General features: G+C 54.7%; 44 protein-coding genes (2 of these 44 running past the window's edge). All 44 read left to right on the plus strand.

Annotated elements, in window-relative coordinates; translation table 11 throughout:
* A protein-coding gene (locus Dvar_RS33305; protein WP_419657439.1) for an ABC transporter ATP-binding protein crosses the window boundary here: on the plus strand, positions 1-19 show its final stretch. The gene continues 815 nt to the left of window position 1, outside the view; only the last 19 of its 834 coding nucleotides appear in the window; the start codon falls outside the window, past its left edge; its stop codon occupies positions 17-19.
* 4 nt (positions 20-23) lie between these two features.
* Entirely contained in the window at positions 24-767 is a 744-nt protein-coding gene (locus Dvar_RS33310) for an ABC transporter permease (RefSeq protein WP_419657440.1), read from the plus strand.
* Between the two features lie 83 nt (positions 768-850).
* Complete coding sequence (locus Dvar_RS33315; RefSeq protein ID WP_419657441.1) at positions 851-1912, plus strand: ABC transporter substrate-binding protein; 1062 nt, start codon at positions 851-853, stop codon at positions 1910-1912.
* Positions 1913-1947: 35 nt separating this feature from the next.
* Complete coding sequence (locus tag Dvar_RS33320; RefSeq protein ID WP_419657442.1) at positions 1948-2742, plus strand: ABC transporter ATP-binding protein; 795 nt, start codon at positions 1948-1950, stop codon at positions 2740-2742.
* Positions 2743-2751: 9 nt separating this feature from the next.
* Positions 2752-4656, plus strand: a complete 1905-nt coding sequence (locus Dvar_RS33325) for a TonB-dependent receptor plug domain-containing protein (protein WP_419657443.1) — start codon at positions 2752-2754, stop codon at positions 4654-4656.
* 31 nt (positions 4657-4687) lie between these two features.
* Positions 4688-5329 carry a precorrin-8X methylmutase gene (locus tag Dvar_RS33330; RefSeq protein WP_419657444.1) on the plus strand — a complete coding sequence of 214 codons (642 nt, stop codon included), beginning with the start codon at positions 4688-4690 and terminating at the stop codon, positions 5327-5329.
* A 203-nt stretch (positions 5330-5532) separates the two neighbouring features.
* Positions 5533-7575 (plus strand): putative cobaltochelatase, encoded by a 2043-nt coding sequence (locus tag Dvar_RS33335; RefSeq protein WP_419657445.1) that lies wholly within the window; start codon positions 5533-5535, stop codon positions 7573-7575.
* The gene (locus tag Dvar_RS33340) at positions 7572-8612 is read left to right on the plus strand and encodes an ATP-binding protein (RefSeq protein ID WP_419657446.1); all 1041 of its coding nucleotides are present in this window, start codon (positions 7572-7574) and stop codon (positions 8610-8612) included. Before Dvar_RS33335 ends, Dvar_RS33340 begins: the two co-directional genes overlap by 4 nt.
* 489 nt (positions 8613-9101) lie before the next feature.
* Positions 9102-9938: an ABC transporter ATP-binding protein gene (locus Dvar_RS33345; protein WP_419657447.1), complete on the plus strand. Its 837-nt coding sequence runs from the start codon at positions 9102-9104 to the stop codon at positions 9936-9938.
* A complete protein-coding gene (locus Dvar_RS33350) occupies positions 9935-10672 on the plus strand; it encodes an ABC transporter permease (RefSeq protein WP_419657448.1) in 738 nt (245 codons plus the stop codon). Before Dvar_RS33345 ends, Dvar_RS33350 begins: the two co-directional genes overlap by 4 nt.
* A 235-nt stretch (positions 10673-10907) precedes the next feature.
* Entirely contained in the window at positions 10908-11447 is a 540-nt protein-coding gene (locus Dvar_RS33355; RefSeq protein ID WP_419657449.1) for a flavodoxin domain-containing protein, read from the plus strand.
* Between the two features lie 20 nt (positions 11448-11467).
* The gene (locus tag Dvar_RS33360; RefSeq protein ID WP_419657450.1) at positions 11468-11791 is read left to right on the plus strand and encodes a TonB-dependent receptor plug domain-containing protein; all 324 of its coding nucleotides are present in this window, start codon (positions 11468-11470) and stop codon (positions 11789-11791) included.
* A 299-nt stretch (positions 11792-12090) separates the two neighbouring features.
* The gene (gene hutW / locus Dvar_RS33365) at positions 12091-13665 is read left to right on the plus strand and encodes a heme anaerobic degradation radical SAM methyltransferase ChuW/HutW (protein ID WP_419657451.1); all 1575 of its coding nucleotides are present in this window, start codon (positions 12091-12093) and stop codon (positions 13663-13665) included.
* A 593-nt stretch (positions 13666-14258) separates the two neighbouring features.
* On the plus strand, positions 14259-16223 hold the full coding sequence (locus tag Dvar_RS33370; protein WP_419657452.1) for a TonB-dependent receptor plug domain-containing protein: 1965 nt from the start codon (positions 14259-14261) through the stop codon (positions 16221-16223).
* A 29-nt stretch (positions 16224-16252) separates the two neighbouring features.
* Positions 16253-17032: a DUF4198 domain-containing protein gene (locus Dvar_RS33375; RefSeq protein ID WP_419657453.1), complete on the plus strand. Its 780-nt coding sequence runs from the start codon at positions 16253-16255 to the stop codon at positions 17030-17032.
* A gap of 265 nt (positions 17033-17297) precedes the next feature.
* Positions 17298-18311, plus strand: coding sequence for an ATP-binding cassette domain-containing protein (locus Dvar_RS33380; RefSeq protein ID WP_419657454.1), 1014 nt, complete (start codon positions 17298-17300; stop codon positions 18309-18311).
* A gap of 2 nt (positions 18312-18313) precedes the next feature.
* Positions 18314-19096, plus strand: a complete 783-nt coding sequence (locus Dvar_RS33385) for an ABC transporter permease (protein ID WP_419657455.1) — start codon at positions 18314-18316, stop codon at positions 19094-19096.
* Positions 19097-19301: 205 nt separating this feature from the next.
* Complete coding sequence (locus tag Dvar_RS33390; RefSeq protein ID WP_419657456.1) at positions 19302-21347, plus strand: TonB-dependent receptor; 2046 nt, start codon at positions 19302-19304, stop codon at positions 21345-21347.
* A 27-nt stretch (positions 21348-21374) separates the two neighbouring features.
* Complete coding sequence (cobN, locus tag Dvar_RS33395; RefSeq protein ID WP_419657457.1) at positions 21375-25265, plus strand: cobaltochelatase subunit CobN; 3891 nt, start codon at positions 21375-21377, stop codon at positions 25263-25265.
* 152 nt (positions 25266-25417) lie between these two features.
* Entirely contained in the window at positions 25418-27487 is a 2070-nt protein-coding gene (locus Dvar_RS33400) for a TonB-dependent receptor plug domain-containing protein (protein ID WP_419657458.1), read from the plus strand.
* Between the two features lie 47 nt (positions 27488-27534).
* Positions 27535-29607 carry a TonB-dependent receptor gene (locus tag Dvar_RS33405; RefSeq protein WP_419657459.1) on the plus strand — a complete coding sequence of 691 codons (2073 nt, stop codon included), beginning with the start codon at positions 27535-27537 and terminating at the stop codon, positions 29605-29607.
* Positions 29608-29638: 31 nt separating this feature from the next.
* A complete protein-coding gene (locus Dvar_RS33410; RefSeq protein WP_419657460.1) occupies positions 29639-30661 on the plus strand; it encodes a methyltransferase in 1023 nt (340 codons plus the stop codon).
* A 21-nt stretch (positions 30662-30682) separates the two neighbouring features.
* Positions 30683-31798, plus strand: a complete 1116-nt coding sequence (locus tag Dvar_RS33415; RefSeq protein ID WP_419657461.1) for an ABC transporter substrate-binding protein — start codon at positions 30683-30685, stop codon at positions 31796-31798.
* Positions 31799-31808: 10 nt separating this feature from the next.
* Positions 31809-32933: a FecCD family ABC transporter permease gene (locus tag Dvar_RS33420; protein ID WP_419657462.1), complete on the plus strand. Its 1125-nt coding sequence runs from the start codon at positions 31809-31811 to the stop codon at positions 32931-32933.
* A complete protein-coding gene (locus Dvar_RS33425) occupies positions 32930-33733 on the plus strand; it encodes an ABC transporter ATP-binding protein (RefSeq protein WP_419657463.1) in 804 nt (267 codons plus the stop codon). The genes Dvar_RS33420 and Dvar_RS33425 overlap by 4 nt, the downstream gene beginning before the upstream one ends.
* Positions 33734-33735: 2 nt before the next feature.
* A complete protein-coding gene (locus Dvar_RS33430; RefSeq protein ID WP_419664197.1) occupies positions 33736-34164 on the plus strand; it encodes a pyridoxamine 5'-phosphate oxidase family protein in 429 nt (142 codons plus the stop codon).
* The gene (locus tag Dvar_RS33435) at positions 34161-35744 is read left to right on the plus strand and encodes an ABC transporter substrate-binding protein (protein ID WP_419657464.1); all 1584 of its coding nucleotides are present in this window, start codon (positions 34161-34163) and stop codon (positions 35742-35744) included. Before Dvar_RS33430 ends, Dvar_RS33435 begins: the two co-directional genes overlap by 4 nt.
* Positions 35745-35765: 21 nt before the next feature.
* Complete coding sequence (locus tag Dvar_RS33440; RefSeq protein WP_419657465.1) at positions 35766-36710, plus strand: ABC transporter permease; 945 nt, start codon at positions 35766-35768, stop codon at positions 36708-36710.
* Positions 36703-37554, plus strand: a complete 852-nt coding sequence (locus Dvar_RS33445; RefSeq protein ID WP_419657466.1) for an ABC transporter permease — start codon at positions 36703-36705, stop codon at positions 37552-37554. The genes Dvar_RS33440 and Dvar_RS33445 overlap by 8 nt, the downstream gene beginning before the upstream one ends.
* A 2-nt stretch (positions 37555-37556) precedes the next feature.
* Positions 37557-38477 (plus strand): ABC transporter ATP-binding protein, encoded by a 921-nt coding sequence (locus Dvar_RS33450; RefSeq protein ID WP_419657467.1) that lies wholly within the window; start codon positions 37557-37559, stop codon positions 38475-38477.
* On the plus strand, positions 38478-39293 hold the full coding sequence (locus tag Dvar_RS33455; RefSeq protein ID WP_419657468.1) for an ABC transporter ATP-binding protein: 816 nt from the start codon (positions 38478-38480) through the stop codon (positions 39291-39293).
* Positions 39294-39515: 222 nt separating this feature from the next.
* Entirely contained in the window at positions 39516-41243 is a 1728-nt protein-coding gene (locus tag Dvar_RS33460) for a WD40 repeat domain-containing protein (RefSeq protein WP_419657469.1), read from the plus strand.
* A 14-nt stretch (positions 41244-41257) separates the two neighbouring features.
* A complete protein-coding gene (locus Dvar_RS33465) occupies positions 41258-42913 on the plus strand; it encodes a hypothetical protein (protein ID WP_419657470.1) in 1656 nt (551 codons plus the stop codon).
* Complete coding sequence (locus Dvar_RS33470; RefSeq protein WP_419657471.1) at positions 42910-44619, plus strand: ABC transporter ATP-binding protein; 1710 nt, start codon at positions 42910-42912, stop codon at positions 44617-44619. The genes Dvar_RS33465 and Dvar_RS33470 overlap by 4 nt, the downstream gene beginning before the upstream one ends.
* Positions 44607-45491, plus strand: a complete 885-nt coding sequence (locus Dvar_RS33475; protein WP_419657472.1) for an energy-coupling factor transporter transmembrane component T family protein — start codon at positions 44607-44609, stop codon at positions 45489-45491. Before Dvar_RS33470 ends, Dvar_RS33475 begins: the two co-directional genes overlap by 13 nt.
* Before the next feature lie 168 nt (positions 45492-45659).
* Positions 45660-46355: a hypothetical protein gene (locus Dvar_RS33480; RefSeq protein WP_419657473.1), complete on the plus strand. Its 696-nt coding sequence runs from the start codon at positions 45660-45662 to the stop codon at positions 46353-46355.
* Positions 46356-46428: 73 nt separating this feature from the next.
* Entirely contained in the window at positions 46429-48459 is a 2031-nt protein-coding gene (locus Dvar_RS33485; RefSeq protein ID WP_419657474.1) for an ABC transporter substrate-binding protein, read from the plus strand.
* 89 nt (positions 48460-48548) lie between these two features.
* Entirely contained in the window at positions 48549-49616 is a 1068-nt protein-coding gene (locus Dvar_RS33490) for an ABC transporter substrate-binding protein (RefSeq protein ID WP_419657475.1), read from the plus strand.
* A 58-nt stretch (positions 49617-49674) separates the two neighbouring features.
* Entirely contained in the window at positions 49675-51411 is a 1737-nt protein-coding gene (locus Dvar_RS33495; RefSeq protein WP_419657476.1) for a TonB-dependent receptor, read from the plus strand.
* 425 nt (positions 51412-51836) lie between these two features.
* Positions 51837-52847: an ABC transporter substrate-binding protein gene (locus Dvar_RS33500; protein WP_419657477.1), complete on the plus strand. Its 1011-nt coding sequence runs from the start codon at positions 51837-51839 to the stop codon at positions 52845-52847.
* Between the two features lie 192 nt (positions 52848-53039).
* Positions 53040-54938, plus strand: a complete 1899-nt coding sequence (locus Dvar_RS33505) for a TonB-dependent receptor plug domain-containing protein (protein WP_419657478.1) — start codon at positions 53040-53042, stop codon at positions 54936-54938.
* A gap of 15 nt (positions 54939-54953) precedes the next feature.
* Entirely contained in the window at positions 54954-55985 is a 1032-nt protein-coding gene (locus tag Dvar_RS33510) for a hypothetical protein (RefSeq protein ID WP_419657479.1), read from the plus strand.
* Between the two features lie 535 nt (positions 55986-56520).
* The gene (locus Dvar_RS33515) at positions 56521-57504 is read left to right on the plus strand and encodes a TonB-dependent receptor plug domain-containing protein (protein WP_419657480.1); all 984 of its coding nucleotides are present in this window, start codon (positions 56521-56523) and stop codon (positions 57502-57504) included.
* A gap of 12 nt (positions 57505-57516) precedes the next feature.
* On the plus strand, positions 57517-57671 hold the beginning of the coding sequence (locus Dvar_RS33520) for a TonB-dependent receptor domain-containing protein (RefSeq protein ID WP_419664198.1). It continues 877 nt past the right edge of the window; 155 of the gene's 1032 nt are visible here — the first part of the coding sequence; the start codon lies at positions 57517-57519; its stop codon lies off the right edge, out of view.

The raw sequence follows: 57671 nt of genomic DNA on the forward strand, positions 1-57671 counted from the left end.
CAAACGAATCGAGAAATGAGCGTATGAATTTCTACCCCATATTTCTGCGTGAAATGCTCATTTTCAAACGCCGGATCATGCGCATCGGATATCTTTTTTCGAGCATGATCACGCCGGTTCTTTATCTGGTGGCCTTCGGGCTGGGGCTTGGGCGGGGAATCAAGATTGACGGTATTTCCTACATCGCCTTTGTGGTTCCCGGTATTTGCGCCATGAGTTCCATGACCAATTCGTATACATGGATCGCCACCTCCATTAGCGTGGGAAGACTTCATTTCAAAACCTTTGATGAGTTTCAGGTCTGTCCCTTGACGCCCTGGGATATCATGCTTGGAGAAATTTTAGGCGGGGTGGTGCGCGGGATATTCGCGTCCAGCCTGATTCTGGTTGCCGGAATCGCGTTTGGCGCCGGCTTTCCACAAAATTCGTTATTTTTTGTGGTCTGGGTACTCAATTGTCTGATTTTCGCCTGCTTCGGGGTGGTTGCCGGATTCCTGGCCAAATCCCATGAGGACACGGCCATGTTTTCAAATTTTTTCATCATGCCCATGGCCTTTTTTTGCGGCACGTTTTTCCCGGTCGAGAAATTGCCCGGGTTCATCAAGGGAATCCTCTATTTTCTTCCCCTGACCCACACCACCGATGCGCTGCGAGCGACGTTTCTGGGGCAAATGCCCGGATGGCGCTCCATGGCGATATTGCTCGTGGTTTTCGGGCTCTGTTTTTACTGGGGGGTGGCAACAATAGAAAAATCGAACAAAGATTAAGTATAATGAGAATCATCCGGTTAACATGCTCTGTCTTCCCTTTGGCCCACCCACTCGTAATGCTGTGCGTTATCGGCTTGGTGTTGGCATCTCAATCCGTGGTGCTGGGTGCATCAGAGCCAACAGGAATCACCGTCACGGACGCATTGGGGCGAAAGATCGATATCCGCTTGCCCCTTGAACGGATCGTGACCGTCAACACCTCAGCCGCCATTATCCTCAGGGAACTGGGCGTAGACGTAGCGAACAAAGTGGTGGGGGTAACCGACTATATTCCCTTAAACCCACTCTTCTGGCCCCAGCTCAAAGACAAGCCCGTCATCGCCTACAAAAACCCGAACTACGAGCGACTGGCCGAGCTGAATCCTCAGCTGGTTCTGTTCTACGAGACATCACGGCGATTCACACAGGAGGAAAAACTCGAAACACTGGGCATCAAGTGGCTTTATCTGGATTGTTTCAATCCGCAAACGCTTGCAGGCGATGTCAGACTGCTGGGAACCCTGTTCGACAAAAAACAGGCAGCCGAGAAATTGATTGCTTGGATTACCCGGCACGACTGTTTGATAGAATCTCGATTAAAAGGCGTTCCGGTTTCTCAGCGTCCCAAGGTCCTATTTTTACAATATCCGGATGTGCATTTATCCAAGGGGATATACAACACGATCAATCGGCAAGCGTCCAGCCATCCGATGGTCACTAAGGCAGGCGGCGATAATCTGGCTGCCGACCTTCTCACGCAAAGTGCAACGGTCAATGCGGAATGGGTGGCGGAAAAGAATCCAGACGTCATCATCGCCGGGGTGCTGGGAAAATCGTTTTCAGGATACAATGCTAAAACAGAAATCTCCCAACACAATTTAAGCAGTATGGCGGATCAGCTTGCTAAGGACAGGGCGCTCAAAGGAACAGACGCGGTTCAAAAGAACAGGTTGTTGATCCTTTCCCACGACATCATGCAGGGACCGTCCTATGTCGTCGGGTTGGCTTATATCGCCAAGTTCCTTTATCCGGAACGGTTTCGGGACATCAACCCCGAATCCATCGCTAAAAACTATTATGAAACATGGTGCGGTCTGCCCTATCGCGGCATATTCGCCTACTTGGCAACCAAAGATATCGGAAACGCTAACGCATCGAAATAGAACCTCTTAATTAAGAAGGGGAGGTAATAGTTTCAATGAGTATTTATGTGGACAACCTTCATTTCAATTACGGTAAAGCCACGGTGCTGGGCGACATCACGCTTCAGGTCACAGACGGCGAGGTGGTCAGCCTGGTGGGGCCTAACGGCGCCGGCAAAAGCACGCTTTTAAAATGCATGAATCGCATCCTGAAACCAAGCCGCGGCACCGTTCGTGTCGACGGCCGGGAAGTCCGCGGCATGGGATTGAAACGCATGTCCCGGTTTTTCGGGTATGTCCCCCAGACCACCATTTCCGCCTTCCCGGCCACGGTCTTCGACACCGTCCTGCTTGGACGGCGCCCCTATGTGGGCTGGACGGTGGGCGATGAGCACCGGGAAATCGTCTATGACATGCTGATCAAAATGGACCTGGATCACCTGGCCCTGCGTCAGTTCAACGCGCTGTCGGGAGGTGAGCAGCAACGGGCCTTGATCGCCCGCGCCCTGGTGCAGGAACCCCGGGTGCTGCTTTTGGATGAACCGACGAGCAATCTCGATCTCAAGCACCAGTTGGAAGTCCTCGACCATGTGGTCGACATCGTCAAGGAGAAAGGTGTCTCGGTGCTGATGGCGATTCATGATCTCAATCTGGCGGCCCAGTATTCGGACCGCCTGGTCTTTCTCAAAAAAGGCAGCATCGTGATGAGCGGCACGCCTGCGGAAACGCTTCTGCCGCGAACGATCCGAACCGTCTACGGTGTCGATGCCATCGTCAATCACGACGCCGACCATCCGCATATTGTTCCCAGGCGGGTGGTGAAGGATACTCAATTACAGATGGTCAATTAGGTTAAAAAAATGAAACGAAAAAAAACACTGCGCACAATGTGGATCGGGCTGATCGTTGCCGTCTTGCTTGGAGTTCTCAATTCTTTTTCGTTTGCCCATCAGGCTGAAGCCCAGGAGCAATCCCAAGCCATCACCATGGACAGCATCACGGTCACGGCCGATAAGATGGACGATTATGTCCGCAATCATCCCGAACAGGTAACCACTATCAACCGGGATGAGATCACCCGGCGCAATTTTTTGAATGTGGAGGAAACCCTGGGCAGCATGCCCGGCGTCGAGGTACGGCCGTCGACGGGGATCGGCAGTCGGATCTCCATCAGGGGATCGGGCAAGTCCGGGAGCGTTCTGGTATTGCTCAACGGCCGCCCGCTCAATTCCAGCGAGTATGGCGGCGCCGATCTGTCCACGATCCCCATCGACATCGTCAAATCGGTCACCGTGTTCAAGCCGCCCGTGCCGGTCTGGTTGGGGCCGGGAGCCAGCGAAGGGGCGATTTTGATCACCACCTACGATTTCAGCCCATCATCGGACAAGAAAAAAAAGAGCACCACGCGGCTCAAAGTGGACGGCGGTTCATTCGGCCAGGCCGATGCGTCCATCAGCCATACGGCGTCCCTGGCCAGAGGCAGTATGATGCTGACCGCCGCCGGCGGCCACCTGGACGGCAAACGCACCAATGAAGACAAGGACAAGGGCGATGTTTCCATGCACTGGGAGCAGGGGGGCAAAAGCGCCCCCCGGTTTGAAGTCAACGGCAGTTATTATATGTCCGAACAAGGCTCACCCGGCCCGACCGATAATCCCACGCCGGACGCGCGCCAGCGCTATGCAAAAGGATCATTGGATGCCCAGGTTCAAGGGCTGATCAAGGATACCGGTGATTATTCCATTGGCGTCTATGCCGATCACCTGGACCTCAAGGATGAATCCCAATCCGGATTCACCTCGGATCTTACCGATTTCAAGGCCGGCTTGAAAGCCGACACCACCTGGTCGGATATCGACGAGGTGTGGGCCTTGCGTCTGGGCGGGCTCCTGGAGCACGATGATGTGGATCACACCCTGTCCGGTGAGCATCATCGCACGAGTGCCGACATCCATGCCCAAATCGACCGTCATATGTGTCCGGTCACCGCCACGATTGGTGCCAGGGGCGATTATACCAGCGATTTCGATCTCAATCCCGGGCTGTCCGGAGGCCTGAGCCTGGCCCTGGCCAGGAGCCTGGTCATCAAGGCCAATGCCGGCTATTCGGTCAACGTGCCCACCTTCAATCAGCTTTACCAGCCCAGCCACGGATCCATCGATCAGGTACGGGGCAACCTGGACCTGGACGAGGAGAAGATCGTCTCCTATGACCTGGGACTGGAATACCGGCTGCGTAAAGATCGGGTGTTCCAGACCACCTTGTTCAGAACCGAGACCCGGGACCTGATCGTCTATCGCCGCGATGCGGATCTGATTTATGCTCCGGTCAACGTCGACAAGGCCTGGCGCCACGGCATCGAACTGACCGCCAGGCAGGCCTGGGACATGGGCCTGTCCGTGGATCTCAGCTACATCCTGCAGAATTCTGAAAACGAGGATACCGAACAGGAACTGGCTTACACGCCCCGCAACACGGTGAAAGTCACCGGCAAATACACGATTCCTGTCTGGGATACACGCCTGGAGGCAACCTTGCGGTATACGGACGAACGCAACAACAGCGAAAGCGACGATGTGGAGATAGTGACCCTTGCTGACTATATCACCGTTGACCTTAAACTGCTCCAGCCGTTCAAGCTGGGCAAAACAGCATGTGAAGCCTACCTGAACCTGTACAACCTTTTCGACGAACAGTTTGAGAATCATTATGGATATCCCGACGATGGCCTGCGTTTCGTTGCCGGAATGAATATGACTTTTTGAGATTATCTAACAAGAAAATGAGAGGTTGCTGATGAGTTACACCAATATACCCGGAGAAGAAGTAGAAAGGCGAAGCCTGGCAACGATTGACAAGGAAGCTGGAGATCATGGATTCAGCAAATTAGAATGGCCGATCGTGAAAAGAATGATTCACGCCTCCGCTGATTTTTCGATCATGAAGCTTTTAACGTTTTCGGGTGATCCGGTGCAATCCGGAATAGACGCCTTAAAGGCCGGAGTGCCGATTGTGACTGACAGCAGCATGATGAAATCGGGCATATCGAAGTTCAGGCTGCAAAAAGTCAACCCGTTGTATGAAAAGGGAAATGTCTTTTGCAAGATCGCAGATGAAGACGTTGCCGCCATGGCAAAGACCATGCATTTACCGCGATCAATTTTCAACATGAGAATACTTAAAGATAAAATCGACGGCGGCATTGTGGGCATCGGCAATGCACCTTCAGCCCTTTGGGAAGTATGCCGTCTGATGAAAGAAGAGAACGTGAAGCCGGCTTTGATACTAGCGATGCCGGTGGGTTTCGTGAATGTCATCGAATCCAAGGCAATGATCGAGGAATACGATGTCCCTTACATACTTATGCAAGGGCGCCGAGGCGGAACGACGTTTGCCGTGTCTGCAATCAATGCACTATCGATATTGGCAGGCAACTAATGCAGGGCAATCCCATTTGGATCGTTTTTTTTCGCGGCCATGGACCGCTCCTACGACCTATCGTATCGTCACCGTTGCACTGCTTGCGACGTAAGAGCTTGCCATGCCTGCGACAACGCTTTTGCATTTTCGGTTCCAAATGCGGTTGTCCTGTTGATTCGTGAAATTATCCTTGAATAACAGCAGAAATAGAGGAAAGGAAAATGTCTAACACCATCTACCCCTTTACCGCCATCGTGGGCCAGACACTCCTGAAACAGGCCCTGATCCTGAATGCCATCAATCCGGCTATCGGCGGGGTGCTGATCCGGGGCGAGAAAGGCACGGCCAAATCCACGGCCGTGCGCGCCCTGGCCGATCTGTTGCCGGAAATCCGCGTGGTACAGGGCTGCCCGTTCGGCTGCGACCCGGACAGGGTTGATGAGCTGTGCGATGTCTGCCGGGAGGTTAAAACCGAGCACCGCATCAACAGACGCCGCATCCGCGTGGTGACCCTGCCGCTGAATGCCACCGAGGACCGCGTGGCCGGCGGCATCGATTTCAATGAGGCCGTCAAAAGCGGCATGCGCTGTTTTTCTCCCGGTGTGCTGGCCATGGCCCACCGGGGCATACTGTACGTTGATGAAGTCAACCTGTTGGACGACCACATCGTGGACGTGATCCTGGATGCAGCGGCATCAGGCCGCAACCGGGTCGAGCGTGAGGGCATTTCCATCACCCATGCCTCGCGTTTCATCCTGGTGGGCACGATGAACCCCGAGGAAGGTGAACTGCGGCCCCAGCTATTGGACCGCTTCGGCCTGTGCGTGGAGACCGCCTCGGAAAAGGAGCCGGACGTGCGCACCGAACTGATGATCCGCCGGGAGGCCTTTGATCTCGACCCATCGGGATTCCAGCTGCGTTACGAAAAGGACAACGCCGTAGTCGCCCGCCAGATCCTGGCCGGGCGGGATCTCTTGCCCCAGGTGGTCCTGCCCTCGCATTTGCGCGGCCTGATCGCCGAGATCTGCACCGAAAACCATGTGGCCGGTCACCGGGCCGATCTGGTCATGGAGCAGGCGGCCCGGGCCCTGGCCGCCCTGGGCGGCCGTTTGACGGTGACTGTTGACGATATCCGTGAGGCATCGGCCATGGCATTGCTGCATAGAAAGCGCGATGCCGCACCACCGCCCCCGCCTCCGCCACCCCCTGAGCATGATCACGAACACGATCCCCCGCCGGAGAACGACCAGAACGAGGACCAGGAAAATCAAGAGGAGCCACCACAGGAAAACGAGCAGGAGCCCCAGGAGGCCCAGGCCCCGCCCACCGAGGAAAACGCGCCGCCTGAGCAGGACGAGGAAAACGATGCCGACGCCGAACCCCAGGAGCAAAACCGGCCGGACAACGCCATGGATCAAATCTTCGATGTGGGCGAGACCTTCAAGGTCAAGAAATTCGCCTCGCCCAAGGACCGCGTCTTCCGGCGCGGATCAGGCCGACGCTCGCGCACCCGCATCGCCCAGAAGCAGGGCCGCTACGTGAAAAGCACCATGGACCAAAAATCCGGCGACATCGCCCTGGACGCCACCCTGCGGGCCGCGGCACCCTACCAGCTACGCCGCAAAAACGGCAATGGCAATGGTCTGGCCGTGCACCTCAAATCCGAGGATATCCGCGGGAAAATCCGCGAGAAACGGGTGGGCAACGTGCTGCTCTTTCTCGTGGATGCCAGTGGTTCCATGGGGGCGCGGGGTCGTATGACCGCCTCCAAGGGCGCCATCATGTCCCTGCTGTTAGACGCCTATCAGAAGCGCGACCGCATCGCCATGGTCTCTTTCCGCCGTGATCAGGCTGTGGTCAACCTGCCGCCCACCACCTCCATCGAACTAGCCGCCACCTTGCTCAAGGAGTTGCCCGTGGGTGGCCGCACGCCCCTTTCCGCCGGCCTGGCCAAGTCCTATGAAGTGCTTCGCAACATCCTTTTACGGGAACCTACGGCCCGGCCGATCGTGATCATGATCACCGACGGCAAGTCCAACATGGCCTTGACAGACGCCAAACCGCTGGACGAGTCCGTGATGCTGGCCGAGCGTCTGGCCGCCGATGACCGCATCCGTTTCATCGTTGTGGATACCGAAAGCCGCGGTCTGGTCCGCTTCGGCATGGCCCGCAAGCTGGCCGGGGCCATGGATGCCGATTATTTTCAGATTGAAGACTTGAAAGCAGATACCCTGATTAACATTGCCAAGGAGAGTGCCCTATGAAGACCCAACCGATCTACCCGTTTGCCGCCATCGTTGGCCAAGAGAAGATGAAACTGGCCCTGATCCTCAATATCATCAACCCGACCCTGTCCGGGGTATTGATCCGCGGAGAAAAAGGCACCGCCAAATCCACGGCCGTGCGCGCCCTGGCCCGCATCCTGCCGAACATTCCGGTGGTCAAAGATTGCCCGTTTCAACTTCCCAAAGGTGAGGCCGACGGCGTTTGCCGAGAATGCTCGCGCATGGACTGCAGCCGCTCCGTATTGAATCACGAATCGGTGGCCATTGACTCACGCGGCATTCGGGTGGTGGAGCTGCCCGTGGGCGCCACCGAGGATCGCGTGGTGGGCACCATGGACCTGGAGCATGCCCTGAAAAAAGGAGAAAAACAAGTCGAACCGGGCATTCTGGCCGCCGCCCACCGGGGCATCCTTTACGTGGACGAGGTCAACCTGCTGGACGATCACGTGGTGGACGTGCTTCTCGACTCGGCTGCCATGGGGGTCAACACCATCGAACGGGAGGGCGTGAGCTTTTCCCACCCGGCACGCTTTACCCTGGTGGGCACCATGAACCCGGAAGAAGGCGAACTGCGGCCACAGCTCCTGGACCGCTTCGGTCTGTGCGTGCAGATCGAAGGCATCCAGGACGCCGAGGACCGGGTGGCCATCATGGAACGTCGGACCGCCTTTGACGAAGACGCCGAGTCTTTTGGCGCTGCCTGGGAAGAAGAGTCGCGCATCGTGGTCGAGCGCATCGAGCGCGCCATCGACCTCTATCCCAAGGTGACCATCGCCCGCGAATTGCTTTTCAAAATCGCCGAGTGCTGCCTGGAGGTCGGTGTGGACGGCCACCGGGGAGATATCATCATCCTCAAAACCGCCAAGACCCTGGCCGCCTGGAACGGCCGGGAGGAGGTGGAGAAAGCCGATATCGACAATGCCGCCGAGCTGGCCCTGCCCCACCGGGTGCGCCGGCAGCCGTTGATGGAGATTGCTGATAATGTTCAGGCATTGCGGAAGCGCTCGGTGGGATGAGAATCGGTTATCAGTGATCACTGATCGGTAACTGGTGGGGAAATGCATCATGGTGTTAAGTGTGAAGTTTTAAGTGTTAGGTTGTGGAATTCTGACGATTAAAAAAGGGTTCTTATTTCCTCCTTAACCCTTATTACTTTACGCTTTTCATAGTGAGGCAAAACATGTATCACCCATAGGGGCGAAAAATTGTTTGCCCTTATGACAAAATCGAGGCACTGATCCGGGCACACTCTTGACATAGGAGCGTTAGCGTTTGACCAGAAGCCTATTGCGATAGCATCGGCATACATGTGAATTTAAAATCGATTACGATTACGCGCACGAGCACGAGCACGAAAAAGGCCATGATTTCCCATTGCTCGAATCCATCGTGCTCGTGCTCAGCGAAGCGGTGCTCGTTATCGTAATCGAAAAAATTAAAATCGACCATCATCCTTCACTTAACACTTAAAACTTTACACTTAACACTCCCCACATAGGGAAATCATGATCCAAATTACCAACCTAAAAAAGACGTACGGCAAAGTAAACGCCCTATCCGGAATCGATTTAACGGTCAACAAAGCCGAGCTGTTCGCCTACCTGGGCCCCAACGGCGCAGGCAAAACCACCACGATCCGGATTCTCACCGGCCTGACCCGCCTGAGCGGGGGCACGGCCACGCTGGGCGGCCATGACATCGAAAAACAGACCCTGGCCGCCAAAAAGCAGTTCGGTCTGGTGCCCCAGCACATCAACCTGGACAGTGAATTGACCGTCCAGGAGAATTTGATGGTCCACGGCCGGCTGCACCACATGCCGCGTAAGGCCATCAAACCACGCATCGATGAACTGCTGGGATACATCGAGCTGACCGAAAAACGCCATACACCTGCCAAGAAACTGTCCGGCGGCATGAAACGGCGCGTGATGATCGCCCGGGCGCTTTTGCATGCGCCCCAGATTCTATTTCTGGATGAACCCACGGTGGGATTGGACGCCGCCATCCGACGCCGGCTCTGGGCCCTGATCAAGAAAATTCAGCAGGACGGCGTCACCATCTTTCTCACCACCCACTACATCGAAGAAGCGGAATTTCTGGCCCAGCGGGTGGCCTTTATCGATGAAGGCCGGATCATCGCACTGAATACGCCGCAAAACTTCATGGACGCGATCGGCCATTGGGCCATGGACCGCTTCGCAGGCGACGACATGCAGACGGACTATTTTGGGACCCAGGAAGCAGCCAAAGCCCATGCGGCCACGCACCAGAACGGGTTCTCCATCCGCCGGGTCAATCTGGAGGATGCCTTCCTAAACCTGACAGGAAAAAAAGTACAATGATACGAGGCTGGAGTGCGGTTTACTATCGAGAGCTGTTGATCCTCAAGTGGCGTTTTTCCCGGCTGGTCGGCGCCTGGTCGGTTTCCCCGCTGCTCTATCTGATTGCCTTTGGCTATGCCATGGGTAAAAACATCACCATCGAGGGCCACACCTACATCGAATTTCTGATTCCCGGACTGGCCGCCATGGCCAGTATGACCCAGGCCTTTGCCATCGGCAGTGAAATCAATATCGCCCGCTTTTACTGGCACATCTTCGAGGAGTTTCAGGCTGCGCCCATCAGCAATATTGCCTATGTGATAGGAGAAGTGTTGGCCGGTATGACCCGGGCGCTGCTGGCCGGGCTGGTGATTTTGATCCTGGGCGCCCTTTTTGGGGTTGTGCTGTCTTATAACGGCTGGTTGTGGCTGGCCTTCGTGCTCAATGCCTTTGTCTTTGCCTCCCTTGCCGTGGGCCTGGCCATGATCGTCAAGTCCCACGCCGATCAGGCCATGATGACTAGTTTTGTGATCACGCCCATGGCGTTTCTGGGCGGCACCTTCTTCCCGCTCGAGCATCTGCCGGTGTGGGCACAGAAGATTTTGATTTTACTACCGTTGCCTCATGCCGCGGATGCCATCCGCTCGGCGGCTTTCGGTGAGGCACCGCAACTGTCGAATTATCTGATTCTTCTCGTTGCCGGCGTGATCGCCTTTTTTTTCGCGATCCTGACAGTGAAGAAAGCCAGGGATTAGATGGTAGAAAAATACTTGACTTTTTACTATTGAGCAGATAGTGAGGAATAGCTCATTCATGGTCAGCCAGAAGACTGATAAGCAAATATAGTTTACTGCTCAATTGTTTTTAAAAAAGTAGCGTTTCAAACTAAAATCCAAGGCCACGAAGGTTACATCTCTTTCTTAAAGGAGATGTAATCTTGTGGCCTTTTTTTGTCGGTACGATTAACCCTTAAGCGAAAGTCGGTGCTGAGTGAAAACATTAATTATTTGTGCATCCCGCTATGGATCGACAATGGAAATCGGTCGCTGGATAAGCGAACGTCTGCCAGGAAACGATGTAGCGCTTTTTCATGTTGATGATGCGCCCGACCCAGATGAATACGAATTTATTTTACTTGGTGGCGGTGTTTACAACGAGCATGTGGATAAGACCATTGTCCAATACGCAGAAACCCACCTGGCCGCACTGGAAGGAAAAAAAATTGCAATCTTCGCTGTTTGTATGGATACCCGCGGCGTTTATATGAAAGGCAGGTTTTGGGGTGGCTGGCTATACCTGAATCCGCTGCTGGAGGCCCTGGGAAATATTACTCCCATTTACGCTGATATCCTACACGGAGAAATCAGCCCGAAGAAGTTATCTGAAAAAGACCACGCGCTGCTCATGCATTTTTACACAAAGATCCTCAACCGTGATGTGCACGAGGTGCCCTACCGTACACTGATGAACAAGGCTGAGGTCTGGAAATTTGTGGAAAAAACCATGGCCCGCATAGAAGGGAAGTATTGAATTAGTGCAGGAGGATAAAAATGTGCTTCAGGCTTGTTCTAGCCGTATTGACAATGGCTGTATTGATGAATCCCGGTTTAAGACCGGCGCAAGCGTCCAAACAAGACGTTATGCAGATAGATGAAATGGTTGTATCGGCCACAAGGCGCGAAAAGAAGATCGAGGATGTTCCGGCAAGCATTTCGGTTATTACCTCGGATGCGATTGAAAAAACGGCGACGGTTACCTTGGATGATGTATTTCGTTATACTCCCGCAGTCAGAGTAACCCGCGGGCAAGGTATGTCGCACTGGCACAGTTCAATTTCCATCAGAGGATGGCCTCTTACTGGCCAGGGGCGATGAGGAAAACCAAAACTTCTTTGTCGCTGATTTGAGTCTGGGTGCGGATATTTTAAATCACGGTCAAATTTTTATTAATGCCACCAATGTGTTTGACAAAAAATACCAAGAGTTTTCCGATACACGCTATCAACAAGGTCAACAGATCTGGGGCGGCGTGAACTTGTACTTCTAATCTGGATACCGGATCAAGTCCGGCATGACGAGTCAGGCCTTTTTTACGAGTTAATCAATGTTGCAAAAGCCTGAGAAAAAAAATATCTATAAAAAAACAAAAACTCGGCGATGAGGAAAAAATAACCATGGATTGGACCCCGGAGGCAAAACGAGCGATCGAGAAAGTCCCCCCATTTGTTCGAAAAATGGCTGGCAAGGCAGTGGAGGCCTATGCAAAAGACAAGGGAATGGGAACGGTTACCCTTGAAATTGTCCAACAGGCAAAAGATAAAATGATGGGACGGTTCTCAAAAGGCGAGGACCGGTCCAACGATAACATGTCCGGATTCAATGTGGGCATGAACCGCCGTCAGACCATGCACTTGACCGACAACCGGTCTTTTTTGGCCAATCAAACCGACGATCCCCTCCACGAGGCATTTGACCGCAAACTGGCCGTACACGCCATGCCGCGCAACAAAACACTGCCGACTGAAGATCTTAACCGACGCTGGTCCGAGGTCATGTCCGAAGATCATGTGGGCCAGCCCATGCGCACCATTTATATCCACATCCCCTTTTGCTTGAGTCATTGCCTGTTTTGCGGATTTTATCAAAACGCGTACAAGCCTGAAAAGGCAAGCCAATACGTTGATGCCCTGCTCAAGGAAATGGCGGGAACGGCTGAGCAGCCGTTTGTAAAGCGCGCACCGTTTCAGGCCGTTTATTTTGGGGGCGGCACGCCCACAGCCTTGTCTGCCGGTGATATTGTCCGGCTGGTCGATGGGGTAAAGACGTATTTTCCACTGGCCAATGATTGTGAATTGACCCTGGAGGGCCGCTTCCATGATTTTGGTGACGACAAAATCCAGGCAGCCCTGACTGCTGGGGTTAACCGCTTTTCCTTGGGCGTGCAGACATTTGACACCGCAGTCCGCAAATCCCTTGGCAGGCGGGAGCCGGAAGAAAAACTGATTCAAATGCTGACCCACCTGCGGGATCAAAGTGCCGCTGCGATTATCATTGATCTGATTTACGGCCTTCCCGGTCAAACCATGGACATCTGGGATAAGGATCTTCAGACCTATCTTGATCTGGAGATTGACGGCTGTGACCTGTATCAACTCAACATATTCTCCGGCGGCCCCCTGGAAAGCGCCGTTCGTAACAAGACCCTGCCCAGCCCCGCCACCTTAAAGGAGCAGGCCGATTTTTTTCAATACGGCGTAGACCGGTTATCAGCCGCCCATCAACGCCGGTTGTCCATCACCCATTGGGCCCGCAATACCCGCGAGCGAAGTCTGTATAATGCCTTATCCCGGGGCCATAGCGAATGCGTTCCTTTGGGCGCCGGCGCCGGTGGGTGGCTGGGCAAATATATGTTCTTTCTGGAAGGAGATTTAGAAAATTATGTCCAATTGGTAAAATCAGGCAAGAAACCGCTTGTCATGGGATACAGCGGAGATGCGAATCACCTGCTTCTTAAAGAAATCGGCTGCCAGATCGAGTTGGGCTACTGTGACCTTAAATCCCTATCGGCCCGGCATGAGACCGACCTTCTCTCCATAACCGGCACCGTTGTCGATCAGTGGGAAAAGGTAGGCCTGATCCGAATGGCCGACGGGGTGCTCCATCTTACGCGCGCGGGATCGTTTTGGGCGGTCAATCTGTCTCAGATTCTGATTGATCTCGTCCAAATGCAGACGAAAACAGATGAATAATTAATGCGTAGGTTGTGTTGAGCTTAAGCGAAACCCAACACTAACCGGGCAGTCGGGAATAATGTTGTTGGGTTTCGTTCCTCAATCCAACCTACGAGGAACCGAGGTCCTACTTTTCCGTTGTCGTAATCGTAATCGTTGTCGTCTTTTCAGTGTTTCGTTAACGATTACGGCAACCGCTTCGCTGACAACGACAACGATTTGCGCGGAATTCCCACGCAAAAGCGAGGGAAACTGTTTTGCGACCATCACCGTCAAGAAAGACAAGAAATAGATGGAGAGAAAAATACTTGACTTTTTACTACCAGACAGATAGGGAGACGAAGTTCATTTACGATTAGTCAGAAGACTGATAAACGGATTCGGTTTACTGCCCTGAATTATTTTTAAGAGTAGCGTCTCAAGCTGAAATCTTAGGCCACGAAGGTTTACATACCCTGTTTAACGGGGATGGACCTTTGTGGCCTTTTTTTGTTGGCCTGTTTCTCAGATCATCGCAAAAAAGATGGATTTAATAAACGATTCTTTTTCGGTTACTTAAAAATCCTTCTGTCGGCTGATGCCTGCTCAAAGTGGAACTGGAGAACTTGGAATTGAAAGCGATTGAAATGAGCAAAACGGTCGGCAAATGGTTTGTTTTCAGTATCATCGTGATGGCGAGTATCTCATCGTGGGAAATGGTGGCCTTCGCCGAAAGCCAGGCGAAGGAAAACGTCCAGCAGCTGGGCGTCGTCACGGTGACGGCCCCCGGATCGGAACAGAAGGTCGAAGATGTTCAAGCCACAATCGAGATCATCGATGCGGAAAAGATCGACAGCTTTTCCGGACGCAGTCTTTCTCAAGTGCTGCAGCAGGCCGGCGGTATTTTCGTCACCGACAGTGGCAGTACCTCCAGTCTGACCATCCGGGGATTCGAAAGCGGCCAGGCGCTCATTCTGGTCAATGGCATGCGTCGCACCGGGAAATACGGATCCACAGATCTGAACAGCATTCAGTTGGAGGATATTGAGCGGATCGAAATCGTGCGTGGCCCCATGTCCGCCCTTTACGGGTCGGATGCCATGTCCGGCGTCGTCAACATCGTGACTCGCAAAGCCGGTGATGAGAAGTCGTTGAGTGCCAAACTCATTGGCGGGATGGCGCAAAACGGGGACCGGGAGACAGTCATTGTCCGGGCAACGGGTAATCTGGGCGCCATTGGCAATACCCACCACCGGCTGTCAACGGAGATTAAACGCCGAGGCGACTACCGGATCGAAGAGGATCAGCCCTACACCAGCCTGAAGGATGAAGAGCGGCTTTTTTTCTCCTATAGCGGAGACTATGCCGTTAATGACGGCCACTTTCTGCGCTGGCATGCCGAATACGGCAACCAGGATGATGAAGGGATCAGTTCCAGCAGCAACCTGGGGTATCCTGCCACCTACGAGAAGGAGGACCGGATTCAACTGGATGCCCAATATAGGCAGACGTGGCAACAGAGTACCATTGATCTTAGTATCGGTTACGGCAATGCAGATACGGAATCCGAACGAACCGACGGCCCGGAATTTACCGATTACGACCAATATGAAGCCAACGGGGTATGGACCCTTTTTGCTGACAACGATCGGCATACTGTCAGTTTAGGGGCCGGTGCCAGCCACGAACAGATCGAGCTTTCGATCCTTACCGAGCGCCCCGATCGAGATGTCTACCATGGTTTCCTGCAGGATCAGTGGCAGATTGTAAATGACGTGACGTTAGTCGGCGGTGTCCGTTACGATCACTACAGTGATTTCGGCGATGCCCTCAATCCAAAGATTTCCCTTTCATGGGCTCCGGGTAATTATACTGCACGTGTCGGCTATGGCACCGCTTTTAAAGCGCCCGCCTATACCAGTATGTATAGCTATTTCGAGCGCAGTGCCGGTCGCAGCACCAGTATCATCTATGGCAATCCCGATCTCGAACCGGAAGAATCCCAAACCCTGGAAGCGGCCGTCGGCTACCGCGCCAAGCGCTTCAGTATGGAAGGCGTTTACCATTTCAACAAATTAAAAAATCTGATTGATGCGCAGCTCACTGATACATCCACGGACGCCAGCGGCGCACGCACAACTGAATATCTGTATGTTAATGTGAGCAAGGCGGAAATCTCGGGCGTCGAGTTGACCCTGAACGCAGATATTCTGGATAACTGGCAAATCAGCGCATCCTGGGAATATCTTGATAAAAAAGACGATGACACGGACGAACGCTTGACCGGCTATGCGCGCAGCACTGCTAAAATCGGCAGCACGATCAGCATGGGCGGATTTGCCCTGCATGCCTATTATCGCTGGCTGCACGACTACTACGGTTCGGATCCCAATCTGCCCCGTGGCTCCGACCCGGTGAATTCCACCTTTGACGTTGTCGACGTCAAGCTGGACTACCGGTTTTTCGATCACCATCTGCTCAGTGTAGGGGTCGACAACCTGCTCGATAAGGAAACCCCGGCCAATTTTACCAGAGGCGCATCACCGCTGGATCCGGGCGAGCGCTATTACTATTTAGGCTACAGCATCAATTATTAACCCGTGCCAATTCACAAGGAGGCTTTTCAATGAATCCCATCAAAAAAACATTGGCCATTATCGTTCTCACAGGCATCTGCATTTGCCTGAGTACAACCGTGTATGCCCACAAGCTGTGGCTCAACGCCACAGACTACTACCCGGAAATTTTCTCTCACCCCAAATACGCCCCCCAGCCACGCGCGAAAACCGTTGTCTATTTTGGGTGGGGTCACAAGCTACCTGTATCGGATCTGTTCAGTGACGATTATCTTGACACGCTCTTTTTGATTGATCCGGCAGGGGAAAAAACCAAGCTCACCCCCGGTAAGGGCGGCTTTATGGCCACCGAGCTGGAGATGAAAGAAGAAGGCGGGCGCATTGTTGCCGCATCCGTCAAACCAGGCTTTCATGGCGATGTGAAAGGCAAAAAAGATTTTTTTGAAATGCGCTATGAGATGTACGCCAAAGCATTGATCGCTGTTGGATCCGCGGGCCATGATGTTTTCACGAAGCCGATTGGCCAGCGTTTTGAAATTGTTCCCTTGCAGGATCCCAAAGACCTGAAGCCGGGTGACTGGTTCACGTTCAAGGTGCTGATAGACGGACGACCGGCCAGAGGAGCTGAAATTTCCGCATCGCCGTATGCCAAACCGCTGCTCACTGTCGTCGACAACATGACTTACAAAGAAACCGGTAAAATAAAAATCATGGATTCTTCCGGCCCCTGGATTGTGACCGCCAAACTGGAATTGCCGGCAACCCCGGAATTCAAGGATAAATGTTCCAAGCTTTATTTTATCTCAACCCTGACATTTGAGGTACCCTAAACACTTCAATCTTTCGCGGGCATGGCCCGCTCAAAGATCAGCTGCTTAGCCGTTTAGGCCGTAGGCTGAAGGACGGGCGGTATGCGGTCTGTCTCGACGATTGCCCAAATTCCTTCCATGCCCGCCTGTAGGAGCTGGCCATGCCTGCGACCCGATCAATCCGGCCAACATCCTTGTCGCGGCCATGGACCGCTCCTACAATGGTCTGCGATGGGAGCTAACAGCTAATTGCTAACGCCTAACAGCTCATGAAAGTGATGAGAAATTGCGCCAAATCATCGAGGTTCAAAAGCTGTCAAAGACCTTCGCCAACCGAGTGTGTGCGGTGAAAGACGTTTCCTTTCATGTAGAGGAAGGCGAGATTTTTGGTTTTCTGGGGCCCAACGGCGCCGGCAAATCCACCACCATCATGATGCTCACCACCCTTTTGGCCCCCACCGCCGGCAGGGCCGAAATCGCCGGTTTTGATGTACGCACCCAAGCCGGTAAGGTCCGGCCCAATATCGGTTATATTTCCCAGGATCTTGCGGTCGATGACCATCTGACGGGCAGACAGAATCTATGGCTGCAGGCCGGCTTCCATCACATGCCCAAGAAGAAAGCGACTGAACGAATCAAGGATCTGCTTGACCTCGTCGATCTAACGGCCCGTGCCGATGATGCGGTCGAGACCTATTCGGGCGGCATGCGCAAGCGACTGGATATCGCATCGGGCCTGATTCACCAGCCCCGGGTGTTGTTTCTCGATGAACCGACCCTGGGGCTGGACATCCAGACCAGACGCCAGATCTGGGCGTACATCACCTACCTGCGAACAAAAAAAAAGATGACCCTTTTTCTGACCACCCACTACATGGAGGAAGCCGATTTTCTGTGCGATCGGGTCGCCATCATCGACAACGGCACGATCAAGGCCGTGGGCTGCCCCGATGACTTGAAAAACCAGATCGGCAACGAAATGGTGCGCATGCGCTTCGATGAATCAGACGGCGATGGACTGGCTGACGCGCTGCGCCGCATCGGCGAGTTGGAGGGAGTCGATCGCATCGAGAAAAGTAATGGGCAATACACCGCCGTGGTCAAAAGCAGTGCGGCGGCCATCCCCAGCATCTGTCGGTCAAGCCTTTCGAGTGGCGTGAGAATTAGTTTCATGGCCGCCGAAAAGACCAGTCTGGCCGATGTCTATATGGCCTTCACCGGCAAAGCGCTCAGAAACGAAACCGGCGGCACGACGGATGCGCTACGGGCCCGCAGAGCCCTTGCCAGAATGAGGGCCTGACCATGACGGCTTTTTTGAGCGACATCTATCATATCTGCTGGCGGGACATGCGGCGTTTTTTCTCACAGCGTTCACGGATCCTTTTGACCCTGGTGCAGCCGCTGATCTGGCTGGTGTTGATGGGCAACATCATGTCCGGGATGACCCGTTCCGATTATGGCGCCGGCATGCTTTCAGGCGCACGCTACATCGATTTCATGACGCCGGGTATCATGATCATGACGGCCCTGTTCAACGGCACCTTTTGCGGTTTTTCCCTGGTCTGGGACCGGCGCTTCGGGTTCCTCTACAAAATGCTGGTCGCACCGGTCAGCCGGGTGGCCATCCCCGTGGGCAAGATGACCGCCACCGCTATCCAGATTGGCCTTCAGGTGATCATCATCGGCATTATCGCCCACTTCATGCACGTGCATTTCTCGGCCGGAATCTTAGGATTCCTGATGATCGTGACCATCGCCGGCATCTTCAGTTTCGCCATGGCAGGGGTCTCGCTCTCGATCGCCATCCATTTCAAGACGCTGGAAGGAGTTCACCCCATCCTGAATTTCATCAGTATGCCGCTGATGTTCACCAGCAATGCGGTTTTCCCGAAGGCGGCCATGCCCGACTGGATGCAGGTGATTTGCGACTGGAACCCCCTGACCCACGCCATCACCCCCATGCGTACTCTGGTGGTCGAGGGCTGGGTCTGGGATCAGATCATTCCGGGGCTGGCGTTCAACCTGACATTTGCCCTGGTGATGGTGCTGGTGTCGACTATGCAGTTCCGGCGGGCCATTGGCTAAGAGCCTGTTTGATAAATCCGTCTAAGGCCCGCTAACGGCGTTGGAAAGTGTCTCAAAATGCTCACATATTACATATATGCTCCGCTTTTGAGCGACTTTCCGCCTTGTTATCGGGCCTGATCCAGACTTCTCAAACAGGCTCTAAACAGTGTCCACCCATTTTCTGGACGGACACTGACTATACATGCGACTTGTGGAGACTTCGATGCAAAAAGATCTGAAATTAATGTTGAGCCTGCTGATCATCCTCATACTATCGTTTTCTCATCCATGCTGGTCGGACGAGAAGAATCAGGAAAAGCAGGGAAAAGCCGTGAATCTGGGCGACGTGGTCGTCACCGCCACGCGGACCGAACGGGACATCAGCGATGTACCAGCCAGTGTGTCGGTAATCGATAAGGCGACCATTGAACAAAGTCCAGGTCAACGCCTGGAGGATATTCTGGCCACCATACCGGGCCTCGACCAGCAGGGCCAATACACGTTCGGACGAGGCCGCTCTGAAATCTACATGCGCGGCATCAACAGCATGGGCAAGGTGCTGGTCATGGTCGACGGCATCCCGATCAACTCCTCCTATGGCGGCACGGTCGAGTGGAACATGATTCCCAAGGAAAATATCGAGCGCATCGAAGTCGTTCGCGGCCCGGCCTCGAGCCTGTATGGGTCCTATGCCATGGCCGGGGTGATCAACGTCATCACCAAACGCCCCGACCACGGCCATGCGATCCGGTTCAAGCAGGAGTATGGCAGCATGAATACCTGGGATTCCGCATTGAGTGCCCAGGGACGGGGGGAGCTTTTCGGCTATCGGTTGAGCGGGCGGTACAACACGTCGGACGGCTATTATTCCCACGAGCCAAGGGAGCCCTGGGATACCGAAAGCGATCTTGAAATCAAGAATATCGATGGCGACTTTTACCTTTTTCATGACGATTACTCCTCGTTGAAACTGGGACTGTCCTATTATGAGAGAAATTTTGGTCGCGGATATGTGAGCAACGACATCGAGCGGGACGCGCGCAAGGCCAACCTGATTTATGAGCGCAATGCAGGCCGCATCGACTGGCGCGCCTCCGCCTATTATTACCGCGAATTTCAATTTGTCGATTTTTCCGGCAACAATCCGCCCTATGATGTTGTCGTGCAAAATGAGGAGCACACCTGGCCCTTTTACGGCGCCATGCTTCAATCCTCAATCGATCTTGCCGACTGGAATACACTGACCCTTGGCACCGAGTACAAGCACAGCAGCATCGAAGGTAAAGGATTCAACTACATCGATGAGCCCGGTCGAACCAACATTACCGAAGGGGAGCAGGATTACATTTCCCTTTACTTCCAGGAAGAGCTCTATCTTTTTGATCAAAGCCTGATCATCAATCTGGGCGCGCGCCAGGATTGGTGGCACAGCCATGACGGCTTTCATTATGACAACACCTATGCGCAACGAAATGTCGAATATGATGAAAAGCGCTGGGACTCGTTCAATCCCAAGCTTGGCCTGTTGTACCATTTCACCGAAAGCACCGCTCTGAGGGGCTCGGTGGCTAGGGGGTACACCGCCCCGCCCATCAACCAGATGTATCTGGTACTGCCCCGGGGCCGGGTCATGATGTACGGCAATCCCGAACTGGAACCGGAAATCCTGACCAGCTATGAAGCAGGCCTGGAGCAATTCTTTACCGAGCGACTGCGCGTGGGCCTGACCGCCTATTACAGCAAGGGCGAGGATTTCATCGGCCACCGGTATGAAAACGCCACCACCATGCGCTATGACAACATCAGCGAAGTCAAGATCCAGGGCATCGAAGCCGAAGCCGCATACACCATCACCCCCCACTTAACGGCGCGGTTGAATTACACCTACAACGAATCCACCATCGAAGACGATCCCACGGCGCCTGAAACCGAGGGCGACGACTTTCCCTATGTCCCCAGGCACAAGGGCAATGTCTCCCTGACCTATGCCCATCCCGACCGGTTCACGGCCAGGTGCACGCTCAGGTACGTCGGTAAACGCTATACCGACGTGCCCAATAACGAAGCCGAGGAATTGGACGACTACACGACCCTGGACCTGTACCTGGCCAAGACGATCTTTCAAAAGGTCAAGGTTTACCTGGCCTGCAATGACGTCTTCGACGAGCAGCCAGTGGAACTGGTCTGGTCCAATCGGTACACGAGTGAGGATGACAATGTGGTGACCCCGGGCCGGGTGTTCACCGCAGGCGTGGAATTTACCTTTTAACGGCAAAGCGGATCAGGAGAATAAACGATGACACAAGAGAAAAAACCACTGAAGATCGCCGGTTTCAGGGTAATCTATGGACCGAGCACCATCGGCCGGGTCTATCACCTGGCCGCCGAAAATAAAACTCGTGAGGGAATACCGGTCACGCTGAAATACAGCCAGCCGCCGGCCATGGCCGCACCGTTTCCCTCGCCGGAGTGGATCGAGTTCGCCAAAAATGAAGCCGACGTGGTGTTTTTCGGCTTTCCCCAGGAATTCAAAGCCCTCCACGAGCTTTTCGATGATCTCGCCCGGACCCTGGACAAACCGGTGGTACCGGTGTCTCCCGAAGTCATTGCCCTGGGCAACCTCGAGGAAGCGGATCTTGCCCGGGCCGTGGATTATCATCTCTTTGGCGGCCGCGAGAACATCACGGCCTTTTTCGGGTGGCTGGGCCAACTGGCCGGGAAAATACCGCCGGGCGAATCCACCACGCCCCGCGAAATGCCCTGGGCGGGCATCTACCATCCGCAAAGCGAAAAAAACTTTGACGATCTTGGCGACTATCTTGCCTGGGCCCCGAAACGCCAAACCTATGTGGGGCTGCTGTTTCCTCGCATTTTCTGGGTCGAGGAAAACCTGGCCGCCTTCAACGCCCTGATCGAGGAGATCGAGGGACGGGGCCTGGGCGTCATCCCCGTGTTCAGCGATGGCTGGTTCGGCCGGGTCAAAAACGATGATGTGATCCGTCAGTTTTTTATGCAGGGCGACCAGGCGGCCATCGACGTTCTGATCAGCTACAGCGCTTTTTTTCTCAAGTCCCATCACCAGCAGGCGTCCATCGAGCGGGAATCGACCACGGACGTTTTGGAACAACTCAACGTTCCGGTCATGAAAATGATCCATGCCGCCCGCCAGACCGAGGAACAGTGGCGCAGCGACATCCAGGGGCTGAACCTGCCGCAGGTGATCATCAGCATCACCTTGCCCGAGTTTGACGGCCTGATCGAACCGATCCTGATCGGCGGGTCGGAAGGCACGGGTGACTATGCACCGGCCACGCCCTTCCCGCAGCAGGTCGGCTATCTGGTGGATCGCATGATGCAATGGATTCACTTGCGCCGCAAACCCACGCCTGAGAAAAAGGTTGCCTTCGTATTGCTCAATTCGCCCTGCAAGAGCGTGGAAGCCACGGTGGGCACGGCCTTTGGCCTGGACAGCCTGGAAAGCCTGGCCCGCATCATGAACCAGATGAAGGACCTCGGGTACCAGATGGACTGGGTGCCGGCGGATGGAAAAGAACTGATCGAAACCATCATGGAACGTAAGGCCCTGCCCGATTTCCGGTGGACCACCATCGATGAGATCGTCTCCAAGGGCGGGGCGGCGGATTTCGTATCCCTTGACCGCTACCGGGACTGGTTTAGTACCCTGCCTGCCGATGCCCGCGAGAAAGTCGTGGCTGCCTGGGGTGATCCGGATGAGACCCGCCATCTGACGGGCGTTCAAAAACTCTCCTTCGGACTCCACGACGGTCGCATCGTCATTTCGGGCATTCAAACGGGCAACGTGTTCATCGGCGTTCAGCCCAAGCGCGGATGCGCCGGCTCACGCTGCGACGGCGAAGTCTGCAAAATCCTGCACGACCCCGAAGTGCCCCCGCCCCACCAGTGGCTGGCCTGGCACCAGTGGCTGGAAAACGACTTTGGCGCTGATGTGGTGGTGCATGTGGGCACCCACGGCGTGCTCGAGCTGTTGCCCGGCAAAACAACGGCCCTGACCGAGTCCTGTTTTCCGCGCATCTCTTTAGGTAAAGTACCCCATCTATACATCTACAACCTGACCAATCCCATGGAAGCGGTGGTCGCCAAGCGCCGCAGCAACGCCGTGATCACCGACCACATGCCGCCGGTGCTGGCCACCATGCGCCTTTCCGAGGATCTGGCCGACCTGGAGGAACTGCTCGAGGATTATCAAAAAGCCGTTCAATTAAATGAAAAACCACGCGCCGCAACCCTTTTCACCCAGATCGAGGAAAAAGCGCGCACCGCCGGTCTGCTGGCCGAGGACATGACCGCCGACCCTGAAGGCTTACATGAAAAACTGACCCTGTTGCGGGAGAGCCAGTTCCGCGACGGGTTGCATATTTTCGGCCAGGCCCCCGAAGGCGACGCCCTGGCCGAACTGATGAACACCGTGCTCAAGACGGCGCAGCCCGACTGCCCGGCCCTGCGCAGCGCCCTGGCAATCTGTTTTGGATGGGATCTGGAGGCCATGCTGGATGCCCCTGAGCGAACCGGCCCCACCGGCGTGAGCAATGGCAAGCTGCTCGACGAGTTGGACCGCCTGGGCCGGGATATTCTGCTGATCCTGATCCAGACCCTGCCGGATACCGTGGATCAGGCCATTGGCTCCGCCAGGGAGGTACTGGACGACTTCGCCCAAAGCCGGAACCTGGTTTTGCAAAGCGAAACCGAACTGCTACAAACGGTACTGGCCAAAGCCCTGCGCGTTATTCCCCTGGTCGGCCGCACCACCGATGAAATGCGGCATTTGCTGCGCGGCTTTGACGGCGCGTTCATCCCGTCCGGCGCTTCCGGAGCACTGGCCCGGGGCAAGGTGGAGGTCCTGCCCACCGGGCGCAACCTCTATTCCATCGATCCCTGGCGTATTCCCACGGCCGCGGCCTGGACCGTTGGCATGCGCCTGGCCGACGACCTGATCGCCCGTTACATCGAGGATGAAGGTGCCCCTCCCGAAACCATCGGCTTCACCCTGCGGGCCATGGACCCCTATCGCTCGGACGGCGAGATGATCGCCCAGATTCTCTATCTCTTGGGCATCCAGCCGGTATGGTCGGGGGGACGGGTCGTTGCCCTCAGACCCATCGCCCTGGATCAGCTTGGCCGGCCGCGAATCGACTGCACGGTCAACCTCTCCTCCATGCTGCGTGACGGCATGCCCAGAGCGTTTGAATTGATAGACCAGGCCGTGCAAATGGCCGCCGATCTGGACGAACCCCTGGCAAAGAATTACGTGCGCAAGCATGTTCAGGAAAGAGAGGCCGAGCTTCTGGCCGACCATGATGCCGGCGAGGCCCGGCGGCTGTCCACCTTCCGGATCTTCTCGTCGGCACCGGGATCCTACGGCACCGGCGTTGAGCTGGCCGTGGCCGCCTCGGCCTGGAAAGCGGAAAAAGACCTGGCCGGGGTGTATTTTCAGTGGACCAGTTATGCCTATGGTGACGGCGTCTATGCCCAGCAGGCCACCGATGAATTGATCCACAATTGCAGCCGGGTGACCGTGACCTTCGAAAAATTCGACTCCGATGAAATCGATCTCTTGGACTGCTGCCATATGTACGGCGTGCACGGCGGGTTTACCAACGCAGTAGAAGTGGCCTCGGGTCAATCGGTGCAGACCTATTTCGGCGACACCAGCGACCCGGCCCGCCCAGCCATCCGCACCCTTAAGGAGGAACTCTCCCGTATCGCCCACACCCGGCTGCTCAACCCGGCCTGGATCGAAGGCAAGAAGCGTCACGGTTACAAGGGTGCCGGGGACATCTCCAGCCGCACCAACCACATGTACGGGTGGCAGGCCACCACCAAGCAGGTGGAGAACTGGGTGTTCGACGGCATTGCCGAAAAATTCATCTTTGACGAGGCCAATCGCAAGTTTTTCGAGGAGAACAATCCCTGGGCCCAGGAGGAAATCGGCCGTCGCCTGCTGGAGGCCGAAAGCCGCGGATTGTGGCAGGCCGACCCTGAGACCCTGGAGCAGCTAAAGGAGCGCTATCTTGAAATCGAAGCCTGGATGGAAGACCGCATGGGGGATGTGGAAGGCGATTTCCAGGGCGGTGCCGTGGATATCATGACCGCCGATGATATTCCCGGCTGGAAGGAGAAAATGGAGGCGATACAGGCAAAATTGTAGGCAAGATCAACCGCGCCGGGCGAAACGCGTTTGGGGTGATGGATACGATTGAAAAATGCCAAATGACAAAACCCAAATGACAATTGAAGGATAACTTCGATTTTAAGAGCACAGTTCGAAATAGTTCAACGATCGTGGGAAAGGACGTGGCAATGCGAGAAGAGAATCTGAAGTTGAAGCTGAAACTGGAAACGACCTGGAAACAAACGCGTAAACACAGTTATGGATATTATTGTCTGATTTTGCTCATGGGCATCGTTCTGGCAGTGATGCCTGTCAATCAGGCCGACGCAGATGAAGAGGTCCGGAAATTGGACGAAATCGTGGTCACCGGCGTAAAGGAGGAAGTTAAAGAGGAGATCGCCATTACCGCCCTGTCGGAAGTCATTGAACTGGACGAACTGGAAACCACGGAGACCGTGCAGCGGCTTCAGGACTTATTCAACTATATGCCCGGGGTGGATATGATCCGCACTTCGACGGTCACCGAAGCCGCCGATCCGTTGAAATTGAGAGGTTTCGGCAGCACGCGCATGGCCATCCTCCTGGATGGAAGGCCGCTGAACAAAGCCGGTTCCATGGGGTCGAGCAACATGGACTGGGCATCGTTGTCCCTTGAAGCCGTCGAGAAAGTGGTGGTGGTCAGGGGTGGATGTACGGCTCTTTACGGCGGTGCCATCGGTGGCGTCATCAACATCATCACCCGCAAAAAGGTGAAAGACCCCGAAAAGAGCTATGAAGGCAAGCTGAGCGGTGAAGTCGCCAGCTACGACACGATACTGGGCAACGGCTACGTCATGAAATCCCTGGGTGACTTCACCTTGCTGCTCGGTGGAAACCATTCGGATACCGACGGCTACCTGAGAAACAACTATTTCGAATCCACGAACCTCACGGGCAGGCTTTCGTATGAGATGCCCACCAACGGCCGCATCAGCGTCGGCTATAAATACGGTCTCATGGAAAAAGGCATTCCCGTGCGCAATGATCCGGCTTTCCCGTTATCCCAATATGATCCGGACTACCCGGTGGTGGAAAAAGACACCACCTACTATATGACGGGCGGCGACAACTACTGGGACAAGGACATCCACTATTTCGATCTTTCCATTGACCAGCCCACACAAATCGGCAATTTCTCTTTGCAAGTGTTTCAAACCAAGGATGAATTCCGCCGCAAGCACTACATGTATATCGAAACCGGCCCGGAGCCCTATTTCCACCAGTCAGATTACCACTACAACAGAAATGAAACCAACGGGTTGCGCTTCACCCACGATCTTGCCTTCGGCAACCATAACCTGATCTGGGGGGGCGAGTATCAGAAAATGTATAACGGGTATGATGTCGACTCTTATCGGGGCCGCTCCTTTAAAGAATGGGGCGATACCGTGGAAATCAGCTCGGTCTTCATCGAGGATAAATATCAACTGACCCCGAAATTAGAGGCCATGCTGGGATTGCGCTACGATTATACCCGCTACCAGATCGAGAATCAGGACGACCAGGACTGCCTGGCCCCCAAGTTCAGCCTCAATTATGACCTGACCAACAACATCGCTGCTTACCTGGCGGTCGCGAAAGTCTTCAGGCCCCCTTATGCCAACTGGGAGCGGGGCTACCGGGATTCGGATCGACCCGAACTGGGGCTGGCCGATCCGGACGAAGGAATTCAGTACGAAACCGGCGTGGAATACAGAAAAGGCAAGTTCAGGACGCTGTTATCAACCTATTTTTACGACATGGACAGCTATATCGTCAAAGCACAGGGATTTGGCGGTTCCGGGCTAAAGGAAAATATCGAAGTCGACATTTTCGGCGTCGAATATCAAATCATCCTGACCCCCCTGCCCTGGCTGGAAACCTATGCCAACTATACCTATCAGCATATTGACGTGGTCGACATGAAGGCGCTGCCGGAAGATGAAGGCATTGACCTGGACGAATTGCCCGACCACAAGATCAACGCAGGATTCAAAATAAGAACCTGGAAGGATATCTCCTTCAACCTCAATGTCCGCTATGTCTCCGAGCGGACCACGGTGGATGACGACCCCATGGATGAATTCGTCACCGCCAGCATGAGTGTGCAGAAACAGTTTTTCGACTGCCTGACCGCCAAGGCGTACGTTTCCAATATCGCCGACGCCTCCTATGAAGAGACCTTCGGGTACGAAATGCCGGGGCGTTCGTATGGTGTCAATCTGGAATACACGTTTTAAATCACGATTAGCCGACACGTGTAACAATCAGAGGGAAGGATGTGGCAATGCGCGGGAAAACGTTGAAGTTGAAAATGAAAACCATCCGAAGGCAAACGCGTAAAAACAGTCATCGATTTTATTGTTTGATTTTACTCATGGGCATGGTTCTGGCAGTGATGCCTGTCAATCAGGCCAAAGCAAATGAAGCGGTCCAAAGCCTGGACGAAATCGTGGTCACCGGCGTAAGGGAGGAAGACAAAGAGAAAATTGCCATCACCGGCCTTTCCGAAGCCGTTGAAATGGATGAACTGGAGAGCACGGAAAGCGTGCAACGCCTTCAGGACCTGTTCATTCACCTGGCCGGTGTGGATATGGTCAGGACATCCACGGTCACTGAAAACTTCGACCCGTTCAAACTGAGAGGTTTCGACAGCGCAAGGATCGCAATCCTGCTGGACGGTAGGCCCATCAACAAGATCGGCGGGATGGGATCGGGCAATATCGACTGGTCTTCACTATCCCTGGAAAACGTTGAAAAAGTGGTCGTGGTCAGGGGCGGCAATACCGCCCTTTATGGCGGAGCGGTGGGCGGCGTCATCAATATCATTACGCGTAAACGCCTGAAAGACTCGGAAAAGAAATACCAGGGCAACGTAAGCGCCGAGGTGGCCAGTTACGATTCTAAAGTGGCCAAGGGATATGCCATGGGCGAAATGGGTCCCTTTACCTTGAGTCTGGGTCTCAACGGCGCGGAATCAGATGGTTTCTTACGTAATAATTACTATGAAGCACTGGATATGACCGGACGGCTGACGTACCAGATGCCCACGGACGGCAAGATCACATTGGGCTACAAAGTGGCCGACACTGAAAAGGGCATCCCTTTGTGCAATGACCCGGATTATCCGCTTAGCCAGTACGACCCGGACTACCCCATTATCGACGTTGTGACCAGCCCTTACATTCCGGGCGGGGACAATTACTGGACGAAATGGATGGAGTATTACGATATCATGGCCGAACAGCCCACCGATATCGGTACTTTTTCGCTGAACCTGTATCTGACCAAAGACGAATTCAAGCGTAGAGACTATCGGTACGCTTTCTATATCCCCACCCAATCCATGGAGTTTATCCAGGGCGACTATCACTATAACCGTAATGAAACCTATGGGGGCAGACTTACCCACGATCTGGCCTTTGGTAACATCGGCATCATTTACGGTGCGGATTATCAGAAAATGTACAACGAGTACAATGTCGATTCCTCTTTCGGCAACAGCTTCCAGGAAAGAGATCCCAGCCTGGAATGGCTCGCGGGCTTTATGGAGTTCCGGTATTTTATTCTCCCGGAACTCGAAACCATGCTGGGGCTGCGGTATGACGATGCGCGTTATCCCAGCCGGGACTATCAGGATCATGACAGCGCGCTGTCGCCGAAGTTCAGTCTGAACTACAACTTTTATGAAAACAGCAATGCGTTTTTGGCCATCTCAAAAGTGTTCAGGCCGCCTTACGCCAATTGGGAAGGCGGCAACAAAGTGTATGCCGATCCCACCAGCGGTTGGCTCGACCCGGATGAGGGGATCCAATATGAAATCGGCGCGCAGTACGGCACGCAGCAATTCAATACCAGTCTTGCTTATTACTTTTACGATATGGACAGCTATATTGTAAAAGGTCCCGGATACGGCCCTACAGGCGTAAAGGACAACATCGAGGTCGACTTGCAGGGCATCGAGTTCACGGCCGATTATACGCCGCTTGCATGGCTTACCGCCTATTTCAATTACACATACCAGTGGCACGACATTATTGACAGAAAGACGCTGCCGGAAACCGACCGAATTGACCTGGACGAGCTTCCCGATCACAAATTCAACATTGGTTTGCGGATCAAGCCGTGGAACAACGGGCTGGTGTTGCTTGATGGCCGTTATGTCTCAGAGCGAACGACGGTCAACAACGAAAATATGGACGCCTTCTTCACCGCCAATATGGCCGTTCAGCATAAATTTTTCAACCACCTGACCGTAAAGGGGTACATCGCCAATCTGTTTGACGAAGAATACAAAGAGTCCTACGGCTACACCATGCCTGACCGGACCTATGGTGTCAGTGTTAAATATGATTTCTGAAAACCTGTTGGATAAAATGGAAGGAGCGCCAATGCAACAAATACCGGAACTTCTGGATGTAGAAATGGAAGATTTTTATCAATCCATCAACGGCGGAGAAAAACTGTTTCTGCTCAAAGCCGCACTTGATCACGAGGTATTCGAGTTTTGCGATAAACCGGCAACCGCCGAAGAATTTTCCTCGACACACGGCACCCACACCGGTTTGACGGAAAAATTTTTCAACGCCCTGGCCGCATCCGGATTGTTAATCAAAACTGATTCGACATTTCAAAACAGCCCCTTGGCTTCTGCCTGCTTTATTGAAGGCAAGCCTTTCTATCAGGGCAATCTGATCGGGTTGATGCTCAAAACCCGGATGGAACGCTGGGCCAACCTCGGGCGGTGTCTGAAAGAAGGCCCGCTGCAACCTAAAAATGACAGGCGCCAGGTTTTCGACGCCCGCTTCACCAGGGCCATGGCCGAGGGTGCCATGCGCGGCGGTTTGCACCGCACCGTTTCGACCGTGACGGCGCTGCCCGAATTTCAGACGGCAAAAAAGCTGGTGGATATTGGCGGCGGGCACGGTTTGTACGCCATCGCCTTTGCTCAGGCCAATCCGGCCCTTGAAAGCGTGGTGTTCGACCTGCCCCAGGTCGTTGAAGCCACAAACGATTACATTCAATCCTATGAGATGCAGGACCGGGTGAGGGCCGTGGCCGGTGATTATACGGCAGATAGTTGGGGCCAAGGCGTTGATATCGTCTTTGCATCGGATTGTATGTACCGTCCCCGGGCGGTGTTGGAACCGATCTTAAGCAAGATCAAGGATTCACTCAACCCGGGCGGGATGTTTATTTCCAAGCACTGGATGATGGATGATCAGCGGACCTCTCCGGACACCACGGTATATTTCGATCTGATGGTCTCTTTGATGGGCAATTTCTCCGGCCACATCTATACAAACGCGGAATGGCGTCAGGTACTGGACTCGGCCGGTTTTACCGTCGAGAGTGTCGATATCTCATCGCCGTCAAAACCGTCCATGATTTTCGTGGGCAGAAAAAAAGCGTAATTGTCTGCTGCGGGAAAACAAATGACAAAAGCAAATCCACCCTATTTATGTTTGGCGATCCGCATGTTTGCCGGGCTCATCCTCTGCCTGGCAACGCTGGCCTGTGAAGCCGAAAAGCCTACGGACAATGCGCCGGGAAACCGGGTCCGCATCACGGACTGCGCCGGCCGCAGCGTCGATATCCCGAGTCCGGTTGAAACCGTGGTGGATCTGGCCATCCTCGATGGGACGCGAACCATGGTCGAGCTTGGCGCAGCCTCCATGCTGATCGGGCTCAACCACCATACCAAGGAGTACATGTATGGAGAAATGGGCAAGAAAAGAGACTACTGGTTTGCGGCTCCCAAAGCCGCCCCAGCGTTAAAGGATTTGCCGGATGTGGGCTTGTACAATGAGCCTAATGCGGAACTGATCGGCGCACTCAAACCGGATATCATTCTTGGTTATGCGCCGGCCAGGGATATGGCCGATGCCCTGCAAGCCCAGACCGGTATTCCGGTGGTCTGCATCAACGCGTCCGGCTGCCTTGACTTCAGCATGCATCGGCTGATGGGACGCATTCTCGGCAAGGAACGCAGGGCAGAACAGTTGACCGCCTATGTTCAGGAAAAAATCGCATGGATCAAGGCTGAGATATCGCAAATACCGGAAGATGAAAGGGTAAAGGTCTTCTACTGGGGCTGGCCGCGCCTCGACGCCCCGCGGACCTTTGCGCCATACGATCCCATCGACTTTGCCGGCGGGATCAACGTGGCCATGGCGGCCGACATCAAGCCCTATGAGGCCTATGACGTGACCAAGGAGCAGATCGCTGTCTGGGATGCGGATGTCATCCTCATCCACGGCGGCAACCTTCATCCATCCATGACCATTGACGATGTGCTAAGCGACCCCGCACTCAAGACCGTTCGCGCGGTGAAAACCAGGCGGGTCTATTTTACCAAGGGATTCATGATCGGTTGGGATCCGGCCCTGGGTGTCTGTGAGGTCTTTTATATGGCCAAACTGTTCTACCCCGACCGGTTCAGTAAGCTCGATGTTGAAAGGCAGTGCAATGCCATATTGGAGAAATTTTACGGTACGGCCGGCCTTTACACCGAATTGCTGAAAAAAAGTTACCTTCACACCTGGAAATAGGACGATCGGGATGGATTGCAGCCAAGGCTATCTGCTCAAATACGCCAGGATAAACCGTGCCACCGGCTTGTCCAGGAACGGCAACGCTGAACTCGATGCGTATGTCAGGCATGCCCGCAGAAATACGCTGTGGATCGTCGCATTGCTGATATCGATCGTAATTCTCGGCACGATTGCCATTGTTCTCGGACCGCTGGACCTGTCCATCGCTGATGTTTATGCCACCATTTTACATCGATTTTTTCCCGGTCTTTTTTCTCCGCCCAGTGAACTGGCCGAGAGAACCATCTGGTATATCCGGCTTCCCCGGCTGATCATGGGAATCGCCGCCGGCTTCAGCCTTGCCGTTTCCGGTGCCGTGATGCAACCGGTCCTGCGCAACCCCCTGGCCAGCCCTTTCACCCTGGGAATATCGGCCGGCGCGGGATTTGGCGCCGCCATCGCCATCGTTTTTCAGAAAAGCCTGGGCGCAGGCACGTTTTTCGTGGTGGCCAATGCATTCGTATTCGCCCTTTTCACCGCCTTCGTTATCCTGGGGCTGGCCAGGTACAAAGGGGCCACCCCCGAAACCATGATCCTCACCGGCGTGGCCATCTCCTATCTGTTTCACGCCTGCACGACCCTGATGGAATATTTTGCCGACGCATGGGCCGTCAGGGAGGTGGTCTTCTGGCTGGTGGGAAGCCTGGCCAAGGCGACCTGGGGCAATCTTGGCTATATTCTTTTGGTGCTGGTCGGCTGCACCCCCATTCTCATCTACAAAGCCTGGGATCTGAATGTGATGAGTATCGGGGATGAGGCCGCCAAGAGCCTCGGAACCCGGGTGCAACGAACCCGGATGCTGCTCATGGTCGTGGCGTCGCTGGTCACAGCCACCACCATCTGTTTTACGGGCACCATCGGGTTTATCGGTTTGGTGGCGCCGCACATCACCCGCATGATCATCGGCGGCGACAATCGTTTCGTGGTGCCTGCCTCCGGTCTTTTGGGCGCCTTGCTGCTGGCCGGCGCCGACATCCTGGCCGTCAACATCATCTCACCCACGGTTATTCCCATTGGAGTCATGACCTCATTCATGGGGGTTCCGCTGTTCATTTACCTGATTATGAGAAGAAAGCGGGAGACGTGGCGATGAGGCTGACGGTAAACGATGTCATGTTCAGCTATAACAGTGCGCCAGTCCTGAATGACATCTCATTTGAACTGGCGCGTGGTGAGATTCTCTCCATCGTCGGGCCCAATGGAACGGGCAAGTCCACCCTGCTGCGCTGTATGGACGGCCTTATCCGTCCGAACAAAGGCAGCGTTTTCCTGGCCAGCGAGAATATCCGGAACATGGACCGGTCCCAAATCGCCCGCCATCTGGGGTATGTGCCGCAAACCTTCGATACGGTCTTTCCGCTAAAAGTGCTCGACATGGTCCTTCTGGGGCGCCATCCCCACATGATGTGGAAAAGAAGCCGCAGCGACCTTGAAAAAGCCTATGCCGCCTTGCAGCTCATGGGCATCGAGGATCTTGCCATGCGCAATTTCAACGAAATCAGCGGCGGCCAGCAGCAGAAGGTCATTATCGCCAGGGCCCTGGCCCAGGAAGCCCAGGTGTTGCTGCTGGACGAACCGACCAGCAATCTGGATATCATGCACCAGCTGGAGGTCATGGAACTGGTTAAACGCATGGTGTCCGCCATGGCCCTTTCCGTGGTTGTGTCGGTGCACGATCTCAACCTCGCGGCAAGATATTCCGATCGGGTACTCATGCTGCATCAGGGCCGGATCGTTGCCGCCGGCGATCCGTTAACCGTTTTTACCAGCGACAATATCGCCGCCGTCTACCATGTCAAAGCAACGGTCGACACCGTGGAAGGCCGGCCGCATATCATCCCGTTGAAACCCCTTCAACGCAACGAAAAGCAAAGGAGCGAGAACAACCAGTGAAAATGAACACCGACATCAAGGACGTGCTGGCAGACAGCATTATCTACCTGGCCACGGCATCCAAAACCGGCATCCCCAATGTGGTGCCCATCGGCGGCAAAAAAGTCATCGATGACCAGACCCTGCTCATTGTAGATGTGCTTTTGAACCGGACCAAAAAGAATATTATCGAAAATCCAACAGTAGCCATTATCGTCGAGGATTTGAAACGGGAAAAACCGTGTTCCTACCAGATCAAGGGAAAAGCCGAAATCCATACGAACGGGGACTATCTTCAACAAGCCATTTCCGTATCCGAAAATGCTTTTGCCAAACGCAAAAAAGCAGGGCACAGGACAAAATACAAAGTACGATCAGCGGTCCTGGTGACCGTTGAAGAAATATTCTCCAACATGCATGGCGGCAGGAAAGTCTCAGAGGAACACGCATGATTTTCAGAAAAAACACCTCGCAGTGGCTGACACTTCACTTCTTTCTGTTGCTGGCCTGCAGCCTCACCATGGGTTGTTCCCAGAAAGCGGAAAACCCCCAACCGCAACCGTCGCAACTGGTCATCGGCTCCCAGTTCGACATCGGCGGCAGTATCGATCCGAAGCAGGGACTCGGCGGCCCCTGCCTGGCAGCCAAACTGCTGATTTTCGAAACGCCGGTCTATTTTGACGAGAACTATAAAATGCAGCCGCTGCTGTTCACCGCCTGGACGCCCTCCGAGGATGCGAGAACATGGACCGTCCACCTGCGCGAGGATGTGCGCTTTTCCGACGGCACACCGTTTGCGGCGGATGCCCTTATGTTTTCCGTGCGCTATATGACGGGTCCTGGATTGCATCTGGCCGATATCCGTGAGATGGAGGCCATCAACGATCACACCGTGCGCCTGACGCTAAACGCCCCGGACGCCGTGTTCATCCATACCCTCTCTTCACTGCCCATCATCAGCCCGTCCAGCCTGGATCAGGGCGGGCACTTTGCCAAGCCGGTGGGAACCGGGCCGTTTACATTTGTCGAGTATACCCAGGGACAGCAACTGGTCTACCAGCGCAACGATGATTACTGGGGCACCAAGCCCGGTGTGGAAAAGGTGGTTTTCAAATTCATTCCGGACTTCAACACCCGTTCCATGGCCCTGGAATCAGGGGAAATCGACATCGCCGACTACCTGCCGGCTGAAATTCTCAAAAAGCTCGAGGATGATCCTGGCTTCACGGTGGCCCGTAAAATCCCCAGCCCCTGCCCCAACTGGATCGGGTTGAACACGACCCGGCCGCCCTTCGATGACGTTCGCGTGAGACGAGCCGTCAACTATGCCGTGGATGTCCAGGCCATTGTCGAACGGCTGATCAACGCCATTCTTCCGGGGCTGGCCGTTCCCGCCACCCGCGGCCCCCATTCCCAGCCCCTGTTCGCGGGCATCGTTGATCCGGATCTGACCTGGTACGGTTATGATCCGATGGCCGCCAAACAGCTCTTGGCTGAGGCCGGCTGGCAGGATGCAGACGGTGACGGCATCCTGGATAAAGACGGGGTCCCACTCAAGGTGGAACTGATCTCCTCCCTGCTCTACGCGGAAGGGACCGAGATCGCCGAGGCCGTGCAAAGCCAGCTCGCGGCCGTGGGCATGGATGTACAGGTGCGCGTGCTGGAATCCGGCGCCCGGTTTCAAGCTTACCGGGAGAAAAAATACGATATGATCGAGCTGGCCGGGATATGCCCCCACAACGATCCATCGCCGTGGTATGAGTACTATTTTCATTCCAAAAAGCAGCGCGCCTATTGCGTAATCGAAGACCCGGCCATCGATGCGGCGATCGACCGCCTGGCAGCCACCGTGGACGAAAACGATCGCACTCAGGTGCTTCGCCATCTTCAAACACTGCTGGAGGAAACCGCACCGGGCATTTTCCTGTATATCCAAAACGGCGCCCTGGCCTTTCGCAGCGACCTGAAAGGCTTTAAAACCTATTGCGGCATGTCCGGCGCGTTTTCGTATGCCCGGTTTGTGCACCCATAAGATGCCTGGACCGGACCGCTCATGGACGAGTATCTGTTAAAGCGCATGGTCTCCTCGGTCATCGCCATCACCGGCGTCAGCCTGCTGACCTTTTTTCTGCTGTTTGTGCTGCCCGGTGATCCGGCTGAGATGTTGGCGATTTCCAAATACGGTCCCCGGGACGCCACCCAGGCGGCCATCGATCACCTCATCCGCCAGGAAGGCCTGGATCAGCCCATTGTCATCCAGTACGCCCGCTGGCTTAAGGGTGTGGTCAGCGGCGACATGGGTACATCGCGCATATACGGTAAACCAGTGTGGCAGGAAATCAACGTCCGGCTGCCGGCCACGCTCTGTCTGGCCGGCACCGGTCTGGTGGTGTCCCTGTGCGCCGGCCTGCCGCTGGGCATTGTCGCCGCACTGCAGCGGGGCACGCGCTGGGACCATCTGGCCACCGGGACATCCCTGATCGGTGTGGCCATTCCCAACTTCTGGCTGGGCCTGATCCTGATTCTCGTGTTCGGCCTTTACTTGGGATGGCTGCCGACCTTCGGGTATGGCACCCTGCCCCATCTGGTCCTGCCCGCGGCCACCGTGGGCATATCCATGGCCGGCATCACGGCCCGCCTGACCCGCTCGGCCGTCATCGACGTCCTGGGCCAGGCCTACATCAAGACCGCCCGGGCCAAGGGATTGCCCGGCCGCGTCATTTTGAGCCGGCATGTAATCAAAAACGCGCTGATTCCCATTGTCACCATCGCCGGCATCCAACTGGGCCATCTGCTGGAGGGAACCGTGATTATCGAAATGGTATTCGCCTGGCCGGGCATCGGCCGTTTGCTGATCGAGGCCGTGCACAACCGCGATGTGCCGCAGATCCAGGGCTGCGTGCTTTACATCGCCATTGTCTTCTGCCTGGTCAACGTTTTGATCGACCTTTTATACACCCGGCTCGACCCGCGGGTAAGGCTCACTGACCGTGACTGATACGTTTTCACCCATCGGCCGTCTGGCAGACCACAGGCTTGCCCTGGCCGGTGGTATTCTCATCCTGATGGTCAGCCTGATGGCGGTGCTGGCGCCCCATGTGGCCCCCCATGATCCGCGGCAAACCGATCTGGAGCACAGCCTGACGGCGCCCAACCGCACTTTCCCCTTGGGCACCAACAAGCTGGGCCGCTGCGTTTTCTCCCAGATGATCTATGGTGCCAGAGTGACCCTGGGCGTGGGCATGGGCGTAGTGCTCGTCTCGGCCCTGGTGGGGATGATCCTGGGCGTTGTCTCCGGTTACTACGGCGGGATGGTCGACGAGGTGATCATGCGCTTGGTGGACGTCATGTTTGCCCTGCCCGGGATACTGCCGGCCTTGATCATCGCCGGCCTGCTGGGTCCCGGCATATTCAACCTGATGCTGGCGCTGACGGTCACCGCCTGGGCCGGCTACGCCCGGATCGTGCGCAGCAGTGTGCTGACGATCAAGCCCCTGCCCTTCGTGGAATCGGCAAAAGCCCTGGGGGCCTCGCATCTTTACATCATGCGGGTGCATATCATTCCCAACTGCCTGGCGCCGGTCATCGTCCTGGCGACATTCGGCGTGGCCCGGGCGATTCTGGCCGTGTCGGCCTTGAGTTTTCTGGGATTGGGATGCCAGACCCCCAATTTCGACTGGGGGGCAATGCTCAAGGAAAGCCTGCTTTACATGCGTACCGCCCCGCATCTTCTCGTGTATCCGGGCCTGGCCATCATGCTCCTGGTGCTGGCCTTTAATTTTCTCGGGGATGGATTGAGAGATCTCATGGACGTCCAAGCAAACAGAAAGCAAGAATACTAACCGTGGTATTGCTTGATATCCATCAGCTCTGTGTGCGCCTGGTCACCCGCGCCGGCATGGTCGAGGCCAACAGCAACATTAACTTACACATCCGTCAGGATGAGCGTGTGGGCCTGATCGGCGAAACCGGATGCGGGAAATCCATTCTCGGTCACGCCCTGGTGGGATTGCTTCCTGAAAACGCCGTGGCCACCGGGAAAATTATCTATAACGGCCGGAATCTGCTGACACAGCCCGAGGCGGTCCTGCAGAAGATCCGAGGTCGGGACATCGCCATGATCTTTCAGGATCCACGTTCCTCGCTCAACCCGGTGCTGACCGTCTACCAGCAACTGATGGAAATCTATCGCTACCGGCTGAGTGTTCCGCGCAAACAAATCCGGGCCAAAACCGTCCGCCTGTTAGAGCAGGTGGGCATCGATGCACAGCGCATGGACGACTATCCGCACCAGTTCAGCGGTGGCATGCTGCAACGGGTGATGATCGCCATGGCCATTGCCTTTCAGCCGCCAGTTCTGGTGGCCGACGAGATCACCAAGGGCCTGGACCGGCCGGTGAAGTGGAAAATCGTGGACCTGATCCGGGAAGTGACGGCAGACAGCAGCATGTTGCTGATCACCCATGATCTCACGGTGGCCAGGGCCCTTTGCGACCGCATCGCGGTGATGTACGCCGGTGAAATTGTGGAAATCAACCGCACCGAGAGCCTTTTCAACACCCCCGCCCATCCCTACACCCGGGGGCTGATCAGCGCCCTGCCTGCCTCGGGCCTGCATCCCATTGCCGGCCAGGCTCCCGGGCTGACCGGTCTGCCCCATGGATGCCGGTTTCATCCACGTTGCGCGGTCAGGGAGCGGATCTGCTCGCGGCGTCATCCCCAGCTGCGTCCGCTGGGCAATGATCATTACCTGAGGTGTAGTTGAATGGCGCTTTTAACGGTCGAGAATTTAACTAAATGCTTCACTTCCGGTTTTCTGCGAAAAAAGGGGCGCTGGGTGGTGCGGGAGGTGTCATTTACCATCGATGCAGGAGAAACCCTGGGACTGATCGGCGAGAGCGGCAGCGGCAAAACCACCCTGGCGCGCCTGGTCGCCGGGCTGATCAGACCCACCGCAGGCCGGATTGTCTTTGACGGGACGACCCTATCCAGCACGAAGGGCGGACGGATGCGCTCGATCAGAAAAGCGCTGCAGATCGTCTTTCAGAATCCCGAAACCGCGTTCAACCCGAAAATGAAACTGAAAGACAGCCTGGCCGAGCCGCTGCGCATTCACGAGAAGATGGCGAAAAAAGCGGTGGCCGGTAAAGTCATGGACATGGCCCGGGACCTGGCCCTGCCCGAAGAATTGCTTGACCGGTACCCCCATCAACTCAGCGGCGGGCAGATTCAGCGGGCCGTGCTGGCCCGCCTGCTATGCCTGAATCCCCGGCTGATCATCCTGGATGAACCCACATCCATGCTCGATGTGTCCTGCCAGGCCCAGATCCTGAGTCTTTTGAAGGAAATTCAGCAGGCATCAAAGATGGCGTATATATTTATTTCCCATGATCTGGAAGTGGTGGCGCACATGAGCGATGCCATGGGGGTGCTGCGTGGTGGCCGACTGGTCGAATACGGTCCCCGGCAGCAGGTGCTGGAGGCGCCGCGGCATCCCCATACCCGGTATCTGATACATGGAGAAAGAAAGGTTGATCGGGAGGATGGGGATCCGGTTGAAGTTCCTGGCCGCCGGCATTGAATGATGGAACAGTGTTAAGTGTTAAGTATCGTAGATCGGGTTGAGCCTAGCGATACCCGACAACCGATTGTTGGGTTTCGTGCCTCAACCCAACCTACAAGTGCATGGTAAATTTGCTATTAGCTATTAGCTGTTAGCATTAATTAAAGAGGATGTTGAACGGTTTTAGCTAAAAGCTAATGGCTAACTGCTAACCGCTTGTAACAACAAAGGAGATCACAAATGCCCGATTCTACCCATATTATCTCAAAACCCAACCACCGTGCCCTACCAGCACTACTTCTCACCCTTTTCATCCTGCTGACGGGCTGCGGGCAAAAGGACGCTGGCGAGAATGGGCCCGTGCATCTGGATTCGGTCATATTCACCCGTACCGGTGTCTATTTGCAGGGTGGCAGTCAGGCGGGCATCCAGGAAGTGAGCATCGAGCAGGACGGTCAGACGCTGGCCCATGCCGCCTATCCAGCCCCCCGTGAAACGGTACTGATGGATCTGGACTGGCAGCCGGGCACCCGCTACGAACTGAAAGCGGTGACAGAGGCCGGCCCCCTGACAACCGCGGTCTACGCCCCAGGCAAGCCCAGCGCCGTCAAACTGGCCGAAATCCTGTTGGAGGACCTGGACAAGGGCGAAATGGAGTATTTGTACTATGCCTGGCGGGGCGCACAGGTCCGTTTTTCTCCCGACGGTAATAGCATCGGGGTGGGCTCCAAAGGGGGATACGTCTACCTGATCAGCGTGCCGGAAAAAAGAATCATGTGGTCGCACAAAATCCCCGAGGGACGCGTCGCCAAGGTCGCCTTCACCGATGACGGCCGCCTGGTGGCCGCCGAGGAGAGCTGTGACGGCAATGTCTACTGCTTTGACGTGGCCACCGGCAAGGTACTCTGGACCTATTGCAGCGCCGATCACTTCAAGGGCCCCAAAACCGGCATCACCCAGCGGGGAATGTTTAAAAACTACCCCTTCATGGGCTGGGGGCTGTGCATGGACAAGCACAACAATCCCTATGTGATGGTCCGCCAGACTTACGAAAAAACGGTCAACGGCCGGCAGCAATCCATCACCACCTCCCTGGTGAGCAAACTGGACACTGCCACCGGCAAACCCGTCTGGACCTTTCCCATCAACGGCTCGGCCTGGGGGCTGACCCTCTCCGAGGACGGCCGGACCATCTTCCCGGCCATCGGCTGGGCCAAAACAGCGCAATTGTCGGTGCTGGACACCGCCACGGGCAAGCCCTTGTGGCAGCATACCTTTACCAGCCCGCAAGGTCAGGAATCCCGCTGGGGCACGGGATTCGAAGGTGATATTTCTCCTGATGGCCACTACCTGGTCATCAATCAAATTTCCCCGAATGTCACCCATGTCTTCAACAATGCCAAGTCCATCGAAACCGGCCAGGCCGAACTGCTGTGGCAAAAACAGTTTTTCAAACCCCTGGATGTGGGCGGCGTGCCCATCGACACCCACAGCATCCATCTCAACCTGACCCAATCGGAAATCATCTTCTCCACCTACAGCGCACGGACAATGAGCAGAAGCGCCAATCAATCGGCATCACCGGCCCAGCATCCGGATGCCGACACTTTGTTTGTCTACGACTATGAGGGCCGGTTGAAGTGGAAATGGAAAATGGGCGACGGTACCTGGAACAGTGAGAGCGCACTGGCGGCGGGTGACAGCTGTCTGGTGATTCCCCTTGGCATCGTTCCCGCCAACACCCTCTCCAACCCCGAGGATATGGGGGCCTATGTGTTCAACCTCAAGGCCTCCGGCGGGGCCACGGCCAAGTTGAACTGGTTCTATCACACCAGCGGCTTTGCCTATAAATCCGACATCAGCCCTGACGGCCGGCACATCGTGGTGCTCGAAGGCCCCTATGATATCGATCCGGACCCCGAGCGTGAAAACATCGTAGGCCGGCACCGGTTGCTCATTCTGTCATGATGAAACGGCCGGTGATGATAATTGCAATCCTCGTGTGCGGGGTGGGGTTAGCGTTGGCCGACGGGGATTCAGTCCTGGAAGAAGCCGGCGCTGTCGGCCAGATCATTCTCCAGGTTCCCTATGGGATGAAAAACAGCGACACGGCGCAAAGCACCGGGCTGGCCGTTCGAGACAGCGTGATCAGTGCGCTGGCAACGGTCGAGAGTTACCATCAAACGCCGCTGGATGTGGATTTTACCGTCGAGCTGCCCGCGGCCTTTTCTCTGGCGGGCCAGGTGGAGGGAGCCGAGGTGCACGAGATACAGGGCAAAGTTGTCGTGCATGCGCGGTTCCGCCTGGTAACGGAGTTTGACGATTGGCACCGGCTGTTTAAACTCACCATCCCCACCGACGCCGCTCCCGGGCATTACACGATCAAGGCCCGGGCCCGCCTGATCGATGCCGGCCCGGACCAGACACCGCGTGGGGTCATCCGGCAGGCGGCGGAGATCCGGGTTGCCAGTCAGGAACAGGTGCAGCGGCTGCTCACGGTCTCATCAATCCGCATCCCGGCAGATTTGAAAGGCCAGGTGGACGACAAGAATGAGCAAAACTGCCTGGTGCTGCGCTCCGGGCTGGGGGTGCTGGGCAAACTGATCGGTGCCGGAGAAGACGATGATATCCGGCCGGCATCCTTTGTGGCCATCGGTCTGGTCAATGGTGCCGACGAGGATGCCGCCGTTTTGGTCGACTGGCAGGTTCTCGATGCCGCCACTGGCAAGGAGGCGGAGGGGTTTCGGATTTCCCGGGATTTTCTCGAGTTTCACGGCGGCGGCGATGACCGGATCTACGCGCGGGTTCAGATCCCGGCCAAGGGGCAAGCCGATGTCACCCTGCCTGTATTTGCCGATCGCGGCAAGGTGCTGGCCGGGCATTATCTCGGCCGGGTAAGCATGAACCTGTTCGGCAGCAACACCCGCGTAGTATCGCGAGAATTCGATCTGAATGTGAGAAAGATGAGCTGGTCTTCCATCGCCACCACCTTGTATGCCATGGGCGTCGCGCTGGTCATGGGCATTTTTCTGGTGGCGGGTCATCCCAAGCTGCTCGGCCGTTTTAAAACCCGGTGGCTGATCCTGATCGCCCTGTTCGGATCGGCCAAGTTCCTGGTTGCCCTGGTCCCGCGCATTTTTCTCAACGAGGTGTTCAACGGACTGCTGGGCCCCTTTTCCGCCTTTGCCACAGGGTTGATCCGGGAAGGCATCACCAGCCTGTTTGTCATGTCCCTGGTGGTGCTGGTGCCCCTGCCGGGGGTGGTAACCCTTTCCATGCTGATGTCGATGATCCTGACCTGCCTGATGGGCAGCCTGAGTCCGGTGTTCATCCTTTTTATGGTGGTGGCCATGTCCACCACGGAAATCGCCCTTTATCTCACCGGCTTTACGCGTGGCAGCAGCCCGGGATTTACCGCCACCAAAAAGGCCCTGGTGTTGGCCGCCATCGGCATGGGGGCGGCCAGCGCTTTTGCCATGTTCGTGGATTACCATCTTTATATGCTGCTATACCGGCTTTACTACGCCGACTGGTTTATCGGGGCCAATATCGTGATCGTCGGTTTTCTCTACTCGGCAATTTTCGCCCCAGCCGGCGTGATCCTGGGCAACAAATTACAGAAAGTGGCCATGGAATGATTGACGTCGATATTGTTTCCTTCACCTACCCCGGCCGATCCAAGGCCGCACTCAAAGATATCCGTTTCAGGATCACTCCGGGGGAATGCGTGCTGATTGCCGGGCCGACGGGCTGTGGCAAGAGCACGCTGCTCAAGTGCCTGAACGGAATCATCCCCCATGCATCGGAAGGCAGGTTGGTTGGCACGGTTCACGTGAACGGCTGCGACACTCAAACGGTGCCTCTGCCCAGAATGGCCGGCAGGGTGGGCATGGTCCAGCAGAATCCTGATGATCAGATTTTCTCGCTGATGGTTGAGGATGAGGTCGGGTTCGGACCGGAGAACCTCTGCCTGCCGGTGGCGGAAATCGACCGGCGCATTGACACGGCCCTTTCGCAGGTGGGTATGCAGCCATTTCGCAAGCATCGTGTAAACGCGCTGTCCGGCGGACAGCGGCAACGGATCGTGATCGCCTCCATTCTGGCCATGCAACCCGCGGTGCTGCTGCTGGACGAGCCGGCAAGCCAGCTGGACCCCAAGGGGGCACGGGAGATTCTCTCCGTCCTGGCCAGGCTCGGCGCCGAATCCAAACGGGTCATGGTCCTGGTCGAACACCGTATTCATGAAGTCGCCCATCTGGCAAACCGCTTCATTATCATGGACCAGGGACGCATCATTTTGGATGCGGATCGGCAGACCGTGTTTCAAAAGCATATCGATCTGTTCCACCACCTTGGCCTGCGGCTGCCGGAAACCGTTGAGCTTTTTCATCGCCTCGACCTGGACGCCCAACCGCTGACCACCGACGATGCCCTGACGGCGTTGAGAAAAAACCTGAAGCGCAAAGATGAGCCAAACTGCGCGGCTCCAGGTCGTGCCGCCCCGGATATGAAGACCGGCGACCGGCCGCCGGCCATCACCATTGACGATCTCTGGTTCGCCTACGAGGGGCAGGACTGGACGCTCAAAGGGGTGAGCCTGGGTATTGCACAGGGAGAAATCGTGGCCCTTTTGGGCAACAACGGTTCCGGCAAGTCGACCCTGCTGCTTCAGATGTGCGGAATCCTCAAACCAGCCCGAGGAGCGGTGTCGATCTTCGGTGGATGCATAACGCACAAGAAACCGGAATCCCTGGTGGGAGACGTCGCAGTGGTATTCCAGGACCCAGGGCTGATGCTTTGCTGCGATACGGTCGAAAAAGAAACAGCTTTCGGCCCCGGTAACCTCAACGTGGCGCCGGCTGAGATCGACAGGCGGGTCCGGGAGACATTGACGGTGATGACCTTATCGGACATGGCCGCAAAGGCCCCGCAGTCCCTCAGCGGCGGTCAGCGACTGCGCGCCGCGGTAGCCTCGGTGCTGTCCATGCAGCCGCGTATCGTGCTGCTTGACGAGCCCACCAGCGGCCAGGACCGACGAAATATCAAACACTTCATGGGGCACCTGAAAACCCTGTCTCGAGAGGGAATCACATCGGTGTTCATTACCCACGACATGGAAACCGCCCTGGAATTCGCCCATCGCATCATCATCCTGGACCACGGAACCATCCTGGCCGACGGCAAACCGGCCGGCATTTTCGCGGATGTGGATACCATTGCCAAAACAGCGCTAAAACCGCCGCAAACCATGGCCCTTTGCGCCGGCCTTGGATTGCGTCCATCGTTTTGCGTGGCGGAACTGGCAGACAGAATCAAACGCGGAGACGGTCCATGGTTGATGTAAAACGCTTTTTGGAACCGACTTTAAAAAACACCCTTGTCCACCGCATCGATCCGCGGGCGAAACTGATCGTCCTGATCATGGTTTCGATTGTCTCGATCACCATCGATAACCCGGTATCGTTGGTTGCCATTTTTGCCCTCTCACTGATCGGCTATCCGCTGGCCCGGATACCAGGAAAAAACATCAAACTATTGGTGATTCTGCTCGCCCTGTTGATCTGGGGTACCATCTACTCCCAGGCGCTGTTCTACCAGCTTCATCCGCGCACGATCCTTTTCACCATCCTGGATGAGAATGCGTTTGGTTTCAAGTGGGAGGGACTGCACGTGTTTGCCGAGGGTATCGAGTATGGCGCCGTCCAGTCCATGCGCCTTTCGACCACCACGGCCCTGGCTCTTCTGGTTTACTGGACAACCGATCCAAGCGCCATGCTCTCGGCTCTGATCGCTCTGAAAGTCCCCTATGGCCTGGCCTTCATGGTCATCACCGCCCTTCGTTTCGTGCCCCTTTTGATTGGCGAAGCCATTACGGTGTTCAGGGCACAGCGGCTGAAAGGATATGCGCCATTCAAACCCACCAACACCTTTCGGACGATTTTTCTGGCACTGGTGCCGATTCTGGCCAACTGTATCCGCCGGGCCGCCAAACTGGCCGTCTCGGTCGAGGGCCGGTCCTTTCAGCCCCACGGCCCGCGAACAAGTTTCAAGGGTAATCGGCTTAAATTCAAACCGCTGGACAAACTGCTGATCATTTGCAGTCTTCTGGCTCTGCCGGTCTTGCTGGGTAAGCTGGCTTATTGGCTGTACACCAACAATATTCTTTATTTTTCTGAGCTTCGGTGGGTTTATGAAATCGCGGAGAAATATATATAGTGCCCATCCAGAAATGGCCAATTTACCCGATATCGGCGTTGCGCGAAAAATTTTATCCTCGGAATATCAACTATATGCCTGTGGTAAAATTTTTCGGGCGCCTTGATCTCGACCAAATTTTCCTATTTCTGGACGGACACTATCTAAGTATTTGGGAGTTTTACACAAATGAAAAATAAATGCCTTATTGGACTGCTGATTATAGTACTAATCGGAATCGGAACAGGCGCGGTTTTTCTTAAACGCCAACCGCCGCTTTTATACGAAACGTTCCAATCCGATTCGTGCTGGGAAAAACACTGCACGAGAACCGATATTAACGGCAATCCCGTGATGCCTGACCTGTCCGGGCCGGACAAGCATTCCTGTCTGAAATCAAATGACGGCATGCTACATTTAAATACCGGCGCTCCTGATCATACCGGTGGTGGAGAATGGTGCATGGCCGCCCAAATCGATGTGGGCAAAGACACAACCATCGAGTGGCAATGGGCGGCCCGCGACGCAGGTGATCATCAACTCTGGATACGGCTGCGCTTTAACAACCACCGCTCGATCTTCTACCAGGCAAGCGACACCAAGCCGCCGGGCACTTACCGCAGCGGGCAATGGGCACCCCATGACGGAGAGACCTTCAGGGACCGGGATGGCCGGATGCGCTTTCTCCCGTCGGCATCCATGATGGTCTGCCCGCCGGGGCCGGCCTGGACCGTGCTGAGAAGAAACATAGCGGACGATTATTTGCGATGCTATGGGGATCTGCCGGATCGCCTTGCCATCAGCGACATCACCATTGGCATGGTGGATGACAGTCACCAACGCATTAATGAGTTAGGTGTTGAGTATGTCAAGGTTGAGGCGTAGCGCCTGTTTGAGAAGATGGATCATTGCATTGTGGGTCGGTCATTTTTGCGCCTTCGCGGGGGAGCCCGCGCCCTTGCAAGCCACGACCTCAGATAGTTTAAAATTTACCGATACCACAAAGCGGACCATTGCCATCCAGATGCCAGTGAACCGCGTGGTAACCATCAATACCGCCTCGGCGATTATCATGCGCGCCCTGGGCGTGGACATGGATCAGACCGTGGTCGGGGTAACCGCCTACATCACTCAGAACCCAAAGTTCTGGCCCGTCCTTGCCGATAAACCCGCCTTCAAATTTACTCATCTGAATTATGAGCGGCTGGCCGAACTCAAACCTCAATTGATCATCCTTTACAAAAATTCTCATCGCACCACCGATGAAAATAAGCTGGCTGCCCTGGGAATAAAGTGGCTCTATCTGGACTGCAATGACCCGCGCACCATTGATCAGGACATCCGGACCCTGGGCCGCCTGTTTGGCAAGGAAAAAGAGGCCCGGGCGCTGATCGCCTGGCGCGGCCGCTATGCCCGCCTGATCAACGAACGTGTTGGTCCTATTCCCACAGAAAAGAAAAAGCGCACCTACTTTTACACGTTTGTACAGACCAATCTGGATAAAAGAATTTATTCCACAAAAAATCAACGATCGAGCTGTCACCCGCTGGTCCAGAATGCCGGCGGCATCAACATTGCCGGCACCCTGCCCCAGGAAAACCTGCAGGTCAGTAGTGAATGGCTGATGGAGCAAAATCCGGAGGCCATCGTCGGTGGGGTGATCGCCAAAACGGTTTGCGGATACAATGCCGATGAGAATGCGGCCATGTATAATCTCAAGGCCATGCATAGGCAATTAACCGCTGATCCAATCCTCAAGGAAACCGATGCGGTAAAAGACAGCCGGGTACTGCTCATGGCCCAGGACTTGAAGGAAGGGCCGGCAACTGTTGTGGGAACGCTGACCATCGCCAAGTTCCTCTACCCGGAGCGTTTTGCCGACATCGACCCGGATGCCGTATTGCACGAGTACCATGAAAAATGGTGCGGCCTTGCCCATCGGGGGGTGTTTGTCTATCCGCCCTACCCGGAAACGCCTGTCGAGGAAAAGGCAAAAACGCCGGTGCCATCGGTATCCATCGTGGATTCAGCCGGGCGCCGCGTCACCATCCCCCAGCCCCTTGAGCGTATCGCCGGGCTGCAGTCCAGCGGCTGCCGCGAATTCAGCCTCCTGCAGATCGAAGACCGCGTGGTCGGTGTCACCGAATACCTGCAAGGCGATCCTGGCATGCTTCCTCGCCTTGTGGGCAAACCCAACATCGGCTCGGTGTATACGCCCAACTATGAAATCATCGCCCAGGCGGGTCCCCAGGTGGTGTTTATGGGTACGGCAGCGGTCAACCTTCAGCCGGCCATCGATAAATTGACGCCCATGGGGATCAAGGTAGTAGCCATGGACTTCCAACCTATCCGGGGAGATGATGCCTATGCTCGGGAAGCCCATTATGATAAGGAGCTACTTCTTTTGGGTCGCATCACCGGGAAAGAAACGCGCGCCCGGGCGTTTGTGCAATGGAAAAGCGATCTTCTGGAAATGATCCGCCGGCGAACGGCCAGCATCGAGAAAAAACAGGTACTGGGTCTCAACAGCGTCAGCAAGCTTTTAGGCGGAAACACGTTCACCATCTGGGCCGGCAAACGCATCATCGAGCTGGCCGGCGGCATCGATCCGTCGGCCGGTCTGTCCGCCCAGGAGGTCAGCGGCGAGTGGGTGCTGCAGAAAAATCCGGAGGTAATCATTGTTTCCAGTTATTGGCTGACGGAAGGGTTGGGGTACGGCGCCGCCGATACCAAGCGGGCGGCGGAAGTCCACGAGAAAGTGTGCCGCCATCCGGTAATCGGCCGGACCTGGGCCGGACATTCCGGCAATGTGTTTTTGTTCAGCTATTATGGTGTGGCATCGGGCGGTCAGACCGCCCTGGGCGCCTTGTATCTGGCCAAACGCCTCTATCCGGATCGATTTTCGGATGTAGAGCCGGAAACGTTTCACAGAGACTATTTCGAGGAATGGTTTGACGTTGAGTATAGAGGTGTCTGGTTCTATCCGTAATAGGGGCATGACAGGGTCAGATTTGCATATTTTTAGTGTAGGGGCGAAAAATTTTTCGCCCTTACGATGAGCTGCACTGGATAAAGAGTATGAGAATTCATTATTCAATTCATCTAAAACTCTTGCTCGCATTGCTGGTCGTCATTACATCACTCAGCCCGGTAAAATCCGCGGCGCTGACCATCGAAGATGAAATGGGCCGAAAGGTCCATATCAAGCCCGCGCTGCAACGGATCGTCGTCTTGACCAGCTATCCGGCGGAGATCATCTGCGCACTGGGATGCGGTGAAAATATCGTGGGCGTGTGCAAGCCCAAGCGGCATTTTCTGCCTGAAATTCAAGGCAAGCCATCGGTCGGCAACAGCGCCGTGACACCTAATCTTGAAAAAATCGTCGAGCTTGCCCCGGATCTGGTGGTCGCTTACCAGTGGACCCATAAGGATATCGTCCGCCAATTGGAGGTCCTTGATATTCCGGTCATCTGCTCAGGCACCTGGACCTTGAAGCAAATTGACCGCTTTATCAAACAAATGGGCCGGATTCTGGGCAAGCCGCAACGCGCCGAAGAATTACGATGTTTTTTCACGGACACCACCCGTCTGATTCATGGGCGCACCCAAAGGCTGGCAGTCTCACAAAAACCCAGGGTGTTTCTCGAAGGCACCACACCGTATCAGACAAGTGCCGTGGGTCAAAATGCCATGCAAACGCCTTGGGGCACCTTCATGTTTGAAAGCCCCATGCAACAGCAATTGGAAATTGCCGGTGGTATCAATTGTGTCGGCTCACAACCGGCAAAAGCCCCTACAATGAGCCCGGAGTGGGTGATCGAGAACAATCCTGATGCCTTTATCAAGATCGCTGTGGTCGAGATAGACGGAGCCGTGGTCTCGGCGGAATTCATGCATCAGCAGAGAAATGCATTTCTGGCCAGGCCCGAACTGAGCCGTTTAAAAGCCACGCAAAGAAAAAGCGTATTTGTCATCCATCCAAGGCTATGCGCCGGCCCCATGCAGGTCATTGGTGGCTGCTATTATGCCAAGTGGCTGCATCCTGAACTGTTTTCGGATTTATCTCCAATGCGGGTTCATCAAAAAATGCTATCCCAATTTTGGGGAATTGACTATGCCGGGGCTTGGGGAGCACCCCTCTTTTGAATAGACCGCAATGTTGCATACTGAACTGATATTTCATGTAGAAGGCTGTGAACGAACAATGATCCATCGACTTTTTTCTTTCTTGTGTGTGGCCATGCTGTGGATGGCCTTGATTTATCTTTTCCCCCCTGCGGCTGCCGTTCTGGCTCAGAAGGACGACGGCCGCATCACCATCACGGCCGAGGATATCACCCAGATGCGTGCAGTACGCATGGCCGATGTGCTCAATCAGGTGCCGGGACTCAAAGCCGGGGATTCCTCCGTCGCCATTCACGGCAATTACAAGGTCAAGGTGTTTATGGACGGCCGTCCCATCAACGACCCCACCTCGGCCCTGGGCGGGGTGAAATGGGATCTGGTATCCCTGGAAAATGTTGAGACGATAGAGATTCTCAAAGGCAAAGGCGGTCTGAAATACGGTGATGACGCCAGTGGCGGGGTAATTTTGATCTCGACCAAGAAAATCCGCCGGCTTAGCGGAAACGTCAAGGCTTATGGGGGCAATCATGAAACCCAAAGTTATTCCGGTAACTGCCGATTTCTCAAAGGCTCGTTGGGCGGTGCGGTGTCAGGCGCCCTGGACAGCACCAACGGCTACCAGGTCAACAACGACAAGGAAAAATGGCGAGCCGGCACCAAGCTCGAATACGCGATTGATGATCGTTTCAACGCGGCCTTGTCGGCAGACTATATTGAAGAAGAAAAGGGAAACGCCGGGACCAAAGATTACCCGACCCCCTATTCGCGGCTCGAATCGAACATGCAATCGTATTCCTTACGGGTCAATGGGAAGTCGCTGAGCATGAATTCCTACTTCAACAGTGGATGGAAGCATAACACGGATGAAAGCAAGTCCCTGGATCAGGAGCTACGCGTCAAAGAGGCCGGCCAGGATATCGGAGCGACCTTTTCCACCGGCAAGTGGGGCAGTCTGAACTGCGGCGCCGCCTTTGAATGGGGCCAGGCCAGCGGCACGACCATGGACGATGACCAGGAGGAGACCGGGCTCTCTTTCTTCGGGTCCGAGTCCATCCAGGTGCCGAAACTGCCACTGACCGTCACCATCGGCTTGCGGGGCAATTTCTACTCGGCCTTTGACGACAGCATCAACCCCGAAATCAAGGCCACCTGGCAAGAAAAGAAGTGGAACATCGGCTTTGCCTACAACCGCTCCAATAACACCCCGTCCTTTCATCAGCGCTACAACCGAACCAGTTCCAAGCTCCCCAATCCGGACCTGACCATTGAAATCGCAGACAACTACAGCCTCTGTGCGTTTCGTCAGCTTGGCGCATCCCTTTCCGTGAACATGACCCTTTTCTATAACCAGTTGACCGATCGTATTACCTACATTCGCAATGATGAGGGAATCGGACGCTATGAGAATGTGGGTGAGGTGACCTATAAGGGCGGTGACGTCTCACTGGGCTGGACCATCAGCAGCCAGTTCAAGCTGAAAACATTCTACACCTATCTGGAGGCCCGCGATGAAACCACCGATTTGTGGCTGACATCCAAACCCAGGCACAAGGCGGGTGCCGAACTGTATTGCACGCCGATCGACAAACTGAGCCTGGTGGCCAGCGTCGACTACACCTCGGCAGTCTATATCAGCAAAGACAATTCCAAACAAACGCCGGAATACACCTTGCTCGACCTGCGCGGTGAGTATCGCTTCAGGCAGTTCTCTTTCTTTGCCGAGATCCAAAACCTGGCTGACGCAAACTACTGTTATGTGGATAACCTTGTTGGGCCGCCCAGGACGTGGATAGCCGGGGTGAATTGGACTTTTTAAAGAAAATCCCGGCTAAGGCCCGCTAACGGCGTTGGTAAACGACTCAAAATGCTCACATATTTCCATATATGCTCCGCTTTCGAGTCGTTTTCCGCCTTGTTATCGAACCTTATCCAGAATTTTCAAACAAGCTTTTGATTGTAATCAAGCGAGGGGAACGGTCACACCATGGCCCTATTGAATAAAGAGGAATTGACAATACACTCGAAAACCTCACACCTGTTGCACCAGGTGTCGGCGCCATGCGGGATTTTGTCGTGGAAGGGAAAGCTATAGTGTTTAAGATAATGTTTTTGGCAATGCCAGAGGGAGAAAGCCGTATTATGATACTGCGACGACCGATAACGCAGCCCAAAAACATTATCTTAAATGCTATAACATCGCCTCTGCAATGGTTGTCGACTATCTTTATGATGATGGTCCTGATGATCTGTCCGCCGGCCCTGGCCAAGGGCACGGTAGCGGTGGAGATCACCAATGCCCAGGACCAATCGATACGGATAAAAACACCGGTGCGACGAATGGCGGTGCTGCCCTCGGACACCCTGGAGGTGGTTCGCATCCTGGACGCTGCGGATCGGGTGGTCGGCGTGAACAACACCATTGCTATGAAACCAAGCTTCTGGCCGGATTTGAAAACACGGGAACGCATCGGCCAGCCGTTTGTGCCTAATTATGAGCAGATCGTATCCCTGTGGCCCGATCTGGTGCTGGCCTATGGGTGGCGGCCCGGCAAGGAACTGGAAGAAAAGTTGCTGCCTCTGGGCATCCAGGTCCTGCGCCTTGATTTTTTTAGACCGTCCACCCTGATAAGAGAAATTCAGGATTTGGGACGTCTGCTGGGCAAATCCACCCGGGCCGAGGCATACGCATCCTGGCATGACGACCTTGTCACAATGCTGAAAAAAAGGCTGCGCAATCAGCAGCGCCGGCCCACGGTCTATATGGAGGCCTATGCCGACTACCATGCCAGCGGCCCCGGTTCCGGCGGCTATGAAATGGGTCTTCTGGCCGGTGGAAATCTGATTGCATCGGATTTTGAGATTACCAACCCGCAAATCAGTACCGAGTTTATCGTGAGCAAAAATCCCGATGTCATCGTCAAGATGGTTTCCCATTCCAATGCCTACGACAACGACGTGCCCTGCATGCTGGAAGATGTACGCAACAACCTGATGCAGCGCCCCGGCTGGTCATACACCTCCGCCGTCAAAACCGGCCGCGTGTACGCGATCTCATCGGATGTCGGCCCGGGGCCCAGAGGCATCGTGGGCGTGCTTTACCTGGCGCGTTGCTTTTATCCGGATGCCTTCACAGATATCGATATTCGTAAAATTCACCAGCAATACCTGGAGCGATTCCAGGGAATACCTTACAAGGGGGCTTATGTTTTCCCGGAAAATTGGCACTTAAAAATACAGGATAAAAACGCCTAAGCGGAACTAAAGTTGATGAACTCACAAAAAAGTCATTCGCCCGACGGTTTCGTAAAAAGTTCGAGATCAAGGCTTGCGAATCCCGAGGAATGAGGTGTACTTACCGTACTCCGCAGTGACGAGGGATGAAGCGTAACGCCGATATCGGACTTTTTACGGAACCGTCAAAGTTGAGCGGAAAGATGAGCAGACATGATAAAGCAGATCCTGGCAGTCACAGCAGTCATGGCCGGCGTATTGCTTTTTTGGGGCAGCTTTTCAGGAATACGCGCCGAAGAAAACCAAAGTGCCAATGTCCTCATTCTGAAAAAAGCCGATATCCTGGCTTATGATGCGACCACGATCATCGAACTGATCAATATGCTCCCGGGAATCAACACCACGGATAGCGGTACCTTGAGCATTGGCGGGTTTTCGGCCAGCGACATCATTGTCACCCTGGATGGCCGCCCCATTAATGATCAGACCATCACGGCCAAGTATATCAACTGGGGCGAGGTGGATTACAGCACCGTTTCCCGGATTGAAATCCATAAAATTTCCAGCCGCTGCTCTGGCGGAGAAATCAAAATTTTTACTCAACGAAAAGGCGATACTTTCGGCGGCCGGATCAAGGCCTGGCAAGGGGTACGGGATCACCAGGGGATCGATGGCTCCATCAATCAAGGCATGGGCGATTATTTCGTCAGTGCCGCCCATAGCTGGTCCACCGAAGGGGAGCACCATCACAACAACAATGATGAAGAGCACACTGCCAGTTCACTCAAGATGGCGATGAAAAAAGCGTTCGCTTTGAGCGGTTCATTCGCCTTTTCCCGGGATGAAGGCGGAAGCGCCATTTACAGCTATGACACGCCCGAAAAATCCCGGCCGGCGGATTGTGACGACTATTATCCCGATCCGACCAAGGCACGCTACCAAAAGAAACGCGAATCCTATGGCGGGGTGATCAATTTCGAAAATGGGAATTTTTTCAGCGAACTTTTCATGAATAACCATCTCAAGGAAAACCACGCCACGGGCGTTAAAAAGGATGCAAACGGCAACGTGATCTATGAAACAGATGAGCAGGGCAATGTCAGTACAATCCCTTTTTTAGGGGGCAATGAAGCGGAGGTAATGGAGTATGGCGCAAAATTCGGTATTTCAAAGAAGGTTTACGAATATGGCCTGCGCTCGATCATCACCAAAGCGGATTTTTCCAAGACCAGCACCCAAGGGGAAGCCACCACGGGTGATGCCGACGAATATCTGCTGGACCTATACGGATCAACCCATTGGAAGGGATTTGCCGTTTCAGCCAACCTGTTTTATCACGACGACTATGGTCTGGATGCATTTCCCAAGCTCGCCTATTCGTATCAGTTCAAGCCCTATTACCTGGATATTTCCCTGACCGCCACAAAAAAATATCCTAGCTTTTTCCAGAAATACTTTTCCACGAGTTCCGCCCGTGCCAATCCGGAGCTGGATCCGCAAACCAATGTTTGCCTGACCTTTAAAATCGGCGGAGAGCATCAAATCGGCAATAGCCGCATCGGTTGGCAACTGGCCCCTTTTTTCAACAAGGCCTATGACCGGTTTTACACCCATACCTATTTCCAGGTGGATGAAAACGGTGATCCGGTCGTCGATCCCGAAACCGGCAAAAACAAGGTGGATTATAAAGAATACGAGAACCTGGATGAATCCTACTGGACCGGCGGGGACGTAATCCTCACCTATGACTATGATGGGTGGGCGGGCGTGGATCTGAGATTCACCTATGAATATACACGCGATGAAGTGCACAACAGTTCTTTTTCCTACACCGCACCGTATAAGTTCAAGGGACGGCTCTACCTGAAGCCACTGAAAAACCTTAACCTGCAGCTATGGTCCACCTACTACTCCAACCGGTATGCCGACCAGGAGGAAACCTATAAAATGTTGTGGTATTACTACCTCGATTTCAAGGCGACCTATAAAGCCATGGAAAAGGTTGACCTGTTTTTTGAAGTCAAGAACCTGACCGATTTCGATTATTATGTCTACCGGGGATATCCGGGCAATTGCCGGCGGTGGTGGGTAGGTTTAGAAATTGGATTTTAAACTAAAGGAGTTTAAATGACGGACTTTACTGATATCGAGGTGAGAATCCTCAACCATATTCAGCATTCATTCCCATTGGTCAGACGGCCATTCAGCGCCATTGGAAGCTGCCTTGATCTGCCTGAATCCAAAGTCATGGCAACAATCAGAGGTCTGAAAAATCGCGGGATCATCCGCAATATCGCGGCGATCTTCAATCCACGGCGCCTGGGATATGCCATGGGCCTGGTTGGCATGGCCATCGCGGACAGTCAGGTTGACCAGGCCGCATCGATTATTAATGACCATCCGGGGGTCAGTCATAACTATCTCAGGGATCACCACTTCAATATCTGGTTCACCCTGGCCGAAGAAAGCAAGGATCGGTTCAGCGAGTCGGTTGATGCGCTGACTCGTGCGGTAGGTGCAAGCGACACGCTGATATTGAAGACCGAAAAGGTCTTTAAGATTGGGGTAAAGCTTGATGTGGGAGAACAAACCGCAAAGAACGAAGAAAAATTGGAAACGGCGTCCTTGTCTGCCCATGACAACGGGAAGCCGACCGGGGACGAAAAAGAAGGAATTGTTCTTCTGCAAAAAGATCTGCCTGTGGTGGAAAAGCCGTTTTCAGCCCTGGTTGTTCAGCACAACGGTCTGATAAGTGAAGACCAGCTGCTAAAAATGGCCGCATCCCTGCAGAAAAAGGGATTCATGAGAAGATATGCGGCAGTGCTGAGGCACATGAAAGCCGGTTTCACCCATAACGCCATGACGGTCTGGAAACCACAGGGACACGGCATGTCCGTGCTGGATGCCTTCCTCCGGGAAGATGCCGTGAGCCATCTGTATAATCGAACCATTTATCCCGGCAAATGGGAATACCCTTTGTTTGCCATGATCCATGCCAAAAGCGATAAAACGCTTGCGGACATTGTTCAACGGTTGAGCCGGGAATCAGGGATCACCGATTACCAAGTGCTTCACTCACTACGGGAGTTAAAAAAACAACGGGTGGTGTATTTCTCGGATGAGTTTGAACAATGGCATCATTCAAATTCAGGTGGATAGCTGTTTAGGCTGAAGGCCGAAGGGTGGATGGAATGCTATCGTTTTTTATATTCTCAAACCATCCTCCATGCCTGACTTGTAGGAGCTGGCCATGCCTGCGACCATCTTCAATCAATAATCAGCTGCATGTCGCGGCCATGGACCGCTCCTACAGGCAAAACGGCCCTTCCCTTAAGCGGATAAAAGATTGACACGAGCAAGCTGAGTTGATAGAAATACTTTCTCTCTGAAGAGGGATCGAGAAATAGTCTAATCGGTACACCCAAAAAGCAAGGCTATGAAGGCCTGAGGATCACAGATGGTAGAATATACCAGTAGTCGATCTTTTGGCCTTTTTTTATGGGCAAACAACTTCCCAAAGGTCGTTTTAAAACCCTGATAGTCAGCATGGCCAAAAGAGGACAGCAATAGTCAAACCATTCCGGTTGAAGGCTAGTGGCGCCCTATTGTCTTTGTGATCACTGATCCGTCCACCGTTATTGCCGTTGGACCACACCCATTGCGCTGCAGTATTTCGAACCAGAGGAGTCTATCTATGAAAAACTGGAAATTATTAGGTTTGTTTGTTGTTTTCACCGCCATTCTATCTCCCCAGGCAGCAGTCGCCCAACAAGAGGACGACGCCACCACATACAAACTCGATGAAGTCGTGGTCACGGCGACCCGCAAAGAAGAAAAGATCAAGGACCTGCCGGGGAGTGTATCGGTCGTTACCCGTGCTGAAATCGAGCAGTCGGATGCCAAAGAAGTCCCGGAACTGCTGCAATCCATTCCCGGCGTCACCTTTCAGGACAATTACGGTAACGGCACCCAGTTCAGCTTTGGCTTAAGAGGGGTGAACCCGGGCCGTTGCAACAAGGTGCTGGTTATGGTCAACGGGGTGCCGATGAACAGCGGACACACCGGTACGGTGTTTTGGCGTGATTTGCCGGCCCCCGATCAAATCGAGAAAATCGAGGTCGTCAAGGGGCCGGTATCCGCGCTGTACGGTGGGTTCGGCATTGGCGGGGCAGTCAATATCATCACCCGACGCGGGCCGTTACGCAACCAGGCAGCGGTCAAAACCGAATTCGGCAGTGACCAGGAAAAACGCGTTTCAGCGGAAATCGGCGGCAGCCTGGCCCAGAAATTCAGCTATCAGGTAGGGTATGCGTATCAGGAAGGAGACGGATGGCGGGACCGTGCCGCCTTCGATGCCCACAAAATCTCCGGCAAGTTGGGCTATGCAATATCGGATCGTGCCGATATCGAACTGGATATGGGCCATGTCAGTAACAACCATGAAGTACCGGGGGATATCACCCGCGAACAGTTCGAAGAAGACCCCACCCAGGCCCAGTCCCAGATCGGGCTGAGTGATCTGGAGCGGGTCTTCACCAATCTGGTCTACCGTCAGGATGTGGGTGAAGATGATAATCTCAGACTCTCCTGGTATTATCACCAATATGACCTGGATTATATGTTTGCGTCCTACCGTACCGGCAACTACTTCTATGACGTGACCACTACCGGTGGCTAGTTCCAATACTCTCTGAACCACACTCTGTTTGGCCTGCACAATTCCTTGATTTTTGGCCCCACGGTTCGCTTTGACGCTGCCGATGTCCAGTCCTATGGCGTCACTCCTGAGGGTGACCGGACCGACACCCTTAAATCGGACAGCCTGGCCGAGCCCATGTTCTGGGC

This window comes from Desulfosarcina variabilis str. Montpellier (genome assembly GCF_048565275.1).
Taxonomy (GTDB): Bacteria; Desulfobacterota; Desulfobacteria; order Desulfobacterales; family Desulfosarcinaceae; genus Desulfosarcina; species Desulfosarcina variabilis.

Bases quoted from the DNA above. Each gene is read 5' to 3' on its own strand.
- Dvar_RS33310 (WP_419657440.1), top strand. From the start codon at position 24: ATGAATTTCTACCCCATATTTCTGCGTGAAATGCTCATTTTCAAACGC.
- Dvar_RS33320 (WP_419657442.1), top strand. From the start codon at position 1,948: ATGAGTATTTATGTGGACAACCTTCATTTCAATTACGGTAAAGCCACG.
- Dvar_RS33325 (WP_419657443.1), top strand. From the start codon at position 2,752: ATGAAACGAAAAAAAACACTGCGCACAATGTGGATCGGGCTGATCGTT.
- Dvar_RS33330 (WP_419657444.1), top strand. From the start codon at position 4,688: ATGAGTTACACCAATATACCCGGAGAAGAAGTAGAAAGGCGAAGCCTG.
- Dvar_RS33335 (WP_419657445.1), top strand. From the start codon at position 5,533: ATGTCTAACACCATCTACCCCTTTACCGCCATCGTGGGCCAGACACTC.
- Dvar_RS33340 (WP_419657446.1), top strand. From the start codon at position 7,572: ATGAAGACCCAACCGATCTACCCGTTTGCCGCCATCGTTGGCCAAGAG.
- Dvar_RS33345 (WP_419657447.1), top strand. From the start codon at position 9,102: ATGATCCAAATTACCAACCTAAAAAAGACGTACGGCAAAGTAAACGCC.
- Dvar_RS33350 (WP_419657448.1), top strand. From the start codon at position 9,935: ATGATACGAGGCTGGAGTGCGGTTTACTATCGAGAGCTGTTGATCCTC.
- Dvar_RS33360 (WP_419657450.1), top strand. From the start codon at position 11,468: ATGTGCTTCAGGCTTGTTCTAGCCGTATTGACAATGGCTGTATTGATG.
- hutW (WP_419657451.1), top strand. From the start codon at position 12,091: ATGGATTGGACCCCGGAGGCAAAACGAGCGATCGAGAAAGTCCCCCCA.
- Dvar_RS33375 (WP_419657453.1), top strand. From the start codon at position 16,253: ATGAATCCCATCAAAAAAACATTGGCCATTATCGTTCTCACAGGCATC.
- Dvar_RS33385 (WP_419657455.1), top strand. From the start codon at position 18,314: ATGACGGCTTTTTTGAGCGACATCTATCATATCTGCTGGCGGGACATG.
- Dvar_RS33390 (WP_419657456.1), top strand. From the start codon at position 19,302: ATGCAAAAAGATCTGAAATTAATGTTGAGCCTGCTGATCATCCTCATA.
- cobN (WP_419657457.1), top strand. From the start codon at position 21,375: ATGACACAAGAGAAAAAACCACTGAAGATCGCCGGTTTCAGGGTAATC.
- Dvar_RS33400 (WP_419657458.1), top strand. From the start codon at position 25,418: ATGCGAGAAGAGAATCTGAAGTTGAAGCTGAAACTGGAAACGACCTGG.
- Dvar_RS33405 (WP_419657459.1), top strand. From the start codon at position 27,535: ATGCGCGGGAAAACGTTGAAGTTGAAAATGAAAACCATCCGAAGGCAA.
- Dvar_RS33410 (WP_419657460.1), top strand. From the start codon at position 29,639: ATGCAACAAATACCGGAACTTCTGGATGTAGAAATGGAAGATTTTTAT.
- Dvar_RS33415 (WP_419657461.1), top strand. From the start codon at position 30,683: ATGACAAAAGCAAATCCACCCTATTTATGTTTGGCGATCCGCATGTTT.
- Dvar_RS33420 (WP_419657462.1), top strand. From the start codon at position 31,809: ATGGATTGCAGCCAAGGCTATCTGCTCAAATACGCCAGGATAAACCGT.
- Dvar_RS33425 (WP_419657463.1), top strand. From the start codon at position 32,930: ATGAGGCTGACGGTAAACGATGTCATGTTCAGCTATAACAGTGCGCCA.
- Dvar_RS33430 (WP_419664197.1), top strand. From the start codon at position 33,736: ATGAACACCGACATCAAGGACGTGCTGGCAGACAGCATTATCTACCTG.
- Dvar_RS33435 (WP_419657464.1), top strand. From the start codon at position 34,161: ATGATTTTCAGAAAAAACACCTCGCAGTGGCTGACACTTCACTTCTTT.
- Dvar_RS33440 (WP_419657465.1), top strand. From the start codon at position 35,766: ATGGACGAGTATCTGTTAAAGCGCATGGTCTCCTCGGTCATCGCCATC.
- Dvar_RS33455 (WP_419657468.1), top strand. From the start codon at position 38,478: ATGGCGCTTTTAACGGTCGAGAATTTAACTAAATGCTTCACTTCCGGT.
- Dvar_RS33460 (WP_419657469.1), top strand. From the start codon at position 39,516: ATGCCCGATTCTACCCATATTATCTCAAAACCCAACCACCGTGCCCTA.
- Dvar_RS33465 (WP_419657470.1), top strand. From the start codon at position 41,258: ATGATAATTGCAATCCTCGTGTGCGGGGTGGGGTTAGCGTTGGCCGAC.
- Dvar_RS33470 (WP_419657471.1), top strand. From the start codon at position 42,910: ATGATTGACGTCGATATTGTTTCCTTCACCTACCCCGGCCGATCCAAG.
- Dvar_RS33475 (WP_419657472.1), top strand. From the start codon at position 44,607: ATGGTTGATGTAAAACGCTTTTTGGAACCGACTTTAAAAAACACCCTT.
- Dvar_RS33480 (WP_419657473.1), top strand. From the start codon at position 45,660: ATGAAAAATAAATGCCTTATTGGACTGCTGATTATAGTACTAATCGGA.
- Dvar_RS33490 (WP_419657475.1), top strand. From the start codon at position 48,549: ATGAGAATTCATTATTCAATTCATCTAAAACTCTTGCTCGCATTGCTG.
- Dvar_RS33495 (WP_419657476.1), top strand. From the start codon at position 49,675: ATGATCCATCGACTTTTTTCTTTCTTGTGTGTGGCCATGCTGTGGATG.
- Dvar_RS33500 (WP_419657477.1), top strand. From the start codon at position 51,837: ATGATCTGTCCGCCGGCCCTGGCCAAGGGCACGGTAGCGGTGGAGATC.
- Dvar_RS33505 (WP_419657478.1), top strand. From the start codon at position 53,040: ATGATAAAGCAGATCCTGGCAGTCACAGCAGTCATGGCCGGCGTATTG.
- Dvar_RS33510 (WP_419657479.1), top strand. From the start codon at position 54,954: ATGACGGACTTTACTGATATCGAGGTGAGAATCCTCAACCATATTCAG.
- Dvar_RS33515 (WP_419657480.1), top strand. From the start codon at position 56,521: ATGAAAAACTGGAAATTATTAGGTTTGTTTGTTGTTTTCACCGCCATT.